This window comes from Cryobacterium sp. TMT1-2-2, assembly GCF_004403505.1.
Taxonomy (GTDB): domain Bacteria; phylum Actinomycetota; class Actinomycetes; order Actinomycetales; family Microbacteriaceae; genus Cryobacterium; species Cryobacterium flavum.
This window is the reverse complement of the sequence record NZ_SOGS01000017.1, coordinates 1-57,671: the sequence shown is the minus strand read 5'-3', so window position 1 is coordinate 57,671 and position 57,671 is coordinate 1. Positions and strand designations below refer to the sequence as shown.

At 66.4% G+C, this 57,671-nt stretch carries 49 protein-coding genes and 1 tRNA gene (1 of these 50 running past the window's edge); 23 read left to right on the top strand and 27 right to left on the bottom strand.

Going from position 1 to position 57,671, the window contains the following annotated elements:
• The 8 genes from E3T35_RS12195 to E3T35_RS12160 form a co-directional block, all read left to right on the top strand.
• A protein-coding gene (locus E3T35_RS12195) for a glycosyltransferase family 39 protein (protein ID WP_134379324.1) crosses the window boundary here: on the top strand, positions 1-269 show its end. The gene continues 1,279 nt to the left of window position 1, outside the view; 269 of the gene's 1,548 nt are visible here — the last part of the coding sequence; its start codon lies beyond the left edge, outside the window; the stop codon is at positions 267-269.
• Positions 270-273: 4 nt separating this feature from the next.
• Positions 274-1,038 carry a polyprenol monophosphomannose synthase gene (locus E3T35_RS12190; protein ID WP_198421025.1) on the top strand — a complete coding sequence of 255 codons (765 nt, stop codon included), beginning with the start codon at positions 274-276 and terminating at the stop codon, positions 1,036-1,038.
• 91 nt (positions 1,039-1,129) lie between these two features.
• Positions 1,130-1,846 (top strand): NUDIX domain-containing protein, encoded by a 717-nt coding sequence (locus tag E3T35_RS12185; RefSeq protein WP_370449188.1) that lies wholly within the window; start codon positions 1,130-1,132, stop codon positions 1,844-1,846.
• Between the two features lie 37 nt (positions 1,847-1,883).
• Positions 1,884-3,194 (top strand): quinolinate synthase NadA, encoded by a 1,311-nt coding sequence (nadA, locus tag E3T35_RS12180; RefSeq protein WP_134379322.1) that lies wholly within the window; start codon positions 1,884-1,886, stop codon positions 3,192-3,194.
• Positions 3,194-4,852 carry an L-aspartate oxidase gene (gene nadB / locus E3T35_RS12175; RefSeq protein WP_134379320.1) on the top strand — a complete coding sequence of 553 codons (1,659 nt, stop codon included), beginning with the start codon at positions 3,194-3,196 and terminating at the stop codon, positions 4,850-4,852. The genes nadA and nadB overlap by 1 nt, the downstream gene beginning before the upstream one ends.
• Complete coding sequence (gene nadC / locus E3T35_RS12170; protein WP_134379318.1) at positions 4,846-5,724, top strand: carboxylating nicotinate-nucleotide diphosphorylase; 879 nt, start codon at positions 4,846-4,848, stop codon at positions 5,722-5,724. The genes nadB and nadC overlap by 7 nt, the downstream gene beginning before the upstream one ends.
• A 3-nt stretch (positions 5,725-5,727) precedes the next feature.
• Positions 5,728-6,864: a cysteine desulfurase family protein gene (locus E3T35_RS12165; protein WP_134346453.1), complete on the top strand. Its 1,137-nt coding sequence runs from the start codon at positions 5,728-5,730 to the stop codon at positions 6,862-6,864.
• A gap of 123 nt (positions 6,865-6,987) precedes the next feature.
• Positions 6,988-7,710, top strand: coding sequence for a GntR family transcriptional regulator (locus E3T35_RS12160; protein ID WP_370449183.1), 723 nt, complete (start codon positions 6,988-6,990; stop codon positions 7,708-7,710).
• 87 nt (positions 7,711-7,797) lie between these two features.
• Here E3T35_RS12160 and E3T35_RS12155 read toward each other — a convergent pair whose 3' ends face one another.
• From E3T35_RS12155 to E3T35_RS12095, 14 genes are all read right to left on the bottom strand, one after another.
• Positions 7,798-8,595 (bottom strand): ATP-binding cassette domain-containing protein, encoded by a 798-nt coding sequence (locus E3T35_RS12155; RefSeq protein ID WP_134346452.1) that lies wholly within the window; start codon positions 8,593-8,595, stop codon positions 7,798-7,800.
• Positions 8,592-9,632 (bottom strand): ABC transporter permease, encoded by a 1,041-nt coding sequence (locus tag E3T35_RS12150; RefSeq protein ID WP_134346451.1) that lies wholly within the window; start codon positions 9,630-9,632, stop codon positions 8,592-8,594. Before E3T35_RS12150 ends, E3T35_RS12155 begins: the two co-directional genes overlap by 4 nt.
• Positions 9,629-10,600 carry a sugar ABC transporter substrate-binding protein gene (locus E3T35_RS12145; RefSeq protein WP_241987849.1) on the bottom strand — a complete coding sequence of 324 codons (972 nt, stop codon included), beginning with the start codon at positions 10,598-10,600 and terminating at the stop codon, positions 9,629-9,631. The genes E3T35_RS12150 and E3T35_RS12145 overlap by 4 nt, the downstream gene beginning before the upstream one ends.
• Before the next feature lie 80 nt (positions 10,601-10,680).
• Positions 10,681-11,580, bottom strand: a complete 900-nt coding sequence (locus E3T35_RS12140) for a TIM barrel protein (protein WP_134346449.1) — start codon at positions 11,578-11,580, stop codon at positions 10,681-10,683.
• A complete protein-coding gene (locus E3T35_RS12135; RefSeq protein ID WP_134346448.1) occupies positions 11,577-12,575 on the bottom strand; it encodes a Gfo/Idh/MocA family oxidoreductase in 999 nt (332 codons plus the stop codon). The genes E3T35_RS12140 and E3T35_RS12135 overlap by 4 nt, the downstream gene beginning before the upstream one ends.
• 124 nt (positions 12,576-12,699) lie before the next feature.
• On the bottom strand, positions 12,700-14,586 hold the full coding sequence (gene iolD, locus E3T35_RS12130) for a 3D-(3,5/4)-trihydroxycyclohexane-1,2-dione acylhydrolase (decyclizing) (RefSeq protein ID WP_134346447.1): 1,887 nt from the start codon (positions 14,584-14,586) through the stop codon (positions 12,700-12,702).
• An 11-nt stretch (positions 14,587-14,597) separates the two neighbouring features.
• A complete protein-coding gene (gene iolB / locus E3T35_RS12125; RefSeq protein ID WP_134379316.1) occupies positions 14,598-15,551 on the bottom strand; it encodes a 5-deoxy-glucuronate isomerase in 954 nt (317 codons plus the stop codon).
• 8 nt (positions 15,552-15,559) lie between these two features.
• Positions 15,560-17,071, bottom strand: coding sequence for a CoA-acylating methylmalonate-semialdehyde dehydrogenase (locus E3T35_RS12120; protein ID WP_304998663.1), 1,512 nt, complete (start codon positions 17,069-17,071; stop codon positions 15,560-15,562).
• A gap of 36 nt (positions 17,072-17,107) precedes the next feature.
• Positions 17,108-17,989: a class I fructose-bisphosphate aldolase gene (locus E3T35_RS12115; RefSeq protein ID WP_134379314.1), complete on the bottom strand. Its 882-nt coding sequence runs from the start codon at positions 17,987-17,989 to the stop codon at positions 17,108-17,110.
• Positions 17,986-18,948, bottom strand: a complete 963-nt coding sequence (gene iolC, locus E3T35_RS12110; protein ID WP_134346444.1) for a 5-dehydro-2-deoxygluconokinase — start codon at positions 18,946-18,948, stop codon at positions 17,986-17,988. The genes E3T35_RS12115 and iolC overlap by 4 nt, the downstream gene beginning before the upstream one ends.
• Positions 18,949-19,175: 227 nt before the next feature.
• Entirely contained in the window at positions 19,176-19,301 is a 126-nt protein-coding gene (locus E3T35_RS20035) for a hypothetical protein (protein ID WP_255575332.1), read from the bottom strand.
• Positions 19,302-19,382: 81 nt separating this feature from the next.
• Positions 19,383-19,456: transfer RNA gene (locus tag E3T35_RS12105), tRNA-Met, on the bottom strand.
• A gap of 221 nt (positions 19,457-19,677) precedes the next feature.
• Positions 19,678-22,593, bottom strand: coding sequence for a UPF0182 family protein (locus E3T35_RS12100; protein ID WP_241987848.1), 2,916 nt, complete (start codon positions 22,591-22,593; stop codon positions 19,678-19,680).
• 132 nt (positions 22,594-22,725) lie between these two features.
• Positions 22,726-23,829: a PDZ domain-containing protein gene (locus E3T35_RS12095; protein WP_134379312.1), complete on the bottom strand. Its 1,104-nt coding sequence runs from the start codon at positions 23,827-23,829 to the stop codon at positions 22,726-22,728.
• A gap of 210 nt (positions 23,830-24,039) precedes the next feature.
• On the opposite strand from E3T35_RS12095, the gene E3T35_RS12090 reads away from it, so the two are divergent.
• The 3 genes from E3T35_RS12090 to E3T35_RS12080 all read left to right on the top strand — a co-directional run bounded on the left by E3T35_RS12090 (position 24,040) and on the right by E3T35_RS12080 (position 27,490).
• A complete protein-coding gene (locus E3T35_RS12090; RefSeq protein ID WP_134379411.1) occupies positions 24,040-25,341 on the top strand; it encodes a zinc-dependent metalloprotease in 1,302 nt (433 codons plus the stop codon).
• A gap of 152 nt (positions 25,342-25,493) precedes the next feature.
• Positions 25,494-26,504 (top strand): alcohol dehydrogenase AdhP, encoded by a 1,011-nt coding sequence (adhP, locus tag E3T35_RS12085; RefSeq protein ID WP_134379409.1) that lies wholly within the window; start codon positions 25,494-25,496, stop codon positions 26,502-26,504.
• A 140-nt stretch (positions 26,505-26,644) separates the two neighbouring features.
• Complete coding sequence (locus E3T35_RS12080) at positions 26,645-27,490, top strand: TOMM precursor leader peptide-binding protein (protein ID WP_140425533.1); 846 nt, start codon at positions 26,645-26,647, stop codon at positions 27,488-27,490.
• Here E3T35_RS12080 and E3T35_RS12075 read toward each other — a convergent pair.
• Positions 27,381-29,090, bottom strand: coding sequence for an ATP-dependent helicase (locus E3T35_RS12075; protein ID WP_092341523.1), 1,710 nt, complete (start codon positions 29,088-29,090; stop codon positions 27,381-27,383). The two genes, E3T35_RS12080 and E3T35_RS12075, sit on opposite strands and share 110 nt — an antisense overlap.
• Before the next feature lie 2 nt (positions 29,091-29,092).
• A complete protein-coding gene (nudC, locus tag E3T35_RS12070; protein ID WP_092341524.1) occupies positions 29,093-30,076 on the bottom strand; it encodes an NAD(+) diphosphatase in 984 nt (327 codons plus the stop codon).
• Positions 30,077-30,162: 86 nt separating this feature from the next.
• Here nudC and E3T35_RS12065 point away from each other — a divergent pair, with 86 nt between their 5' ends.
• Positions 30,163-31,311 (top strand): phosphotransferase, encoded by a 1,149-nt coding sequence (locus E3T35_RS12065; RefSeq protein ID WP_134379310.1) that lies wholly within the window; start codon positions 30,163-30,165, stop codon positions 31,309-31,311.
• Here the strand turns inward: E3T35_RS12065 and E3T35_RS12060 are convergent.
• On the bottom strand, positions 31,194-34,565 hold the full coding sequence (locus tag E3T35_RS12060; RefSeq protein ID WP_134379308.1) for an ATP-dependent DNA helicase: 3,372 nt from the start codon (positions 34,563-34,565) through the stop codon (positions 31,194-31,196). The genes E3T35_RS12065 and E3T35_RS12060 overlap by 118 nt on opposite strands.
• Positions 34,562-37,783 carry an ATP-dependent DNA helicase gene (locus E3T35_RS12055; protein ID WP_241988835.1) on the bottom strand — a complete coding sequence of 1,074 codons (3,222 nt, stop codon included), beginning with the start codon at positions 37,781-37,783 and terminating at the stop codon, positions 34,562-34,564. Before E3T35_RS12055 ends, E3T35_RS12060 begins: the two co-directional genes overlap by 4 nt.
• 95 nt (positions 37,784-37,878) lie before the next feature.
• On the opposite strand from E3T35_RS12055, the gene E3T35_RS12050 reads away from it, so the two are divergent.
• Positions 37,879-38,103 carry a DUF3107 domain-containing protein gene (locus E3T35_RS12050; protein ID WP_092108379.1) on the top strand — a complete coding sequence of 75 codons (225 nt, stop codon included), beginning with the start codon at positions 37,879-37,881 and terminating at the stop codon, positions 38,101-38,103.
• 5 nt (positions 38,104-38,108) lie between these two features.
• The gene (locus E3T35_RS12045) at positions 38,109-38,417 is read left to right on the top strand and encodes a hypothetical protein (RefSeq protein ID WP_092341526.1); all 309 of its coding nucleotides are present in this window, start codon (positions 38,109-38,111) and stop codon (positions 38,415-38,417) included.
• 15 nt (positions 38,418-38,432) lie between these two features.
• On the opposite strand, the gene E3T35_RS12040 is transcribed toward E3T35_RS12045, so the two are convergent.
• The gene (locus tag E3T35_RS12040) at positions 38,433-39,161 is read right to left on the bottom strand and encodes a ferritin-like fold-containing protein (protein ID WP_134346439.1); all 729 of its coding nucleotides are present in this window, start codon (positions 39,159-39,161) and stop codon (positions 38,433-38,435) included.
• A 145-nt stretch (positions 39,162-39,306) separates the two neighbouring features.
• On the opposite strand from E3T35_RS12040, the gene E3T35_RS12035 reads away from it, so the two are divergent.
• Entirely contained in the window at positions 39,307-40,896 is a 1,590-nt protein-coding gene (locus E3T35_RS12035) for a DEAD/DEAH box helicase (RefSeq protein ID WP_134346438.1), read from the top strand.
• Between the two features lie 121 nt (positions 40,897-41,017).
• Here E3T35_RS12035 and E3T35_RS12030 read toward each other — a convergent pair whose 3' ends face one another.
• On the bottom strand, positions 41,018-41,887 hold the full coding sequence (locus E3T35_RS12030; RefSeq protein WP_104089271.1) for a PHP domain-containing protein: 870 nt from the start codon (positions 41,885-41,887) through the stop codon (positions 41,018-41,020).
• An 88-nt stretch (positions 41,888-41,975) separates the two neighbouring features.
• On the opposite strand from E3T35_RS12030, the gene E3T35_RS12025 reads away from it, so the two are divergent.
• Together E3T35_RS12025 and E3T35_RS12020 are read left to right on the top strand one after the other, a co-directional pair.
• Positions 41,976-43,016: an endonuclease/exonuclease/phosphatase family protein gene (locus tag E3T35_RS12025; RefSeq protein ID WP_134379306.1), complete on the top strand. Its 1,041-nt coding sequence runs from the start codon at positions 41,976-41,978 to the stop codon at positions 43,014-43,016.
• A gap of 86 nt (positions 43,017-43,102) precedes the next feature.
• Positions 43,103-44,659, top strand: a complete 1,557-nt coding sequence (locus E3T35_RS12020) for an aminopeptidase P family protein (protein ID WP_134379304.1) — start codon at positions 43,103-43,105, stop codon at positions 44,657-44,659.
• A gap of 70 nt (positions 44,660-44,729) precedes the next feature.
• Here E3T35_RS12020 and E3T35_RS12015 read toward each other — a convergent pair whose 3' ends face one another.
• Complete coding sequence (locus E3T35_RS12015) at positions 44,730-45,245, bottom strand: general stress protein (RefSeq protein ID WP_134379302.1); 516 nt, start codon at positions 45,243-45,245, stop codon at positions 44,730-44,732.
• Positions 45,246-45,354: 109 nt separating this feature from the next.
• Here E3T35_RS12015 and E3T35_RS12010 point away from each other — a divergent pair, with 109 nt between their 5' ends.
• From E3T35_RS12010 to E3T35_RS12000, 3 genes are all read left to right on the top strand, one after another.
• Positions 45,355-46,686 (top strand): magnesium transporter MgtE N-terminal domain-containing protein, encoded by a 1,332-nt coding sequence (locus E3T35_RS12010; protein WP_134379300.1) that lies wholly within the window; start codon positions 45,355-45,357, stop codon positions 46,684-46,686.
• Positions 46,687-46,812: 126 nt separating this feature from the next.
• Positions 46,813-47,382: a DUF1003 domain-containing protein gene (locus E3T35_RS12005; RefSeq protein WP_134346432.1), complete on the top strand. Its 570-nt coding sequence runs from the start codon at positions 46,813-46,815 to the stop codon at positions 47,380-47,382.
• Entirely contained in the window at positions 47,379-48,545 is a 1,167-nt protein-coding gene (locus E3T35_RS12000) for an Mrp/NBP35 family ATP-binding protein (RefSeq protein WP_134346431.1), read from the top strand. The genes E3T35_RS12005 and E3T35_RS12000 overlap by 4 nt, the downstream gene beginning before the upstream one ends.
• A 3-nt stretch (positions 48,546-48,548) precedes the next feature.
• Here E3T35_RS12000 and ppk2 read toward each other — a convergent pair whose 3' ends face one another.
• Both ppk2 and E3T35_RS11990 read right to left on the bottom strand, forming a co-directional pair.
• Complete coding sequence (gene ppk2, locus E3T35_RS11995; protein ID WP_104130237.1) at positions 48,549-49,373, bottom strand: polyphosphate kinase 2; 825 nt, start codon at positions 49,371-49,373, stop codon at positions 48,549-48,551.
• Between the two features lie 21 nt (positions 49,374-49,394).
• Positions 49,395-49,784: a sec-independent translocase gene (locus tag E3T35_RS11990; RefSeq protein ID WP_092340763.1), complete on the bottom strand. Its 390-nt coding sequence runs from the start codon at positions 49,782-49,784 to the stop codon at positions 49,395-49,397.
• 87 nt (positions 49,785-49,871) lie between these two features.
• Between E3T35_RS11990 and E3T35_RS11985 the strand changes: the two genes are divergently transcribed.
• Positions 49,872-50,504: an O-methyltransferase gene (locus tag E3T35_RS11985; protein WP_134379298.1), complete on the top strand. Its 633-nt coding sequence runs from the start codon at positions 49,872-49,874 to the stop codon at positions 50,502-50,504.
• A gap of 77 nt (positions 50,505-50,581) precedes the next feature.
• Here the strand turns inward: E3T35_RS11985 and E3T35_RS11980 are convergent, their stop codons facing one another.
• The 3 genes from E3T35_RS11980 to dapE all read right to left on the bottom strand — a co-directional run bounded on the left by E3T35_RS11980 (position 50,582) and on the right by dapE (position 53,227).
• Positions 50,582-50,758 carry a DUF3117 domain-containing protein gene (locus E3T35_RS11980; RefSeq protein ID WP_092108645.1) on the bottom strand — a complete coding sequence of 59 codons (177 nt, stop codon included), beginning with the start codon at positions 50,756-50,758 and terminating at the stop codon, positions 50,582-50,584.
• A gap of 93 nt (positions 50,759-50,851) precedes the next feature.
• Complete coding sequence (locus E3T35_RS11975) at positions 50,852-52,087, bottom strand: hypothetical protein (protein WP_241988834.1); 1,236 nt, start codon at positions 52,085-52,087, stop codon at positions 50,852-50,854.
• A 27-nt stretch (positions 52,088-52,114) separates the two neighbouring features.
• Complete coding sequence (dapE, locus tag E3T35_RS11970) at positions 52,115-53,227, bottom strand: succinyl-diaminopimelate desuccinylase (protein ID WP_241988833.1); 1,113 nt, start codon at positions 53,225-53,227, stop codon at positions 52,115-52,117.
• Between the two features lie 17 nt (positions 53,228-53,244).
• On the opposite strand from dapE, the gene dapD reads away from it, so the two are divergent.
• Both dapD and E3T35_RS11960 read left to right on the top strand, forming a co-directional pair.
• Positions 53,245-54,228 (top strand): 2,3,4,5-tetrahydropyridine-2,6-dicarboxylate N-succinyltransferase, encoded by a 984-nt coding sequence (gene dapD / locus E3T35_RS11965; protein ID WP_134379296.1) that lies wholly within the window; start codon positions 53,245-53,247, stop codon positions 54,226-54,228.
• Between the two features lie 94 nt (positions 54,229-54,322).
• A complete protein-coding gene (locus E3T35_RS11960; protein ID WP_134379294.1) occupies positions 54,323-56,944 on the top strand; it encodes a penicillin acylase family protein in 2,622 nt (873 codons plus the stop codon).
• Between the two features lie 389 nt (positions 56,945-57,333).
• On the opposite strand, the gene E3T35_RS19310 is transcribed toward E3T35_RS11960, so the two are convergent.
• Positions 57,334-57,671: hypothetical protein (locus E3T35_RS19310; RefSeq protein WP_166789934.1), on the bottom strand; the 338-nt coding region annotated here is incomplete at its 5' end.

Sequence of the window (57,671 nt, the reverse complement as noted above, 5' to 3'; positions counted from 1 at the left end):
TGCATCTCTACCCCAACGCTTTCGCCGGACTGCGCGACGTGACCCTGACCCGCCCGTATGCTGACACGACCTGGCTGTGGGACGAGGTCGCACCTCTGACCGACGTGCTGCCGAGCGTAGTGAACCTCAACACGGTGTGGCTGCTGCAATACTCGGGGAGTGCAGATTCGCGGAAAGAAACGGATGTCCACACGCTTCAACTCCAGGGTTTCCGCGTCGCCGACACGACACTGGTCAACCGCACCCGCATCATCGAAATGACGAGGTAACGTCGTGCCCACCACCACCACCACGCTGGTACTCGTACCGACCTATAACGAGGCCGAAAACATCGCCTCGATCGTGGATCGACTGCGCTCCAGCGTGCCCGAGGTGCACATTTTGGTCGTCGACGACGCTTCGCCCGACGGCACCGGCACCCTGGCCGACGCGATCGCGGCTCGGGATTCCAGCGTTCACGTGCTGCACCGCACCGAGAAGACCGGCCTCGGCGCGGCGTACCTCGACGGCTTCGGCTGGGGCCTCGGCCGCGGCTATACCCGGTTGGTGCAGCTCGACGCGGATGGCTCCCACCTGCCGGAGCAACTCGCCACCCTGCTCGATGCCGCCGTCACGGCTGACGTCGTGATGGGCTCACGCTGGGTTCCCGGCGGGGCCATCGAGAATTGGCCCTGGCACCGGCGCGCACTCTCCCGCGGCGGCTCCTGGTATTCCCGTCTGCTGCTGCGGCTGCCGCAGCGCGACGCCACCGGCGGTTACCGGGTTTACTCGGCCAGGGCACTCGAGCGCATGGACCTCTCGAGCGTCGACAGCCTCGGCTACTGCTTTCAGATTGAGATGCTGCTGCACGCGGTGCGCGCTAACCTGCGCGTCGTCGAGGTGCCGATCACCTTCGTCGAGCGGGTACGCGGATCGTCGAAGATGAGTCCACGCATCGCCATCGAGGCGATGGCGCGGGTCACTCTGTGGGGCGTGACCGGAATGGGCATCAGCCGGTCCGGCGCGCGGGAGGCCGCCGCGGCCGCACGCGGAGCCTGAATCGGAAACATTCCGGGTGTTTGAGTCAATTTGACTATATGATGGATCCAGCAGTTAAAGTCACACTGACCTTTACGACTGGATCCCCGTGCTGGAGCACCACCTGACCGAGAAGAGTCTGCGGGAACGCGGCAGCGCGCAGGCGACCCTGGCGGTTTCGACCGTGATCTTCGCCCTGCGCCCCGACGACGAGTCGGGCCTGAAGACACTCTGGCTCCCGCTCGTGCGCCGCACTCGCGACCCGCACCGGGAGCTCTGGGCGCTGCCCGGCGGATGGCTGCCGGCCGACGAAGAGCTCGCAGCCGCCGCCGGTCGTACCCTGCGCGAAACCACGGACCTGTCGCCGCGCTACCTGGAGCAGTTGTACACGTTCGGCGATATCGACCGCTCCCCCGGCCTTCGCGTGGTCTCCGTCGTGTACTGGGCGCTGGTGCGTTCGGAGGTCGCGGAGCGAGCATCCGTTGGTGAAAACGTTCGTTGGTTTGCCGCGGACCAGCTGCCGCCGCTGGCGTTCGACCACAACCGCATCGTGGAATACGCCCTCTGGCGGCTGCGCACGAAGGTCGAATACGCCCGCATCGCGCACGCCTTTCTCGGCGACACTTTCACCCTCGCCCAGCTGCGCGACGTGCACGAGGCCGTGCTTCAGAAGGCGCTCGACCCGGCCAACTTTCGTCGCTCGATGGAGTCGAGCGGCACCCTGATCAGCACCGATCAGCACGTGGCGGGTGCCCGCCACCGGCCCGCACGGCTTTACCGGTACGACGATCGGGCCAACGAGCACGACCCGCCGGGACCAACCCGCTAACTCCCCCCACCCCTCTTCATTCTCAAGGAGCACGACCATGACTATTCCTTCGGTCGAGACCACCATTCGTCTCATCGGCACCGGCAAAGCCGCCGGCAGCACGTGCAGTCCCGATCTGGCGACTGCGCCGTGGGAATTCGACGCCGGCACCCCCGGTTACGGCCCCGGCTCCTCGATGGGCGACGTGATTCCGGCCGGATCTCCCCGTCAGGGCGCCCTGCCGGAGCGCTACCGCACCGCCTCACCCGAGGAACTCAGCGCCCGCATCGTCGAGGCCAAGAACGTGCTCGGCGACTCGGTCGTGATTCTCGGCCATTTCTACCAGCGCGATGAGGTGCTGCGGCACGCCGATTTTGTGGGCGACAGCTTTCAGCTCGCCCAGGCCACGCAGAGCCGCCCCGACGCGGCCGCGATCGTATTCTGCGGCGTGCACTTCATGGCTGAAACCGCCGACCTACTCTCCGGGCCCGATCAGGCCGTGATTCTGCCGAACCTGGCTGCCGGCTGCTCCATGGCAGACATGGCCGACATCGACTCGGTCACCGAGTGCTGGGAACAGCTCGAAGAGCTGTACGGCACCGGGGCGGATGCCTCCGGCCGGGTTCCGGTGATTCCGGTCACCTACATGAATTCCTCCGCCGCGCTCAAGGGCTTCTGCGGCGAGCACGGCGGCATCGTCTGCACCTCGTCGAACGCCAAGACCGTGCTGGAGTGGGCGTTCGAGCGCGGCCAGCGCGTTTTGTTCTTCCCCGACCAGCACCTCGGTCGCAACACCGCCAAGGCCATGGGCGTGCCCCTGGAGCAGATGCCGATGTGGAACCCGACCAAACCGCTCGGCGGCAACACGGCTGCCGAACTCGACGACGCCCGGGTCGTGCTCTGGCACGGTTTCTGCAGCGTGCACCGCCGCTTCACCGTGCCGCAGATCGACGCCGCCCGCGCCGATCACCCCGGCGTGCGGGTCTTGGTGCACCCGGAATGCCCGATGGCGGTCGTCGACGCTGCCGACTCGGCCGGTTCCACCGACTTCATCGCGAAAGCCATCGCCGCGGCCCCCGCCGGCACGACCTTCGCGATCGGCACCGAGATCAACCTCGTGAACCGGCTGGCTGCCCAGCACCCCGAGCACGAGATTTTCTGCCTCGACCCGGTGATCTGTCCCTGCTCCACCATGTACCGCATCCACGCCGGCTACCTGGCCTGGGTGCTCGAAGCGCTCGTCGGCGGCGGCGAGGCACCGGGCGAAGTTCTCAACCAGATCACGGTGGCCTCCGATGTCGCCGGTAACGCCCGGGTGGCCCTCGAGCGGATGCTGGCGGCCCGGCCGCCGGTTCTGGTCGGCGCCTGATGTCATCCGTTCTCGTCATCGGGAGCGGCCTCGGCGGCCTGCTGGCCGCTGTGCGCGCAGCGGATGCCGGGCACCGCGTGGCGCTCGTCACCAAGTCGGTGCTGCCGGAGAGTAATACCCGGTACGCGCAAGGCGGCATCGCCGCTGCCCTGTTTCGTGACGACTCGGTGGACGCCCACGCGCTCGACACGCTGCGCGCCGGCGCCGGACTGTGCGACCCGGCCGCCGTGCGAGTGCTCTGCGAAGAGGGCCCGGCGCGGGTGCGCGACCTCATTCGGTTCGGCGTGGACTTCGACCGCGACGAATCCGGGGTGGCTCGCGGGCTGGAAGCTGCACACTCGCGCTCCCGGATCGTGCACGCCGGCGGTGACGCCACCGGCGCCGCGGTCGAGGCGGCGCTCGTCGCGACCGTGCGGCGCCGGGCCGCGATCGAGGTACGGGAACACACCATGCTGGTCGACCTGCTGGTCGACGACGACGCGGTGAGCGGCGCCCGGATACTCGGCCCCGACGGCGTGCAGCGCTCGCTCGAAGCCGACGCCGTGATTCTTGCCACCGGCGGTGCCGGCGCCCTCTATACGCACACCACCAACCCTGCGGTCGCCACCGGCGACGGCGTGGCGGCGGCGTGGCGGGCCGGGGCATCCGTTACCGATCTGGAGTTCTACCAGTTTCACCCCACCGCCCTCGCGGTGCCCGGCACGCCGCTCGTCTCGGAGGCGGTGCGCGGTGAAGGCGCCGTGCTCAGAAATCAGCTCGGCGAGCGCTTCATGCTGGCCGAGCACCCCGACGCCGAACTCGCCCCACGCGACGTCGTCGCCCGGGCCATCGCCCGCCAGATGGAACGGCAGGGCGGCGCCCCGGTGTTGCTCGACGCGACCGCGCTCGGCCGCGAGCTGCTCGAAACCCGGTTCCCCACTATCACTGCCGCCTGCCGTGCCGCGGGCCTGGACTGGGCGGTCGAAGCCATTCCGGTAGCGCCGGCCGCGCACTACTGGATGGGCGGCGTCGAAACGGATACCTGGGCTCGCACCACCCGGCCCGGCCTGTTCGCCGTCGGCGAGGTTGCCCGCACCGGGGCGCACGGTGCCAACCGGCTCGCCTCCAACTCGCTGCTCGAGGCCGCCGTCTTCGCCGACCGCGCGGTGCGCGCGCTGGACCAGTCCTGGCCCACCGGCTCGGAAGGTCACGCCCACTCGCCGGTCTCTGCCTTCTCACACCATTTCGACGAGGCGATCCGCTCTGCGAATCTCTCCCACCCGTCGGTCGAGCCCGTCGAGACCGCCATAGGATCACCGTCAGCCGATCGAGCAACGCTGGTCGACCGCCAAACACTCCAGCAACTCCTCTGGCACTCCGCCGGGGTCCACCGCTCCGGCGCCGGCCTGGCCGCAGCCGCCGCCAACCTCGCCGAGTGGACAGCCCCCGACCCCGCCAGCACCGCGGTCGCCGCCCTCGAAGACCGCAACCTACTCGACCTCGGCCGCCTGCTCGTGACCGCCGCCCTCGCCCGCGAGGAGTCGCGCGGCTCGCACTACCGCTCCGACTTCGCCGAGACCCGGCCCGAATTGGCCCGCTCAGTCTCGCAAGCACGCAGCTCCCAGTCACGCCCGCAATCACTCGAACTCGTTCCGGCCCAGGAGGCCATCGCATGCTGAGCAATCACTCCATCAACGTTGTCGTGCAAGCCGCCCTCGACGAAGACGCCCCCTGGGGCGACCTCACCTCGGCCGTGCTCATCCCCGAGGATGCCGTCGCGACGGCCAGGCTTGACGCCCGCGAACCCGGCGTGTACAGCGGCAGTGCCGTGTTCACCGCCGCCTTCGCCCTCACCGACCCCCGCATCGAGGTACGCCAGTTCGTCGCCGACGGTGACCACTTCGTCGCCGGCGCCACGCTGGCCGAGGTGACCGGCCCGGCCCGCGGCATCCTGCAGGCTGAACGTATCGGGCTCAACTTCGTGCAGCGGATGAGCGGAATCGCCACCCTGACCGCCCGGTACGTCGCCGAGACGGCCGGCACCAAGGCCCGCATCGTCGACACCCGCAAGACCACGCCGGGCCTCCGCGCCCTGGAACGCGCGGCCGTGCGCGACGGCGGCGGCCACAACCACCGGTTCAGCCTGTCCGACACGGTGATGGCCAAGGACAACCACCTCGCCATCCTCGCCGCCGGGCCGCTCGGCCTCACCGAGGCGCTGCGAGCGGTGCGGGCCCGTCTCTCGCACACCACCCACTTCGAGGTAGAGGTCGACCGGCTGGACCAGATCGAAGGCGTGCTCGCTGCGGGTATCGATACGATCATGCTCGACAATTTCAGCCCGGAAGACCTGCGTACGGGCGTGCAGCAGGTCGCCGGTCGCGCCATCGTCGAAGCCAGCGGCGGAGTATCGCTCGAGACCGTACGCGACATTGCGGCATCCGGTGTCGATGTCATCTCGGTCGGAGCGCTCACACACAGCGTGCACTCGCTCGACCTCGGCCTCGACGTGGCCATTCGGGTGAACACGCCGGCTGGGTTTGCTCTCTGACCCATGATTTACCTGGATAACGCCGCGACGACCCCGGTGCGCCGCGAGGCCCTTACGGCCATGTGGCCGCACCTCACCAGCGGCTTCGGCAATCCATCGAGCCACCACCAGGTCGGTGAGGCCGCCGCTGCCGCCCTGCTGGAGGCGCGCCGCAGCGTCGCCGCCTCGCTCGGCTGCCGGCCCGGCGAGGTCACGTTCACCAGCGGCGGCACCGAAAGCGACAATCTCGCGATCAAGGGCGTTGCCCTCGGCGCCCCGCGCGGCCGCCACATCGTGACCACTCCGATCGAGCACGAGGCTGTGCTCGACTCCTGCGACTACCTGCGGCGGCTGCACGGTTTCGAGATCACCCTGCTACCAGTGGATGCCGCCGGCCGCGTCGACCCGGCCGACCTGGCCCGCGCGCTCCGTTCCGACACGACCCTGGTCTCGGTGCACTACGCCAATAATGAGGTCGGTACCGTGCAGCCCGTGGCCGAACTGGCCGCTGCCGCGCGGGGTGTGCCGTTCCACACCGACGCGGTGCAGGCCGGCGGTTGGCTCGACCTGAACGTAACCACACTCGGCGTGGACGCGCTGAGCCTCTCCGGCCACAAGCTGGGCGCTCCCCCCGGCATCGGCGCGGTTTTTCTGCGCGGACGCCTTCCGATCGAACCGCTGCTGCACGGCGGCGGCCAGGAGCGCGGCAAACGCAGCGGCACCGAGAACGTCGCCGGAGCGGTCGCCCTCGCCGTCGCCCTGCGCCTGGCCGGTGAGGAGCGCGTACTCGCCGCCGCCCGCACCAGCACTCTTCGCGACGAATTCATCAGCACCGTGCTGCGCGACACGCCCTCGGCCCGGCTCACCGGCCACGCCACTGAACGGCTGCCGGGCACCGCGTCGTTCGTCTTCCCGGGCACGAGCGGCGAGGCGGTGCTGCTCGAGCTCGAGCAGCACGGCATTGTCTGTTCGAGTGGGTCCGCCTGCGCGGCCGGCAGCAGCGAGCCCTCGCACGTTCTCACGGCCATGGGCCTCACGGCCGAGGTCGCTCACACTGCGGTGCGGTTCACGCTGGGTGTTGGCACGAGCGCGGCGGACGCGGTCGAGGCGGCGGCATCCGTTCGTGCAGCGGTCGCTGCGGTCGCCAGCCTCCGTGCCTGACCCGCCTCCTGACAGCGTCGCTATGACCTGATAATGTCATGACAACTAGCCAAAGCTCTTGGCTTGTCAGTGAGGTGTCAGGTGAGCGCGCAGGAAGAAAACGTCCTCCCTATGGGAATGTTCATGGATCTGGAGCGATCCGGGCCGATTCCCCTGTACTTTCAGGTTTCGCAGCGCATCGAAAAGGCCATCCTGAGCGGTGAACTGCCCGCCGGGTCACGGCTCGAGAACGAGGTCGCGCTCGGCCAGCGACTGGGCCTCAGCCGGCCCACCGTGCGCCGCGCCATCCAGGAAATCGTCGACAAGGGTCTGCTGGTACGTCGCCGCGGCATCGGCACCCAGGTCGTGCACGGCCAGGTCACCCGCAGGGTCGAGCTGACCAGCCTCTACGACGACCTCACCAACACGCACAAGGTGCCGTCCACCCATCTGCTCACCCTCGAATCCCAGCCAGCGGATGCGAAAACCGCCGAACGTCTTGGCGTCGCCGAGGGCAGCCCCACGTTGCACCTGCGCCGCGTGCGGCTAGCCGACGACGTGCCCGTCGCCGTGATGGAGAACTGGCTCCCCGAGGAATTCATCGGCATCGAACCCAACGATCTCGTCGCGCACGGCCTGTACCAGGTGCTGCGCTCGCGCGGCGTGACGATGCGCGTGGCCCGCCAGCACATCGGCGCCCGCAAGTCCACGGCCGAAGAGTCAGCTCTGCTGGAGATCGAGAAGAACTCGGCCCTGCTCACGATGGACCGCACGGCCTTCGACAACTCGGGCCGCGCCGTCGAGTTCGGCCAGCACTGCTACCGCCCCGACCTCTACTCCTTCGAAGTGACCCTGGTCGAAAAATAGCCAGCGTTTCGGAAACCGTGCAACGAATTCTGGCCGCCTGACCTCCCAAGGTCAGACGGCCAGAATTCTTTGTGCAGCCAGCGTGGTTCAGGCGCGGGCGAGCTCGTGGGCGAGGGCGTCGAGTTCCGCTCCGCCAGCCATGAGCTTCGTCATCTCCTCGATGGTGATCTCGCTCTTCTTGAAGTCCCCCAGGCTGGTTCCGCGTTTGAGCAGCAGGAACCGGTCACCGACGGGATAGGCGTGGTGCGGGTTATGCGTGATGAATACCACGCCGAGGCCGCGGTCGCGCGCCTGGGCGATGTACTTCAGCACCACGCCGGCCTGCTTGACGCCCAGAGCCGAGGTCGGCTCGTCGAGGATAACGACCTTCGCGCCGAAGTACACGGCTCGGGCGATGGCCACCGACTGGCGTTCGCCACCCGACAGGGTGCCGATGGGCTGGTCGACGTCGCGCAGGTCGATGCCCATCTTGGCCAGCTCTCCCTTGGTGATCCGGCGCATCCCCTTCACGTCCAGCTGACTGAACGGACCAAACCCTCGGGTCAGCTCGGAGCCGAGAAAGAAGTTGCGCCAGACCGGCATCAGCGGAACTACGGCCAGGTCCTGGTAGACCGTCGCGATGCCCAGATCCAGGGCTTCACGCGGGCTGCCGAAGGTGCGCTCGACACCATAGGCGAGAAGCTTGCCGTGGGTGTGCGCGTGGGCCCCGGACAGAATCTTGATGAACGTGGACTTGCCGGCACCGTTGTCCCCAAGAACGCAGAGGACCTCACCTGCCCCGACCGAGGCTGACACACCCTGCAGTGCCAGAATGGAACCATAGGTCTTGCCGATGTCCCGAACTTCAAGAATCGGCGGGGCAGCGGATGCCTGTGAGTCTGTCATGAGCGAACTCCTGCCTGGCGGCGTACATAGAGGTTGACGAGTACGGCAAGCAGCAGCATGCCACCGAGGAACGCTTTGAGCCAGTTATTGTCCCACTGCGCGAACACGATACCCTGCAGGGTCATGCCGTAGATCAGGGCGCCCAGAGCGGCACCGATGGCCGATCCGTAGCCGCCGGTCAGCAGGCAACCGCCAACGACAGCGCAGATGATGTAGATGAACTCCTGGCCGATGCCGGTCGTGGCCTGCACCGTTGACACGTCGAACAGCTGGAGCATTCCGACGAGCCACCCAGCGCCAGCCGTGGTCATGAACAGGCCCATTTTGACCTTCATGACCGGCACGCCCACCTGGCGTGAGCTGGTGATCTGGCCACCGACCGCGAAGATCCAGTTTCCCGAGCGGGTACGCAGCAGAATCCAGGTGGCCAGCGCGGTTAGGGCGATCCACCAGACGATGGAGATTTTCACGTCCATGCCAAAGAGTGCGAACGAGGAACCGAAGAACACCTTGACGGCATCGAAGCCGGGTACGGCGCTCATGCCCTGAATGGAGACCGTACCGGTGATGATCTTGGTGACCGCCAGGTTCACTCCCTGCAGAATGAAGAAGGTGGCGAGGGTGACGATGAAGCTCGGCAGCCCGGTCTTCATGACCACGAAGGCGTTCGCCGCACCGATTGCCAGTGCGATCGCCAAGGCGATCACGAGGGCGAGCCAGATGTTGACGCCCCACTCGGTCGTGACGATTCCGACGATGAGTCCGGTCGTACCGACCATGGCCCCGGCGGAGAGGTCGAACTCCCCGCCGATCATGAGCAGGGCCACGGCGACGGCCATGATGCCGAACAGTGATGCCGAGTAGAGCCAGGTGGCCACGCCGGCAGGAGTCAGAAAGGCCTGGGTCGAGACCGAGAAGAAGATGAAGATGGCGAGGGCGGCCACCGCTGCGCCGACCTCGGGTCGGCGCAGCAGCGTGATGATCAGACCGGCGGGCTTAATCCGTTCGTCGGTAACCGCGGGTGCGGTACGGGTCATCGCGTTCCATTCTTCGCGAACTTCGCGACCTGCTCCGCGTTGTCCTTGGTGACGAAGCCGGGGCCGGAGTAGACCGGCAGGCCGCCACCGACGACGTCGCCGTTACGAGCCTGCAGGGTGAGGAAGGTCACCGGCAGGTAGCCCTGGGAGTACGGCTGCTGGTCAACGGCGAACAGAATCTTGCCGTCGAGGATGAGCTGGGTGACGTCGGAGGACACGTCGAAGGTCGCGAGTTTCGCCGAACTGGCCGCTTCTTCGATCGCCTGGCTGGCCGCTACAGCGATACCCGGGTTCAGGGTGAGGACGCCATCGATGGACGGGTCAGCCAGAAGGCTGCTCTTGATCGTGTTCTGGGCGTCGGCAACGTTCGCGACGTCGACCTGAACGTTGGTGACGCTGCCGCCGAGGGTGTCAGCTGCGCCCTTGCAGCGTTCTTCCAGTCCGGTGTTGCCGGCCTCATGAATGACGCAGATGACGTTACTGACATCGGCAGCGGCGAGCTGCTCGCCCGCACCCTGACCGGCGATGAACTCGCTCTGACCGACGTGGGTCTGGGCACCGAATTCCCGGGACTGTTCCAGGCCGGAGTTGATCGTGATCACCGGGATACCGGCGGCGACGGCCTTTTCGACGGCGTTCTTGACGCCGTCCGGGTTGGCCATCGAGACGATCAGACCGTCGGGGTTCGTCGCAACGGCGGCGTCGATGAGCTGGCTTTGCTTGACCGGGTCACCATCGCCCTGGTAGGTGACAGTGGCGCCGAGGTCTTTTCCGGCCTGCTCCGCGCCGCTCTTGACGACGTCCCAGAAGGTGTCTCCCGGGGAGCCGTGGGTTACGACGGCGATCGTGACCGGGTCGCCCGAGGCCGCAGCGTCGGTGGTGGCTGCCGTGTTCGTGGTGGACGTGCAACCGGTGAGGGCGAGCGGCAGGACGACGAGCGCCGCCATCCAGCGAGATTTGAGCTTCATAAGTGGATCCTCCATTGGATACATTGTGACTGAGGCGGTGCCGTGTGTGGTGCGGATTGTGCTGTCGGTCGTGAAGAGTCTTAGGGAGTCGCCAAACCGGCGATGAAATCGATGCTGGTGCGCACATCCGCGAGTGGGCCCTGGCCCTCTGCCGGGTTCTCGGTCAGGATCGTGTCCTGCTCGAGCACGTAGTAGCCTGCATAGCCGGCCCCTTCGAGGAAGGTGACAATCGCCCGGATGTCAATGTCACCGGTACCGAGCGGTGTGTACAGGCCCTGGCGCACCGCATCGGTGTAGGTGAGTTCCTTGCGCTGCACCTTCTCGGCCAGGGCTCGGCGCACGTCTTTGAGGTGCACGTGGCTGATCCGAGTGGCGTTGTCGCGGGCCAGTTCGACCGGGTCGGTCCCGCCGATGAGCAGGTGTCCGGTGTCGAGGCACAGCCCGATCTGTGAGCCGTTCAATACCCGCTCGACGTCATGGCTCGATTCGATCATTGTTCCGACGTGGGGGTGAATCGAGGCCACCACGCCGCGGGCGGCCGCGGTCTGCACGAGCCGATCGAGGTTGGCGAGAAGTGTGTCCCATTCCTGCTCGCTCAGCGTCGGGCGGGAGTCGTAGCCGACCTGACCGGTGTCGGCCGAGAGAACGAGGCGGGTCGCCCCCGCTGCCAGAAACGAGTCGAGTTCAGCCTCGATAGCCGGAACCGGGTCGTTTCCCGCGTCGTGCAGCACAATCGGAACGAAACCACCGACGGCCTTCAGACCGGCAGCCGCCAAGGTTTCGGCCTTGTCGATCGGACCAGACGGAAGAAAACCCTCGGGACCGAATTCGGTGGCCACGACGCCCAGTTCGCGCATCTCACCGAGAACACGCTCAGGCGCGAGCTGAAACCCCCAGTCGGGAACCTCGCAGACGCCCCAGGAAATGGGTGCGGCAGCGATGCGGCTCAGGAGATGAGCGGATGCTTCGGCCACGGTCATCGCCTGACTTCATCGAGGCGCACCAGGCGTCCCTCGGCACGGGACAGTTCGGCGGCCTCGGCGATGTACAGCGCTTCCAGTGCATCCCGAGGGGTGCACGGGCTAACGGTCTCGCCCGCGGCGACGGTGACGAATCGGGCCAGCTCCGCAGCGTAGGCGGGAGCGAACCGCTCCTGAAAGTTGGGCCAGGCAGACTCTCTGGGAAAGCTGACGCCCGGCTCTGCACTGGTCAGCGGAACGCGCTCGTCGATTCCGACCGAACGGTTTCCGAGGCTTCCGGCCAGTTCCATGCGCACGTCGTAGCCGGCACCGTTGTAACGTGAACCCTGCACGGTAACCAGGGTTCCGTCATCGAGTGTCAGCAGAGCAGCGGATTCGTCAACGTCACCGGCAGCACCGAAGAAGGAGGCGCCGCGGTTGGCACCGGTCGCGAAGACCGTAGCGACCTCGCGGCCGGTGACCCAGCGCAGAATGTCAAAGTCGTGAATGTGGCAGTCGCGGTAAATTCCTCCGCTGGTGGGAATGTACTCGGCCGGGGGCGGCGTCGGGTCGCAGGTCAGCACGTGCATCCGTCGCAGTTCGCCGATGTCACCGTTCTGCAGGGCACGCTTGGCCTCGGTGTAGCCGGCGTCGAAACGGCGCTGGAACCCGATCTGAACGGGAATGTCGTGACGCTCGACCTCCTCGACGAGCGCGATACTCGAGCTGAGATTCTCGGCGAGGGGCTTCTCGCAAAACGTCGGGATGCCGGCGCGCACGGCCCGCACGATGAGCTCGGCATGGGCCGAGGTCGGCGCGGCGATGACGATGCCGTCTGGCTTCGAGGCGAACGCCTCGTCGATCGTGGCGGAGGCCGAGCCGACCGAGGCCGCCGCGGACGCAGCGCGGGCCGGATCGAGATCCGCGATCAGCAGGTCGGTGACTCCGGCCTGCGTCTTCAACGTGCCGACGTGAGAGAGCCCGATCCTGCCGGCTCCCAGAACTACGAATCGCACTTTATAGCCTCCACAGTGAGTTTGTTTTAATGTCCTGATGTTGTCTCTTTTGACCACGGTATACGCTTGCCCAACGGTCGTCAAGGCTTTGTCTTGACATACTTACAAATCTTGGTCGGATGAGCTAGGACCCCAGATAGGGGCGTTGATTCTCACGTTGCGCCACATAATCACGGCGCGCCTGCGTCGTGCTGTCCAGGGCCGACACCTCGGCCACGGGAACGTCCCACCAGCTCTCCGTGTCCGGTGAGAACAGCAGGGGGTCACTGTTGACATGAATGAGCGTCGCTGTCACGGAGGCCTTCGCCCTGGCCACGGCCGCGGCCAGATCAGCGATGGCGTCTGGCCCGGGCTCGACCCTGATCACTGAAATACCCAGGCTGGCCGCGTTGGCCGCCAGGTCGATCGGCAGCGTCGCATCCGTTTCAAAGTTGTTGTGGGCCGTGTCGCGAAAACGATACTGCGTGCCGTACCGTTGCGACCCCACGGTGTCACTCAGATGACCGATCGAGGCGTAGCCGTGGTTCTGCACCAGCACGATGATGACTTTGACGCCCTCAGCCACCGCCGACACGATCTCGGTGTGCATCATGAGGTACGAGCCGTCGCCGACCATGACGATCGCGTCACGGTCGGGGGCAGCCCGGCGCACGCCGATGCCCCCGGCGATCTCGTAGCCCATGCAGGAGAAGCCGTACTCAACGTGGTAGCCGAGTTCATCTCGCACCCGCCACAGCTTGTGCAGGTCGCCGGGCAGCGAGCCGGCCGCGCAGACGACCACGTCGCGCGGGTCTGCGGCGTGCTGCACCGCGCCGATGATTTCCGACTGGGCCGGCAACGGCCGACCACTCGGGGTGACGGCCGCGTCGACCACCGCGTTCCACTCCGCTTTCTCCAAGCGGATGCGATCGGCAAATTCTGCGTCGACCCGGTAGCGATCGAGACTCTCGGTGAGTTCCAGCAGCGCTTCCCGGGCATCCGCTACCACCGCGATGGCTGCGCCATGTTTAATCGCGTCGAAGGACGCCACGTTGATGTTGACGAAGCGCACGCCGGGATGCTGGAACGCGGTGCGGCTGCCGGTCGTGAAGTCACTGTACCGAGTGCCGATTCCGATGATGAGGTCGGCGTCCCGGGCGATGCGGTTGGCGGCTGTCGTTCCGGTGGCGCCCACGGCGCCGAGGCTCTGCGGGTGGTCCCAGACGAGGGAACCGACGCCGGCCTGCGAGGTGCCAACCGGAATGCCGGTGTGCAGGGCGAAGGCGGCGAGCGCCGCTGCGGCGTCGGAGTAGATGACGCCGCCGCCGGCCACGATCATGGGGCGCTTGGCCTCACGGATGGTGCGCACGACCTGGTCGATGACGCCCCGATCCGGCCGGGGGCGACGGATGCGCCACTCCCGATCAGCGAGAAACTCCACCGGCACGTCCAGAGCCTGTGCCTGCACGTCCTCGGGGAGGCACAGCGTGACGGCGCCGGTTTCCACCGGGTCCGTCAGCACCCGCAGGGCGCCGATCGCGGCCGAGAAAAGCTGTTCGGGGCGCTGCACCCGGTCGAAGAAGCGCGACAGCGGTTTGAAGGCATCATTCACGCTGATGCTCGCGTCGTGCGGCAGTTCCAACTGCTGCAGCACCGGGTCGGCCACCCGGGTGGCGAAGGTGTCGGACGGCAGCAGCAGCACGGGCAGCCGGTTGATCGTGGCAAGGGCGGCCCCGGTCAGCATATTGGTGGCACCGGGGCCGACCGAGGCGGTGCAGGCGAAGGTCGACCGACGTCGGCGCATCCGAGCGAAAGCCACCGATTCGTGCACCATTCCCTGCTCGTTGCGCGCTTGATGATACGGCATGAGGGTTGGGTCGTCCACGGACAGCTGCTTGAGGGCCTGGCCGATGCCGGCGACGTTTCCGTGTCCGAAGATGCCGAAGGTGCCCGCGATCGTGCGTTGGCGCACATCGCCGTCCACGGTGTATTGGTGGGCGAGGAACTCGATGAGTGCCTGGCTGACTGTCATGCGTCGGGTTGTCACGCTGGTGTGTCCTTTCGGAGTACTGCGGGTTCTGAAGTGTAAGGAAGTCGGGAATCGAACTCCTGGCCCGACCAGGTGCCCCGAATCCAACCGTGCGCCGGATCATCGCTGATGCGCCACGAGCGGTCGGGGTCAGGGCCGGCCATCACGTTGAGGTAATAGAGGTCGTAGCCGGGCGCTGCAACGCAGGGGCCGTGCCAGCCGAAGGGCACGAGGGCAACGTCGCCGGTGTGCACTTCGGCCGAGATGTCGATATCTCCGGCTTCGGATGAATAGGTGCGCATGAGACCGAACGGGCGCGCCATCTCCGGCGCGACCTGGCCTCGGGTGACGTTGCTCTCGAAGTAGTAGATCTCCTCGAGCCTCGACTCCACGCCCTCCCGGTACTCGTCGTGCTTGTGCGGCGGGTAACTCGACCAGTTCTCGGCCGGCGTAATCACCTCACACACGATCAGCCGGTCGGCCGCGAGACTGGCCGGGGTGCCGAAGTTGTGTACCTGCCGGCTGGAGCGACCCGCCCCGCGCAACTCGATCGGGACATCCGCTTTGGGAATATAGGCCACCGGAAGCGCCTGATCGGTCGGCGCTTCGGCCACCGCGATCCGCCCAGCGCCTTCTATCGAAAGAGCCGTGCCGGTGGGCAGGTAGAGCGTGTCGGTCGGGCCGTGAAAAACGGATGCCCGCCCAGCGAGAACCTGCACTCGCGGCTCGGTCTCCCCCGCGAGGGTGTAGCGCACCGTGAACGCCCCGGCGAGGGGAACCACGATGCGTTCTACGCCCTCGGCTGCCAGCGACACGGAGTCCCCCGCGACTAGGGCGGCGACGCGGATTCCGGTGTAACGCCATCCGCTGATTGCGGTGTCGACGACGGTTTCCCAGCCGTCACGCTCGAGGGAGCCCCGGGCGTAGAACCAGTCGCGCGGGTGAGGGGCAGCGGATGGCGTTGTCATGTCGTGGCCTAGGCGTTCTGCGGGAAGCCGAGGTTGATGCCGCCGTGGCTCGGGTCGAGCCAGCGGCTGGTGATGGCCTTGCCGCGGGTGAAGAAGTGCACACCCTCGACGCCGTGGGCCTTGGTGTCGCCGAACAGTGAGTTTTTCCAGCCGCCGAAGGAGAAGTACGACACGGGCACGGGGATCGGAACGTTGATGCCGATCATGCCCACCTCGATCTCGTTCTGAAAACGGCGGGCCGCGCCGCCGTCGTTGGTGAAGATGGCGGTTCCGTTGCCGAAAGCTCCGGAATTGATCAGGTCGACGCCCTCTTCGTAGCTCGCCACGCGTACCACTGAGAGTACCGGTCCGAAGATCTCCTCCGTGTACGCCTTGGAGGTCACCGGGAGGGCGTCGATCCGGGTCGGGCCGAGCCAGAATCCGTTCGGGTCGCCGTCCACCTCGATGCCGCGGCCGTCGACGACGATCGTGGCGCCGTCTGTGGCGGCGATGTCGATGTAGCTGGCGACCTTGTCGCGGTGCACCTCGGTGACCAGCGGGCCCATGTCGCAGGAACGACGGCCGTCGCCGACGGTAAGGGTGTTCATGCGGGTGACGATCTTTTCGATCAGCACGTCGGCGACGGGTTCGACCGCGACGATGACACTGATGGCCATGCAGCGCTCCCCCGCGCTGCCGAAGCCGGCGTTAATGGCGGAGTCGGCGACGAGGTCAAGGTCGGCGTCGGGCAGCACGAGCATGTGGTTCTTTGCTCCGCCGAGAGCCTGCACGCGCTTGCCGTGGCGTGTACCGGTCCCGTAGACATACTGGGCGATCGGGGTCGAGCCGACGAAGGAGATGGCCTTCACGTCGGGGTGCTCGAGCAGGCCGTCGACGGATTCCTTGTCACCCTGCAGCACGGTGAACACACCGTCGGGGAGTCCGGCTTCCTTGAGCAGCTTGGCCATCCAGATGGCCGCGCTCGGGTCCTTCTCGCTGGGCTTGAGGATGACGGCGTTGCCGGCCGCGAGGGCGAGCGGGAAGAACCACATCGGCACCATGGCCGGAAAGTTGAAGGGGCTGATCACGGCGACGACGCCGAGGGCCTGGCGGGTGGAGTAGACGTCGACACCGGTAGAGACATTCTCGGAGTAGTCGCCCTTGAGCAGGTGCGGGATGCCGCAGGCGAATTCCACGACCTCCTGGCCACGCGATATCTCGCCGAGGGCGTCGGAGAGCACCTTGCCGTGCTCGCTCGTGATGATCTCGGCCATTTCACCCTTGCGGGCGTTCAGCAGTTCGCGAAAGCTGAACAAAACCTGCTGGCGCTTGGCGATCGACAGGTCGCGCCAAGCAGGGAAGGCGGCCTTGGCGCTCGCGATGGCGGCCGCAATCTCGGCCTGGTCGGCGAGCGACACGTTCTTGCTGACCGTGCCGAGGGCAGGATCGAAGACCGGCGCGGTGCGGCCGGAAGTTCCTGCTTGTTCTTTTCCGTCGATCCAGTGCGCAACGAGGGCCAGGTCTGTTGCTGTTGTAGGCAAAGTGAACTTCTTTCTGAACGAGAGTGGATAGGAGTTTTAGGCGCCGTGCACGAGCTCGGCCGCGGTATCGATGGCCGCCTCGACGTTGCCGTCGCCCGGGTAGAGCAGGCTGCGGCCCACAACGAGGCCGCGCACGCCGGGCAGCCCGAGGGCGTTCCGCCAGGAGTCGAACGTTTCTTCCTGTTCGCCGACCGGGTCACCGCCGAGAAGCAGGGTCGGCAGGGTGGTGGCGGCCATAACGCGAGCCATGTCGGCAACGACCGGCAGCTTCAGCCACGAGTAGGCGCTGGAGTTACCGAGGCCCTCGGCGATGGCAATCGAGAGGATGACGGCATCCGTTGTGAGGTCGTTCTTGACGCGACCATTGGCCCAGGAGCTCATGAACGGTTCGAGCATGATGGGAATGCTGCACTTGGCCGCTTCGCTGACGGCGAGCGCTGTCGCCTCGAGGGTAGCCAGCGAGCCGGAGTCTTCGAGGTTGATCCGCACGAGGTTCTTGGCGAAGTCGAGCCGGTCGCGCTTGATTTTGTCGATGTCGTAGGCGGTGTAGCGGTCGTCCATCTCGAACGACGAACCCCAGAGCCCGCCGCGGTTCATCGAACCGACCACGATCTTGTCGTCGAGCAGACCGAGAAGGGCAAGGTCGTCGATGATATCGGGGGTGCCCAGCACGCCGTCGACGCCCGGGCGGGAGAGCGCGGTGGCGATGCTTTCGAGCAGGTCATAGCGGTTGGCCATGGCGTTGGCATCGTTGCGCACACCGAGGGCACCGCGGGCGCGGTGGTCGGCGGCCACGATGAACAGGCGCCCGTCGCCGCGAATCAGCTCGCGGCGGGTGCGGCTGGCAAGAATTTCGCCGATGCGCTCGGGCTGCGTCGCGCGGGCATGCCGCAGGGCGTCGAAGTCCAGCGTGGTCATGCTGGCAGTCCCTTCAGTATTTCTTCAACGTCTGTGGTCGTGGGCATTGCTGTCGAGCATTCGCGGCGGCCGGCCACGATGGCGCCGGCCACGTTGGCGAATTGCAGAATACGGCGCAGCGGCCAGTCCTGCAGCAGTCCGTAGCAGAGCGCCCCGCCGAAGCTGTCGCCGGCGCCGAGGCCATTGACGACGTCGACGAAGTACGGCGGCACCTCGACGGTTTCGGTGCGAGTCTTCGCGAGTACGCCCTTGGGGCCCTGCTTGACGATGGCCAGTTCGATGCCGCGTTCCAGCAGGGCGTCGGCGGCCCGAAGCGGTTCGGTCTCGCCGACGGCGACTTCACACTCTTCCTTGTTGCCGACGGCAACAGTCACCTGGCCGAGCGCGAGCGAAACCTGAGCGCTCGCCTCTTCGGGTGAGGCCCAGAACATGGGCCGGTAGTCCAGGTCGAGAATTGTCAGTGGGCTTCGGCCGCGGGCTTGCCAGGCTGCGAAATGAGCGGATCGGCTGGGCTCTTCGCTGAGGCCGGTCACGGTTGACCAGTAGATGCGGGCGTTTTTGACGGCTTCGAGGTCGAGCTCGTCTGCATTGATGACCAGGTCGGGAGCTTTGGGTGCCCGGTAGAAATAGAGCGGAAAGTCGTCGGGCGGAAAGATCTCGCAGAACACGACGGGGGTGTTCAGGTCGGGCACGCCGGAGACGTACTCGTCGCTCACACCGAGGCGGCGCAGCTCCTGGTGAATGTAGTTGCCGAACGGGTCGTTTCCAGTGCGGGTGACCACCGCTGAGTTCAGTCCGTGGCGGGCAGCCGCGACGGCAACGTTCGTGGCACTGCCACCGAGGTACTTGCCGAAGGTCGAGACATCTTCGAGGCCGACGCCATCCTGCAACGGGTAGATATCAACGCCGACGCGCCCGATTGTGAGCACGTCGTGGGGGGATCGCGGTGAAGTCGTCATACGCCGATGTACAACTTTCTGAACTAGAAGTGGTCGGCTTGTCGCCGTTCCTCCACAGTAGCGCCCATTGCGCTTAATGTCATGACATATTCACAATAAGTTTTTCAGAGCCAGCGGGGTGCCGCCGGAACGGGTGTCTCAGCTGAAGAAATGCTCCGCGTCGTTCGCCCCGTCGCCCGCCCGTGAGGTTGGCGAGGCTCCCGGAGACAACGCTCGCAGCGTCGTCATCACCGATGGTTGTCGCGTAGGGTGCAGCGACGACTAAACGGATGCTGCCCGCCGGCCACAAAGGCTGTGGCTGCTCGCGCATCGGCCAGCTCGGTGTCGATGGCCATGGTCGCGTCATTGCTCATGACGGCAACGGTATGGCACTGCCACGGATAAGGAGACCGGCACGAAAAAGCCCCCGGAACCAAGGGTTCCGGGGGCATCTGTTGCGGGGGCAGGATTTGAACCTACGACCTCTGGGTTATGAGCCCAGCGAGCTACCGAACTGCTCCACCCCGCGCTACAAGTACAAATTTAGCACACCCCGAAAGCTCGGTTGACCACTTTGGGTTGATATCGCCAATTGGGCACCGAATCTGCATCTCTAATGGCATCAAACACCATGGAATGGCTCGCCGCAAGGAAAATATTCAAAAGCCCCCTCCCGCGGCGCAGCGCACAAAGGCCGCAAGCCCCCACCCGAGACGGGTGAGGGCTTGCGTCCGGTTGTTCGGGGTCGAACTACTCGCCGAGCAGGGCGAGCATGCTCGCGATCGTCTGGGAGAGCTTCGCGTCCGCCGTGCCGTAGTCGGCGAAGTTGCCGGCGGCGAGTGCGGTTGCCTTGTCGGCAATCGCGGTCTTGGCGACGGCGAGCAGCGACTTGAGTTCAGCATCCGTTGCCGGATCACCGGTCGAGGTGCTGGGCACGTCCGTGCCCGTGGCCGGCGTCTCACCGGTCGCGCCACCCGTGGCAGCCGTGTCCGGTACAGCCGTGTCACCGGCCGTGGCACCAGAGTCGCCGCCGAACAGTACGTCGAGGGCACCGTTCAGGGTATCTTCGAACGCGATCTGATCACCGAAGGCCACGAGCACCTTCTGCAGCAGCGGGTAGCTGGTCTCACCCGTTGACTTCACGTAGACCGGCTGCACGTAGAGCAGTCCGCCACCGACCGGGAGGGTCAGCAGGTTACCGTTCAGCACGGTCGACGATCCCTGCCGCAGCAGGTTGAGCTCGGTCGAGACGGTCGGGTCGGCGTTGAAGACGTTCTGCACCTGGCCGGGACCGGGCACGGTGCCGTCCTTGGGCAGGTTGAGGAGTCTCAGCTGGCCATAACCATCCGCTCTGACACCGTCTACTGATCCAGCGTCGGCGTCCACGGCGAGGTAGCCGTAGAGCACGTTACGACTGGATTCACCGGTCGCTTCCGGCTGGAAAGTGGAGTACATCGAGAACGACGGCTTGTCCGATCCGGGTACCTGCATGGTGAGGTAGTACGGCGGCTGCAGGGTGGGGTTGGTCGCGGGCGAGTCGGGGTCGTTCGGCGAGATCCACGCGTCGTCCTTGGAGTAGAACGAACCCGGGTCGGTGACGTGATACTGGCCGAGGATGGCCCGCTGCACCTTAAACAGGTCGGCCGGGTAGCGCACGTGGCTCATCAGGTCGCCGCTCATCTCGCTCATGGGCTTGAGCGTGGAGGGGAAGATCTTCTGCCAGGTCTGCAGCAGCGGCTCGGTGTCATCCCAGGCGTAGAGGGTGACCTCGCCGCTGTAGGCGTCAACCGTGGCCTTGACCGAGTTGCGCATGTAGTTGATGCTGTCCAGCGCATACGGCTGAGCCGGCGTCTGCGTGTCGGCGATGGCGTCGCTCAGGCTCACCGGGGTCGAGTACGGGTAGCTCGCCGACGTGGTGTACCCGTCGACGATCCACTTGACCCGACCATCGACGACCGAAGGGTAGGCGTCGGAGTCCAGTGTCAGGTACGGCGCAACTTTTTGCACGCGGGTCACCGGGTCACGATCGTAGAGAATCTCTGACTTGTCGTTGACCGACGCGGCCAAGAAGATCTGCTCGGACTGGAACTTGAGCGCGTAGATGAGCTTCTTGAACGCGTTGTCGAGTTTCGGTCCGCCGTCGCCGGAGAACGTCGTATAGGTCTGCCCGGCACCCTCGGTGCCCGACGGATAGTCCAGCTCGATCGGATCGACGCCGTCTTCGGCGCCGACGATGGAGTACTCGGGCGAGGTCTCGCCGAAGTAGATGCGCGGTTCGAAATCGCCGAGCGCACCGCTCGTGGGAATGCCGGATTCGAGGAACACGGGCTGCCCGTCGACCGAGCGCTGGTTGCCGTAAGCGGCCACCACACCATAGCCGTGGGTGTAGACGGTCTTCGAGTTGACCCAGGTGTTACCGGTGTTCAGGCCGTCAAGGTTGAGGTCACGAACGGCGACGACGGTGTCCTGCGACACGCCGTCGATCATGTAGCGGTCGACATCGAGATTATTCGGGAACTGGTAGTACTGGCGGAACTGCTCGAGCTGGCCGAACGAGTCACTCACCAGTGCTGGGTCGAGGATACGGATGTTCGCGGTGGTCGCGGCGTCGGCACGCAGGGCGCCCGGCTCGGCGGTGGTCTTCGCGTCGTAGGCGATCTCCTCGATGTTGGCGACGCCGTAGGCATCACGCGTGAGGTCGATATTGCGCTCGATATACGGGGCCTCGAGGGCCTTGGCGCTCGGCTCCACCTGGAAGCGCTCGACGACCCAGGGGTAGAGCGAGCCGATCAGCAGGCTCGACACGATCAGCAGCGCGGTTCCGATGACCGGCAGGCGCCAGCGGCCGATGATGGCCGTGAGAATGAAGAGCAGGGCGACGACGGCGGCGATGCCGGCCAGAATCGCACGGCCGGGGATGGTGGCGTTCACGTCGGTGTAGCCGGCACCGGTAATGAGCGAACCCTGGTTGGTGAGGGTGGAGTACTGGTCGAACCAGATACTCACTGCCTGCAGCAACAGGTACAGCGCCGCAGTGACGGCGATCTGCACACGTGCTGCCTTGGAGATGAGCACCTCGCGGCCGGACACCCGAATGGAACCGTAGAGGTAGCTCGTCGCGACCGTGACGAGGGCCGCGATGAGCACCACAGCGGATGCAAAGGCGAGCACGGCCTGGTAAAACGGCAGATCCATCAGATAGAAGGAGATGTCGAAGTTGAACTGCGGGTCAACGCGCCCGGTCTCGGTGCGGTTGAGCCACATGAGCACGGTCTGCCAGCGGGTGGCAGCGGCCACACCGGCGAAGAGGCCGAGCAGGGCGGGGATACCGTACATCGCAAGGCGACGCAACGGCTCAATGACCTGCTGGTAGCGATCAAGCTGCGAGTTGAGCTTCGCGTAAACCGGGCGCAGGCGGTAGGCCAGCTGGATGCTCACCCACACCGGCACGGCCATGGCGACGAACCCGATCAGGAACAGCACGGTGCCGGCGATCCACTGGGTGGTCAGCACATTAAGGAACCCGAGTTGGTCGAACCACAACACATCGGTATACAGTCCGGCGAAGATAAAGAACAGGATCACCAGCCCTGCGATAATTGCTGCGGTGATTGCTAGCGGGGCTCGGCTGCGCCGTGGGGCGTTGTCGGCTGCTGATGAACTCACGAATTGGCCTCTTGCGCTCAGTCGTTGGGTACAGGGTGATCATTGACTACATGATCAGGGTCAACCTCCATCCTACTTAAGCGCCCCTGAGAGAGTCATCACTGCCACGCGTCGAGGGGACTACAATGTCAGCTATTTAACCGGGCAGGTGGGCAGGTCGCTCGTGTCGCCGGTCTTGATTCCCTCGAGGGCCGTGAGCGCCTGATCGAGCGTCGAAACCGAGAACACGGTCAGACCATCGGGGATATTGCCGGTCACCTCGTCGCAGTTGTCCGCTGGGGCCAGGAACCAGGTTGCCCCACTCTCAAGTGCGCCGTGCAGTTTCTGCTGGATGCCGCCGATCGGTCCCACCGCGCCGGACTGATCGATGGTTCCGGTGCCGGCCACGTTTTCGCCGCCCTGCAACTGGCCAGGGGTGAGCTTGTCAATGATGCCAAGCGCGAACATCATCCCGGCACTGGGGCCGCCCACCTTGTCGAGTTGAATCTGCACCTCGAACGGAAAGTCATAGGTGACCGACACGTTGACTCCGGCCACCACCGTTCCGTCGTTGTCGATCGGCGTGACCGAGACGGTTTGCGCGACACCGCTGCGCAGGATGTCGATGCTCGCCGCCTTATCAGCGCCGTTGACCTGCAGGGCAGCGCGCAGTTCGGCGACATTGGCCACCGCTTGGCCGTTCACCGCGGCGATCTGGTCCTTGCGCTCGATGACTCGCGCGGCCGGAGAACCATCGGGCAGGCTGACCACCGTGACCGTCGTGGGGTAGTCGTAGCCGAGGTGCGTGAGTGCAGCGGCGATGGCATCCTGTTGGGAATTGATCATGTCGGCGCTCGACTGCGCGTCGCGCTGCTCGGTACTGACGTTCTCGGGAAAGACCTGATCAATGGGCAGTACGGCCTCGCTCGGATCGAGCCAGGCTCCGGCAACCGTGAGCCAGCTCGGGCGGTTCTCCCGATTGCCGAGCAACGACACGGTGAGCAGATCGAGCGTGCCCTTGGTCGGGTAGACCGTCTCGTCGGGGATGGTGATGAGCGGCGTTTCGACGTTATCGGCGTCGGTGGCAGAGCCGAGGGTGTTGAAGACCGGGCCCGGCTTCTCGATGACGTAGGGGGCCGGCATGATACCCAGGATCACCCCGGCGACGAGTGCGATCAACAGCGCCATCCAGCCGATCGATGGGCGCCGGCGCCGTGCACTGGTGGGTGCCGGTGAGTCATCGGTGAAGAGAGCCACCGTGCTCCTTCCGTGTTGGTACTGGTCTGGTTACGGGTCGTGTTCGCGACGGGCGCACAGCAAGCCCTTCAGCCTAGGATATTTCCCAGCCCCGAGCGGGCTACTCGCACTAGCGTAGAAGTATGCAACTGAGAGGGGCCTGAAGTGGCCGACGACTCCCTACCCCCGAACGATCAGAACCCGAACGAGCCGAGCGACGAGTTTCGTGACATGCTGCGCGACATTCTGAGCGGCAAGAGCGGAATCGACCCGAGCCAGCTTGCCGGTGCTGCCGGCCTGCCGAACGATCCGGCCAGCGTGGCCGCCCTCATGCAACAGCTCCAGGGTGCCATGAACTCCCAGGGCACCGGCGTGGACTGGCAGATTGCGCTCACCCAGGGCCAGCAGCGAGCGGCCAACGGCCAGCTCACGGCCACCGATGCGCAGCAGACCCAGTTGCGTCAGGCCTTTCACATTGCGGCGCTCTGGCTCGATGACGTCATCTCCGTGGCCGAACTGACCGTTGAACCACGCCTCATGACCCGCCGCGAATGGGTCACCGCGACCATGCCGCTCTGGACTCAGCTGGCCGAACCCGTTGCCACGAGCATCTCCGACTCTCTGACCCGCGTCTTCGCCGAGCAGGTGCCCGAGGAGATGCAGGGCATGGTCGCCAACGCGAGCCAGCTCGTGCGCAGTATCGGCGGCACCCTGTTCGCCATGCAGCTCGGCCAGGTCGTCGGCCAGCTCGCCAGCGAGGTCGTCAGCGGCGGCGACGTCGGCATTCCGCTGCTCGGCGAGCAGCAGGCTGCACTGCTCCCTCAGAACGTTGCCGACTTCGGCAACGGCCTCGACGTTCCCGCAGACCAGGTGCAGATCTACCTGGCCGTGCGCGAGATCGCCCACGCCCGCCTGTTTCGTCATGCCCGCTGGCTGCGCCTGCACCTGACCAGCGCGGTCACCGCGTACGCGCGCGGGATCAGTATTGACTCCAGCCGGCTCGAAGAACTCGCCGGAAGCTTCGACCCGTCGAACCCGGAAGACCTGCGTCAGGCCATGGTCGACGGTTCGCTCATCCAGCAACAGGACGAGTCACAGATTTCAGCCTTGGCCCGCCTCGAAACGATGCTCGCCCTGGTCGAAGGTTGGGTCGACGTCGTCACCGCTCGCGCCACCATCCGACTGCCCAAAGCGGATGCCATCGCCGAGACGGTCAAACGCCGCCGAGCTTCCGGTGGCCCAGCCGAATCCGCCTTCGCGACCCTCGTCGGTCTTGAGCTTCGCCCGCGCCGATTGCGGGAGGCTGCTGCCATGTGGCAGGCCGTGACGGATGCCGTGGGTAACGAAGCGCGCGACGCGCTCTGGTCGCACCCCGATCTGCTGCCCACCGAGCACGACATCGACGATCCCCAGAAGCTCATTGCTCGCCTCACGAGTGCGGCTCGTGGCGAGCCCGACGTGCTCGACGACGTCGACCAGGCTCTCGAAGACCTGCTGCGCGATGACGGTGCCGAGCGCCCGCACGAGGAATAGAACACTTTTCTACCCCTCAGGTGGGGTCGCAACGTTGCGGCAACCTTTGCTGATCTACCGTCGTGCAACGGACGAAATGTCCCAAACGAAGGAGTTTGGCAATGACGATTACCGAGAGCGATCCGAAAAAATCCACCCGGGTGCCCACGACCATGCACGCGGCCGTCGTGCACGAGTTCGGCCAGAACCTCACCATCGATGAGGTACCGGTACCAACCCCCGGCCCCGGCCAGGCCCTGGTCAAACTGATCAGCAGCGGTGTCTGCCACACCGACCTGCACGCCGTTGAGGGCGACTGGCCGGTCAAGCCGAGCCCGCCATTCATTCCCGGCCACGAGGGAGTCGGCGAGGTCGTCGCCCTCGGCACCGGCGTCGATGACCTCGCCATCGGCGACCTGGTCGGCAACGCCTGGCTCTGGAGCGCCTGTGGCAGCTGCCAGTACTGCCGCACCGGCTGGGAAACCCTCTGCGAAGCCCAGCAGAACGGCGGCTACAGCGTCGACGGTTCATTCGGGCAATATATGCTCGTCGACTCCCGCTTCGCCGTGCGCATTCCTCACGGCGCCGACCCGATCGAAATCGCCCCGGTGCTGTGCGCCGGCGTCACCGTCTACAAGGGCCTCAAGATGACCGAGGCCCGACCGGGCCAGTGGGTCGTCATCTCCGGCATCGGTGGCCTCGGTCACATCGCCGTGCAGTATGCCAAGGCGATGGGCCTGCGCGTTGCCGCCGTCGACATCGCCGACGACAAGCTCGCGCTCGCCCGCAAGCACGGCGCCGAACTCGTGATCAATGCTCTTGACGGAGACCCGGTCGCCGCCATTCAGAAAGTCACCGGCGGAGTGCACGGCGTACTCGTGACCGCGGTTCACCCGGCCGCCTTCGGCCAGGCAATCGGCATGACCCGTCGTGGCGGCACCATCGTCTTCAACGGCCTGCCGCCGGGAGACTTCCCAGCCCCGATCTTCGACATCGTACTCAAGGGCCTCACCATTCGCGGTTCCATCGTGGGTACCCGCCAGGACATGGAAGAAGCCCTGCAGTTCTACGCGCGCGGCCAGATTCACCCCACGGTCTCCGAGCGCCGCATCGACGAGGTCAACGAAGTACTCGACGAGATGAAGCACGGCAAGATCGACGGTCGCGTGGTCATCCGCTACTAGGTTGCCCCACCACGATCTGCACTGAGGTGCGGGCTGCGGATACGTTCGAATCCCAATGTTCGAGCGTGGTCGCGCCCGCACCTCTGGTGTGCCTGTGGATAACTTCTCCGCGTTCTGGCCAGATGCGTCATCATGTCGGCATGGCCCTCCGACTGAACCCACGATACCCACTGGTCTGGCGCACACCGGATTGCGTCCAACTCGGCGTGGACCACGCCATCGTCACGATCGGCGGGCTCACTCTCGCCCACGAAGCCGTGCTGTCAGCCCTCACTGCTGGGGTGCATCGATCGGGTGCGCTGCTGCTGGGAACCCTCGCCGGGGCATCCGCTGCGGAGGTGGCGCACCTGCTCGAACTGCTCGAGCCGGCACTGCTGTACGTGCCGGACGATGCAGAACCCAAGGTCACGCCCCTGCCCCGCACCGTGCTCGTTGACGGCGTCGGGCCGACCGCTTTTCGGGTGCGTACCCTGCTGTCCAACCTCGGCATCGAGGATCCGCTGCCCGGCGACGAACCCGACCTGGCCGTGCTGGTCGGGCAGTACGTTTTCTCACCCGAGCGTCACGGACACTGGCTGCGCCGTGACATTCCGCACCTTCCGGTGGTGTTCAGCGACAGCGCGGCGCGGGTCGGGCCGCTGGTCGAACCGGGCCAGGGGCCCTGCCTGACCTGCCTGGAACTGGCACACGTCGACACTGATCCGGCATGGCCGGCCATGGCCTGCCAGCTGGCCCCGCGACAGGCCCCGAGTGAAACGCCCAGGCTGAGTTTTGAGGTGGCCGCCCGAGTGGCCGGGCTCGTACAGGATCGCCTGGAGACGGGCCGGTCAGCGGTGTTCGCCCGGTCGTTGAGCATCGACGCCGTCACCGGTACCGTCACGCGGAGCGAGCACCGGCTCCACGAGCGGTGCGGCTGCCAAGCTCTTGCAGAAAACGAGACCGTTCCCGAGGCGCGCGAGCCTGCACACCCGACGACGACCAGCTGAGCGCGAGTCGGCGGCGGGCCCGGGTGATGCCGACGTAGAGCAGACGACGTTCCTCGTCGATCTGATCGAAGGTGCTGGCATAGCTGATCGGCACGAGACCTTCGCTGAGCCCGACCACGAACACGTCATCCCATTCGAGGCCCTTAGCTGAGTGCATCGTGGCGAGCGTCACGGCCGACACGGTCGGTTCGTGCTGGCCGGCCTGGCGTTCCATCAGCTCGTCGGTGAACTGGCGAAATGTGGTTCCCGGTGCGGCCTGGTCGACCAGCCCCATCAGGGCATTGAGGGATTCCCACCGAGCCTGCACCGCGCCGCGCGTCTCCGGCGCCGTCTGGCTCCAGCCGAGCGACCGCAACACGTCGCTGACCGACTTGAACAGCGGTTCCCCGACGATCGAAACGGATGCCGCCCTTAGGCTCATCACCGCCTGCTTCACCTCCGGCAGGTCGAAGAACCGTTTGGCCCCGCGAATCTGGTAGCTCACCCCCACCTCGGTCAGCGCCGTTTCGAGCAGCGCGGCCTGCACGTTGACCCGGAACAGAACGGCCACGTCTTCGGGTTTGGTGCCGGTGTCGATGAGATGCAGGATCTGCTCGGCGACGCCGCGCGCCTCGGCCATATCGGAGGCATAGCCACGCACTGTCGGATCGGGGCCGCCGTCGGACTGTGCGGCGTGCAGGGTTAGCGCGCCGGAACGGCCGCGCATGAGCTGGTTGGCAGTGGCCACGATCGGCGCCGTTGACCGGTAGTTCTGCTCAAGGCGCACCACCGTGGCGTCCTCGTAGTGTTTGGGAAAGTCGAGCAGGTAGTCGCTGCGGGCGCCGGCGAAGGAGTAGATGGTCTGGCTGGCGTCGCCGACGACGCAGAGGTCGCGGCGGTCGCCGAGCCAGAGTGCGAGCAGGTCGTGCTGAAGCGGGGAGACGTCCTGGTATTCGTCGACGACGAAGAATCGGTACTGTTCGCGCACCTGCAGTGCCACCGACGGTTCGGCCTCGATCATGCCAGCCATGGCGAGCAGCACGTCTTCGAAGTCGATCTGTTTGCGATCGTCTTTGAGCTTCTCGTAGGTCTGCTGCAGGGCGACCACCTGGTCCACATCGAGCCGACCGGGCAGGCTGCGTCTGGCGATGCCGGCAGCGTACTGCTCAATGCTCAGGCCGCTGGTCTTGCGCCATTCCACCTCGGCGGCGAGGTCACGCAGGGTGGCGGTGTCAATTTTAAGGTGCAGGGCTTCGGCGGCGTGGCCGAGAATGCGCCCCTTACCGTCGAGGATGCGTGGTGCCTGCCCGCCGACGACGTGCGGCCAGAAGTAGTTCAGCTGGGACAGCGCGGCGGCGTGGAAGGTGCGCGCGGCCACTCCCCCGGCACCGAGCTGCCGCAGGCGACCGCGCAGTTCGGCGGCCGAGCGGCTCGTGAAGGTGAGCGCCATGACCCGGTTGGGAGCATAGGCGCCGGTCAGCACGCCGAGGGCGATGCGGTGGGTGATGGCGCGGGTCTTGCCGGTGCCGGCCCCGGCGAGCATGCAGACCGGGCCGATCAGTGCTTCGGCGGCGATCCGCTGCTGCTCGTCGAGGCCTTTCAGTAACGAATCGGCGGTCACCGTCACGGTCGGATCAGTTCCGTCGCGGCGGGCAGCGGGGCACCGAGCCAGCGCTCGATCATGGCGTGCGCGATCGAGGACGGGCCGGGCAGCAGCATCCACTCGCCGGCGTCCTGCAGTTCCTGCCGACTGAACCAGCGCAGCGCCAGAATCTCGGCGCCGTCGGGCAGCAGGTCGTGGGCGGGCTGGTCGTCGGCGAGCCGGGCGGTGAACCCGCACATGACCGAGGCCGGAAACGGCCACGGCTGCGAGCCGACATAGGCCGGGTCGGTGACCCTCAGGCCGGATTCCTCAAACATTTCGCGGATCACGGCCGATTCCAGGGCCTCGCCGGGTTCGACGAAACCCGCGAGTAACGAATATCGGTTGTTCTCCCACATAGCGTTGGAGCCGAGCAGAATGCGATCGTCGGCGTCGGTGATGAGTACGATCACGGCCGGGTCTGTGCGCGGAAAAACCTGGCTGTTGTCGACCGGGCAGCGACGCACCCAACCACCCTCTTCGACCACAGTTGCGGCGCCGCAGCGCGGGCAGTGAGCGTGTGAGGCGTGCCAGTTGAGCACGCCGAGGGCCTCGGTAAACAGGCCGGCGTCACGGTCATCCAGCACGGTCGCGACCGTGCGCAGGCCGACCCAGCGCGTGGAATCGGACTCGAGGCCGACAGCGGCGGCATCATCGAGCTGCACGGCGACGATTTGCGTCCCGAATGCTTCGGGTAGGTCGGTCGAGAGCGACCGGCCCAGGTAGACGCGCAGGCTCGGGTTCTGTGCACTCATCGGCAGGCTCGTCGGCGACAGCAGGGCGAGGTGCACGGCGCCGGTGTGGTCCTTTGGCGCGAGCAGAATTTTACCGTGCCAGACGGGCAGAACGCGGGTGGCGGCGTCCGCCCAGAGCTGGTCGAACAGCCCGGGAACGCCACGGCTGAGATGATCGCGGTCGATCGCGTGCCGAGACAGCGGCAACCGCGTCGTGAAAGTGAACGACATGGTGAATCTCCGAGCTCTGCGAGAACGTGGGTGTGGAGGCGTGGCGAATAACCAGCAGGTGCGTAATTCGATCTAACCTAGTAGGCATGGCCAGAACTCAACTCACTCTAGCCGCGTTAGCCACCTCCGCTGTTCCGGGGCTCGACGTGGCCTACGCCCGTAAGCACAGTGCCGGCGCGCACGGACTGTTCGACTCGGCGCTCGTCATCGACAGAGACGGGCGGGCGCTGATCATTCGCGTTCCTACCAGCCAGTCGGCCGAAACGGAGCAGTCCGCTGACCTCGTGGCGTTGCGCGCGCTCACCACCGGCAATCGCAGCCGGCTGCCGTTCGACGTTCCGGAATATGTCGGCCAGACGCCGATTCAAGGTACCCGCGCGGTCGTCTACGAGCTGCTGGCCGGTGACAGTTTCGATGCGGATGCCCTCACCGGGCACGAGGGCGTCTCCGGGTCGATCGGGCGGGCCATCGCCGCGATCCACTCACTGCCGAGCGCCTTCATCGGCACCGCCGGGCTTCCCCAGCAGAGCGCGGAACAGTGTCGCAAGGATACGATCGACCTGATCGACCGCGCCGCCAACACGGGCTACCTGCCCGCCGCGCTTCTGCGCCGCTGGGAACAGGCCACCGACGACGATGCGCTGTGGCAGTTCGCACCGGCCGTGGTTCACGGGTCGATGTCGGCCGATTCCATTCTGATCACCGACGACGCCGTGTCGGGGATTCTCGGCTGGTCGGGCCTGGCCGTCGGTGACCCGGCCCGCGACCTGCACTGGTTGCTTGCCGCGCGCGGTGACGCCGCCGAACTGGCCATCGATGCCTACTCGAACGCACGCCAGGGCAGTGATACCCACATCACCCAGCGCGCCATGCTCTATGCCGAGCTCGAGCTGGCCCGCTGGCTGCTGCACGGCGCGAGCAGCCACGACCAGTCCATCGTCGATGACGCCGTCGCCATGCTCGACGGGCTCGTCGATACCGTGCACAGCCATACCCAGCAGCCGCTCTCCCCCGAAACCGGCCCGATCATGACCGTCGACGACGTGGAGACCATGCTCGACCACATGCCGCGCGCCGCTCGGGATTACGACCAGCACGCAGCGATGCACACCGACAGCTACAACTTCTCGGGACTGACCATCGATTCCGAATCCGACGACGACTCCGAGGATGCTTCGTCGAGCACCGGGGTCATCGCCCCAGACCAGGCGGCGAGAAGGTCTGCCTCGGAGTAGAGACGCTCCGGGGCTATGACGGTGTCGTCGGCCACGAAGTAGAACACCGCGTCGACAATGCTCGGATCGATCCCCTTCCACCGGGCATAGGCCAACCGGTAGAGCGCGAGCTGGGTCTGCTTGAGTTCGAGGTCGGCGGCGTTTTTTGGTGCCCGCCCGGTTTTCCAGTCGACCACCTGGTACCCGGTCGGCGTTTGGTAGACGGCGTCGAGCTTGCAGACGAAGACCTGGCCGCCGAGCACGTGGTGAATTTCAATCTCGACGTCGACGGGCGCTCGATCGGCCCATTCGGACCGTTCGAAGGTAGCTTGCAGTGCCGCGAATTGCTCCTGCTCCGGCACCTCGAGGTCGCTCAGCGTGCCGGTACCGCCGTCATCGTCGGTGCCGAAGTCGAGTTCGTTCAGTGCGGCATCGACGCGGTCGGTACCGGTGGCACCGCCGGCGCGGCTCTCCACCCAGGAGTGGAACAGAGTTCCGAGCCGCGTGGCCCGATAGGGACGCTGCGGCATCGGGCGCCGCAGCTCGGCGGCGACTCCGGCCGGGTCGTCGACGTAATCCTTAAACCGGGAGGCCGGAATGCGGGTGGGTACGGGGGTCGCCGCGCCACCGGCCAGCCGCAGGGCGCGTTCCTCGAGCAGCAGGGTGACCGCGTGGGACCAGCGGGTGGGGGAATCCGCTTGGCTGCCCGCCACGCGGGTCGCTGCGGCTTCAACGAGCGCGCGACGGGCACCGAGTGGGTCGAACGGCCACAGTTCGGTGCCGTCCTCGGCGGAATCCGGCTTGACGACCTCGTCGCTCGTGTCGGGGATTGCGGGGATGATGCCGGCCTCGGCGAGTTCGGTCAGGTAGCGGCTGGGCCGCCGCATGGTCGATCCGGGGCCCCAGAACGAGCCGGTCAGCAGCAACTCTCGTTTGGCGCGGGTGGCGGCCACGTAGATGAGCCGGCGTTCTTCGTCGTCGTGCCGTGTCGCCAGCTCGGCCTTGTAGGTCTGGAAAGCCAGCTCGTAGTCGAGCTGGGTCTCGTGGCCGATGATTTCAAGTTCGGGCAGTTCGGAGCGGTCGCCGCGAAAACCGTAGGGCAGTTCGCCGAAACGCAGCCAACCGCTCGTGTCGCGAGCAGCCGCGGGGAGGCTCTTCTCGGTCAGGTTGGGAATAGCCACGAAGTCCCATTCCAGGCCCTTGGCGCCGTGAATCGTGACCAGCTGCACGGTGCCCTGTTCGGAGAGTTCGGCGCGCGGGCCGAGGTCATCCTGCAGCTCCGCCCGCTTCAGCCAGCGCAGAAAGCTGGCCAGGGTACCCTGCTCGTCGCTGTCGAGGAAGGCGGCAACCGTATCGTGGAAGGAGTACAGGTTGGCCAGTCCGAGATCGTTGGCCTCGTTCGCGGTCAGTTCGATGTCCAGCCGAAATTCCTGCTCGATCAGGCGCACGAAATCGAGCAGCGGCAGGCCGGCGCGGGATCGCAGCCAGGCCAGCTGCCGACCGGCCGACTGCACGCGGGCGCGCCCCAGCTCGCTGAACCCGTCGAACTGGCCGTGGGAGTCAGGCGCAGTGCCGAGAAAATCGAGCGCGTCTACGAGGGAACTGCCCTCGTCGCCGGCGACGGATGCCCGCAGCTTGCCCCGCAGATCGGCCGAGATGGCCTGCTGCGCCCAGTCATGTCCGGCCAGCCAGCGCGCCACGTCGGCGAGCGCCGCGAGGTCGCGGGCGCCGACCCGGTAGCGGGCGCCGCTGAGCAGGCGTACCAGTTCGCTGCCGGCCGCAGGGTCGTGCACCACGCGCAGCACGCTCACGACATCGGCGACCTCCGGGGTCGAGAGCAACCCGCCGAGGCCGAGCACGTGGGCGCGCACACCGTGCGCCCGCAGTACCTCGGCGAAGTAGTCCATCTCGCGGCGCGCACGAAACAGCATCGCGCCGCTGTAGTCGGCGGGCCCGTGGTCGCCGACCAGCCGGGCGGCAAACCAGTCGGCGACCGCGCCGGCCTCCTCGGCGATGGTTTGCGCCATGACCGCGTCGACAGTGCCTGGTCTGGTGCCGGTCGGCACCTTGAGCGTTTCGACCTGGATTCCGCCCGGCTTGGCCCGCAAGGCTTCGCTGAGCGGCGCGACGAGGGCGTTGGCGGTATCCAGCACGCGAGCGGGATTGCGCCAGGTGAACGACAGCGACATCGTCGGAGCGGACGCTGCGGCGCTGAAATCCTGCGCGAAGCCGAGCAGGTTTGCGGAACTGGCACCGCGCCATCCATAAATCGACTGGTGCGGGTCACCGACCGCCATCACCGGGTGGTCACGAAACAGGGTGTGCAGCAGCTCGGTCTGCAACACCGAGGTGTCCTGGTATTCATCGAGCAGCACCACCCGATACTGGTCGCGGTAGCGGTCGACGACCGCATCGACCTTCTGACAGACCTGGAGTGCAAGGGCCACCTGGTCGGAGAACTCGATCAGGCCGAGGCGCCGCTTCTCGCTGCTGTAGTGCGCGGCGAGTTCGGCCAGCACCGGCAGCGGTGCAACGGAGGCCAGGGACTCGACCGCCGAATCGTAGGGCTTCTTCTTGCGCGGATTGCCGTAGGGCAGATCGGGGAGGTAGGCGAAACTCTGGGCCAGAGCGGCTAGGTCGTGCGGCGCTCCCGAGGCGCCATCGTGCCAGGCTGGCGGGTTCTCGGCGAGGGCGCGACTGAGCTGCAGCACGGCGTCGGTGACCTGGTCGAGGCTCTTGCCGAACGGCACGAGGCGGCCGTCACCGTGCTCGATGACGACCCGCCGGGCGAGCAGCCAGCCGCTCGTTTCGCTCAGCAGAACCGACTCCGGTTCCCGGCCGAGCAGCAGAGCATTGTCGGTGAACAGGCGACTGGCGAAGGAGTTGTAGGTGGAGACGTTCGGAGTGTTGAACAGGTCGGAACCCGCCGCTTCGGTGGAGTCATCAGCGTCATCGGTGCCGGCGATCATCGGCATGAGGCCGGCTCGGTCGAGCTCGGTGATGCGCCGGTTGATGCGCTCTCCCAGTTCGCCGGCTGCCTTCCGCGTGAAGGTGAGCCCGAGAATCTGGTCGGGACGGGCGTGGCCGTTCGCGAGCAGCCAGAGCACCCGGTTGGCCATGGTCTCGGTCTTGCCACTGCCGGCTCCGGCGACCACCAGGGTGGGAGTGAGCGGCGCCTCGATCACCGCCTGCTGTTCGCTGGTGGGCGGCGGCAGTTCGAGTTGCGCGGCGATGTCGAGGGCGGAAACCGTGCTGACCGTGGTGCTGAGACTCATGAGCTGACCTGCTTGATGACGTGGATTCGGCAGGACCCGTGGGACCGCGGGTCGAGGCAGTGCGAGGTGATCTCGGCGATGAAGGTGGCGCCGCTCATGCCCGTCGCGTCGGCACCGACCCGCTCGCGGAAAGCTTCGAGCTGCTCCGGCGTGAAGGCGGGCTGGGTGGGATTGCGGTAATTCTGTTTGACCGTGCCGGACGAGACGATGACCAGGCGAGCCCCGGCCAGGTCCATATCCCCGGACACGCCCTCGATGACGCCGTCCTGGAACGCCAGCTGATAAGCGCCGAGTTGCGGATGCTCCGCGACGCCGACATCGCTGGTCGCGTCACCCTTGCCGGTTTTCAGGTCGACAATCACGGCCCGGCCGTCGGCCTGGCGTTCCACCCGGTCGATGGTGCCGGAGAGTACGGCACCGCTCACCTCAAGCGTGAAGGTGCCCTCGGCGCTCAACAGTTCACCACCGCCGCGTTCGAAATCGAGCAGGTAGGAGGCGAGCCGGTCGGTGAGCTCCCTGGCTGCGACCTTCTGCACGCGCGACTGCCAGTCAGCGTCGAAGTCGAGCTCATTCCAGCGCGCCTCCACGCCCTGCCAGAGCGCTTCGGGCCGGCGATCGGTCGCGTCTTCCATGACCTTGTGAATGATCGTGCCGAGGTTCGCTGCGGTGTTCGAGCTGCCACCGCCGACCTGGCCGATCAGCCAGTGCAGCGGGCAGGTTTCGAAGGCCGCCATGCGCGACGGCGAGACCCGCACGGGCTCGTCGCCGGCCTCTGGATCGTTGAGCGGGCGCACGGTGCTGGGGTCGGTCAGCCCGTACCACTGGTCGGGCGCAGCGCCGGGCACGTTTTCGCTGGCCAGGCGAGCCAGCGTGGCCGCGGCATCCGCTGCCCGGGCGACCGTCTCGGAGTCGGTGCGAGCCGGCGAGCGGATGGCGCGGGTCAGGTCGCGGCGCAGACGCCCGGCCAGGCCGCGCAGCGACAGGGGGTAGCGGCCAAGATCGTCAACGCCCAGGTCGGGCTCAGGCGCGGGCAGCAGGCGCAGAAACACCGAGGGTTCGTTCTCTTCATTGCTCACGGCGGTGACGAGCAGTTCGGTCGTGGCCCGGCTGGCGGCCTGGGCGAACATGCGCAGTTCGTCGTGGAGTACCTGGGTGCGGGCAGCGGTTCCGGCCAGCCCCGTATCGCCCTGTCCCGAAGCAACCAGGGCCAGGTCACCGGCGCCGAGCAGTGACCCACGGATGCGCAGGTCGGGCCAGACGTTGGCCTGAACGCCGGCGAGCACGACGATGTCGAAATCCCGTCCGATGGTGCCGCTCGGCGTCGACACGATGACGGCAGCGCCGAGCGAGCGCGGCGCGAGGGTGTCTTCGGGCACATCCGTGTCGACGAGGTGTTCGAGGAACAATACCGGCGGGGCCGATGGCGTGCGCTCGACATAGCGCTGGGCGGCGGAGAACAGGGCGACGACGGCGTCGAGGTTGTGGTTGGCCTCGTCGGCGACGATTCCGGTTCCGGTGGACTGTTCTTTCCACTCTCGCTCGAGGCCGCTGCGCTGCCACAGGCCCCAGAGCAGTTCTTCGATGGTGGCGCCAGCGTCGTATTCGATTTTGGCCTGGCGCAGGCTGACTCCGCAGCCGGCCGCACGGCGGGCGGTGCGGTTGTCGATGGTGAGGAGCAGCTCGGGGTCGAGGAGGGCGGCAACGAGCAGGTCGTCAGCGCTGCGCGGTTCGGCGTTGTCAGTGGCCAGCTCCTGTTGGCGCAGCGCTGCGCGCAGCCGGCGCAGGGTGATCGGGTCGAGTCCGCCGAGCGGGCCGCGCAGCAGCAGGGTCGCTGCTTCCGGGGCGAGCGGCTTACGGCCAAGGGTTACTTCGAGGGCCAGGATGAAGGCCCGCACCGCGTACTCGTCGCGCAGCGCGGTGCTCGCCGTCGAAATCTGGGTCGGCACTTCGAGGGCTGCGAGCCCCTTGGAGATCGAAGGGACCAGCGACCCGGTGCGCACGATCACGGCCATGCGGGACCACGGAATGTCGTCGATCACGTGGCGTTCGCGCAGCAGCCGGGCGATCACAGCGAGCTGATCGGCCGGGCTGCTCGCAACGACGGTGTGCACGGATTGGTCGAGATGTTCGCCCGGAACGGCCGCCACACTCGTCTGTTCGATCGTGGCCGGTTCGATGCTGGCTTGTTCGATGCTGGCCGCGGCACGCTGGGTTCCAGCCGCCGCCGCCCCGATCCGGCTGGTGATCTCCGCGACGACACGACGGATGCCCGACCCGTGCCGGTAGACCGTCCCCAGCACGATCGGCGCGGCCACCCGGCCGCCGTCTGCGGGCACGCCGGGACGGAGGTACGAGCCGAGACGGCCGAGGGCATCCGGGTGGGCCCCGTGGAACGAGCCGGTGCTGATATCGGGGTCGCCGACGGCGACGATCGCTACCCCGCGCGCCTGAAACTGGGCGAGCAGGGTGAGCGTGGCCTGGGTGACCTCCTGCGCATCGTCGAGCAGAATCAAGCGCAAGCCGGCCAGCGAACCGAGTGTTGCAACGCCCGCCATTCCTGCCTCGGCACTGGCCACGATCGCGGCGGCATAGCGGGCAAGCTCGGTGGAGTCGAACTGGCCCGGGCGAGCCTGGTCTTTGGCCTCCTCGTAGCCGCGAATGAACTCGGCCGCCGCAACCCACTCCGGCCGACCGAGGCCGAAACGCTCGAGCTGGCCAGGGGTCACCCCGTATTCCACCGCTCGCATCATGAGGTCGCGCAGTTCGGTGCGAAAACCGCGCAGGCGGCGCACGTCGGCACCGAGCGTGGCCGGCCAGGCCGGCCCTGCTCCGTCGTCGAGGTGGCCCTGCAGCAGTTCGGCGATGATCTGGTCTTGCTCGCCACCGGTGAGCAGCGTGGGCGGAGGACCACCGGCCTGGGCCACGGCGGAACGCACAATCTGAAAGGCCACCGAGTTGGCGCTGCGAGCCAGCGGACCGTTGGTGGGCACACCGAGGCGCAGTGCGAGCCGGTCGCGCAGGGCTGTGGCACCAGCACGGGTCGGCACCAGCACCAGAACCTCGCTCGGCGAATAGCCACGGTTCAAGACCCGATCGGCCACGAGCTCGACGAGCGTCATGGTCTTGCCGCTGCCTGGCGCGCCGATCACCGCGCCACTCACCCCGTCGGGGAGGTCGAGAACGGCCTGCTGGGCGGCATCAAGGTCGAGGTTGGTCACATTTCAACGGTAACGGGTTGCGCCGACAGTGAAATCGGTCAGGGCTGGTCTGCGTTCTGTCGTACTCTGGGCGCAAGGCTACGAAAGGCAGTTCGGTGGATATTCGCATTGGTATTTTCAACTCTCCCCGGGAGATTGGTTTTGAGACTTCGCAGCCAGCGACCGAGATTGAGGAGACCGTTGCGGCGGCCCTCTCCGGTCAGACCGGCTACCTGAAGCTCAGCGACAGCAAGGGTCGCGTCTACATCGTTCCGACCGTGGGCCTGGCCTACGTCGAACTCGGCAGCGAAGAGTCACGCCGCGTCGGTTTCGTCGCTTAACGCACATGGAACTGCTGTTCGTCGCGCTGTTCGGCGCGGTCATCGGCCTCGCCGCGCGGTATTTTCTGCCCGGGCGGTCCACCCAGGGTTCGGTGCTGGTTCCGGCGATCGGAACGGTCGCGGCATCCGCGGTCTGGGTCGGGCTGACCTGGCTCGGCTGGGATTGGGCCGGCGGGTGGATCTGGTGGGTATCTCTCGGGGCCGCCGCCGCTGCATCCGTTGTGCTGAACCTGGTGATTAGTCGACGACGTATTCACGCCGACCAGCGGATGCTGCAACTCCTCGCCAAAACCGGCTCGCCCGACACCGCGTAGCGTTCGGGGCGCTCGCTAGGCAGTGAGGCCGAGTCCGTCCATGCGGCGGGTGTGTGCGGCGATGAGCTCGGTGAAGACCGGTTCGATGCGCGCCTCGGCTCCGTCGCCTCGGTCAGTACCAGGATCGGCGGCCGGCATCGCCGACCGGGCCACGAGCAGGGTGTCTCCGACGAGTCGGCGACCCCACATAGCCAGCCGGGATCCGAGCGCCACGTCGTTTTCGATGGCGGTCTGCAGTTCGTGCACGAGCACGTCGGTTCCGGAATCCTCGCCGAGCAGCTGCGCCACCCGCGGGCCGATGTCGCGCGGCAGGCCGTCAGAGAGTCGAATGAAGAAGTCGTCGAGCAGACCGCCGGCGAGGTAGCAGCTCAGCAGCAGCTCGTACCAGTTCGCACCGCTCGTCTTCTGGCGAAACTCATCGAGGCCGGCGACGAACGGGGCCATCTCGGTGGCCGGCTCGTGCCCGCGGCGACGAATCTCGGTGATCAGGCCGTGATGCTTGCTCAGAGCCCGACCGGCGGCGGCGCTGAGGCCCTCCTTCACGGCGAGGTTCGGCGCTGTCGCCACGGCGCGGGCCAGGCTTTCGAACTCGCCGAGCTCGCAGTAGGCGGCCTGGCCGAGAAAATGCTGCACATCGGGAGCGAGGGAACTGATGTCCACTTTTTCGGTTGGCTGGAGCGCCCCGCGGGCGGAAAGCCGGGGAGCTTCATTGCGCTGCGGGCGCCGACCGAACCACGTGACCACGGGCTTAGCTTAGGACAGCGCGCCTGTGGCCGCGGTACAGGCGGGGCAGTAAGGTGGAATTACGTCGCCGGCAAGGATCGGCGGCCGCTGCCCGAGACGCAAAAACGGGCGCACTTCGCTTCCAGTTAATGACAGGCATACATTCGTGACTTTCTCCGAACTTAATATTGACCAGGACATGGTCGACTCCCTTGCAGCCAAGGGCATCCTCGAACCGTTCCCCATTCAGACCCAGACCATTCCCCTCGCCCTGGCCGGCCAGGACATCATCGGCCAGGCCAAGACCGGCACCGGCAAGACCTTCGGTTTCGGCCTTCCGGTCATTCAGCGCCTCGGCCTCGACCCCGAGCCCGGCGTGCAGGCACTCATCGTCGTTCCAACCCGAGAACTGTGCGTTCAGGTTTCCGAGGACCTCGAGCTCGCTGCGGCCGGCCGTAACACCAAGATCGTCTCCATCTACGGCGGCAAGGCCTACGAGGGACAGATCGAACAGCTCAAGGCTGGCGCGCAGATCGTGGTCGGCACCCCCGGGCGCCTGCTCGACCTGGCCAGCCAGCGTCTGCTCACCCTTGCCAACGTGCGCGAGATGGTGCTCGACGAGGCCGACAAGATGCTCGACCTCGGTTTTCTCTCCGACATTGAGAAGCTGTTCGCGCAGACGCCGTCCACTCGCCACACCATGCTGTTCTCGGCGACGATGCCCGGGCCGATCGTGGCCCTCGCCCGTCGCTTCATGAACCGCCCGATCCACATTCGTGCGACCGACCCCGACGAAGGCCTCATGCAGGCCAACATCGAGCACCTCGTCTACCGTGCCCACAACATGGACAAGGACGAGGTCATCGGCCGCATCCTCATGGCCGAGGGCCGCGGCAAGACCATCATCTTCACCCGCACGAAGCGCGCCGCCGCGAAGCTCGTCGAAGAACTCGGCGACCGCGGCTTCAATGCCACGGCCGTGCACGGCGACCTCAACCAGGAACAGCGCGAACGCGCCATGGCCAGCTTCAAGAGCGGCAAGAAAGAAATCCTGATCGCAACGGATGTCGCTGCTCGCGGTATCGACGTCGAAGACGTCACCCACGTGATCAATCACACCATTCCCGAAGACGAGAAGGCATACCTGCACCGCGTCGGTCGCACCGGCCGCGCCGGCAAGACCGGAATCGCCGTCACCTTCGTCGACTGGGACGACCTGCACAAGTGGTCGCTGATCAACAAGGCGCTGGACTTCGGCCAGCCCGAACCGATGGAAACCTACTCTTCGTCGCCGCACCTCTACACCGACCTGAACATTCCGGCCGGTTCCAAGGGCCGCCTGCGTGCAACCCCGGTTAAAGACGTCGCTGCCGGCGACACTCGCACCGGTGGCGCCGGTCGCTCGGGCGGGGCACGCAGCGGCGCTGGCGGTCGCTCGGACTCCGGTCGGTCCGGCGGCGCACCGCGCGGTGGTCGATCCGAGGGTGGCCGCTCCGAGGGCGGCCGCGGTCGTGGTGATTCAACGCGCGCAGCCGATCGGGCGGCAACGAGCCCGGTGACCACCGGCGCCGACGAAGGCCGGCCCGCCCGGTCGCGCACTCGCGTCAGTTCCAGCACCAATCCGGATGCCCCGGCCGCTACCCCGGCAGCCGGCACTCACGATGGCGGCGGAGCCGAGCACCACGACGGCAACAACGCGCCGCTGCGTCGCAGCCGCACCCGTCGTCGCTCACCGCAAACCGGCAGCAGCATCTAGCAGCTGATCAAATCATGAGGGCCCGGCATCCGGGCTGACACCGTTTCGACCGTGCCAGCCTGGGTCCGGGCATTTGTGTATCGGTGCCCCGGCATCCGCTATTGCGGTCAGCCGTTGAGAATCAGCCGTAGACGGGAGCTGAGCCGCGCCCCTGCGCGATGATGCGGTCGAGCACCTCGGGGGCCGTCGTGTTCTCGCCGAGCCGGTTGGGCTTGCCTGTACCGTGGTAGTCGCTCGAGCCGGTGACCAACAGCCCGAACTTGGCGGCGAGTTCGTACAGCCGAGCGGTGGGTTCCGGATTGTTCTCACGGTGACCCAGTTCGAGGCCGAACAGGCCGGCCTCCACCATTGTCTTCAGCCGGGACTCTTCGACGACCTCATTGATGCCGCGCGTGGCGGGGTGCGCGATGACCGGCACTCCCCCGGCGGCACGCACCAGTTCGATCGCGCGCAGCGGGTCGGGTGCGTAGTGCGGTTGAAAGTACCCGGCTTTCCAGTGCAGAATATCGGCGAAGGCCGCGCTGCGGTTCCGGGCATGGCCGCGGGCCACGAGGGCGTCGGCGATGTGTGGCCGACCAACGGTGGCATCGGGGGTGGTCTGGGCGAGTACGTCGTCCCAGCTCAGGTCGTAGTCGACCCCGATGCGAGCGACCATCTGCTCGGCCCGGCTGAGCCTGGCCGCCCGCACCCTGGTCATCTCGGCCAGCAGGGCCGGATCGGTCGGGTCGAAGAGATATGCCAAAAGGTGCACACTCGCGTACTGTACCCGCGTGCTGAATTCCATTCCGGGAATAAGTGTGATTCGGTCGGTGCGCGCCGCAGCGGATGCCTCGGCCCAGCCGGCCGTGGAGTCGTGGTCGGTGAGGGCAATCGTGCCCAGGCCCGCAGCGGATGCCGCACGAACCAGCTCGGCCGGCGTCTCGGTACCGTCCGACACGCTGGAGTGCGCGTGCAGATCGATCGGACCCTGGAATTGCCGCGCGACTGCCATGATCCCATGCTAGTTGTCCACCCGAGCCCCCTCCTCGCTGCGCGAAGCGCTGGGGATTCCCCAGAATTCTCATCTACAGTTCAAAACAATGTTCACGCGACTCTTCCGGGCACTGATTCTCATCGCTGCCGCCGTTTTCCTGCTGGTCCTGACCTGGCCGCAGGCGTTCGGCCTGCACAACACCTGGGTCGTCGCACACCTCGTGTCGTTTCGGGCGATCGCCGTGATCGGTGCGATCGTCGGCCTCGTGCTGTTCGGTCTGCTGCGCTTCATTCGGCCGCTGCGGCGAACCCTCGGCATGGTCATGGTGCTGCTCGCCCTGTTCGCCGTGGCCAATCTCGGTATTCTCGCCTCCCGCGGCTTCACCGCTGATAGCGCCGATGTCAGTACGGCGCCAACTAGTTCCGCCGGCTCCGTCACCGTTCTCAGCTGGAACACACTGGGAGACGCTCCGGGCGCCGCGGTCATCGCCGCGGAAGCGGTGGCTCAGAATGCCGATATCGTCACCCTGCCCGAAACCACAGAGGCGACCGGTGTCCTGATCGCCGAACTCATGCGCGACGCCGGCCGGCCCATGTGGGTGCACACACTTGCCTTCGATCTGGTGTCGAAGGCTCGTTCCACCACCCTGCTGATCAGTCCGGACCTCGGCGAGTACGCCGTGAGCAACGCGGCCGGGTCCGGCCCGCCCGGCAACACCAACGTGCTGCCGACCGTTGTCGCCAAACCGGTGGACGGCAGCGGACCGACCATCGTGGCCGTACATGCCGTGGCCCCGATCCAGTATGAAATGTCGAACTGGCGCAGCGACCTCGACTGGCTCGCCACCCAGTGTCAGGCCGACAACGTGATCATGGCGGGCGATTTCAACTCGACCCTCGATCACATGGCCGGCCGCGCCGGTGCGCCGGACGCTGTTCTCGGAAATTGCGGGGATGCCGCGCTATCGGCCGGCGCAGCGGCCGTCGGCACCTGGCCCACCAGCGTTCCCGCGCTGCTCGGCGGCCCCATCGATCACGTCATGGCTACCCCGAACTGGCACGTGAGCGCGCTGCAGGTGATCGAGTCGCTCGACGGTGCCGGCAGCGATCACCGGCCGATCGTGGCCACGCTCACACCGGCCGCGTAGACCGCGCAGGCACCGGCATCCGGTCATCGCAGTATCTGCGCCACGGTGATCGGCCGCCGCCCAGAGTGCGGTGCGACAATGGTGCAATGGCTGATACCACTGCTTCCGCTTTTATTCCCGCTGCTCTGACTCCACCCGTGCGCTCGAACGAGAACCGTTCGACCACACCGGGATCTACCGGCTTCAAATCGTTCATCGCGAGCGGCTGGGCCGATCGCACCGACGTGCTGCCGCCCGCCCGCGAACAGGCGCCCTTCGCCGCCGCCCGACGTGCACGGCTCTCTGCCCAGTACCCCGGAGCGCGCCTGATCATTCCGGCCGGCCGATTGAAGCAGCGCTCCAACGACACCGACTACGCCTTTCGTGCACACTCCGCCTTCGCGCACCTCACCGGCTGGGGCAGCGACAGCGAACCCGGCGCCGTTCTCGTGCTCGAACCGACGGATGCCGGCCACGACGCCACACTGTACTTTCGGGAACGAGCCGGCCGCGACTCCGACGAGTTCTACGCCAACCCCGACATCGGCGAATTCTGGATCGGCCCGCGCCCATCGGTGGCCCAGGTCGCGAGCGATCTGGCTCTCGATGTGCGCGGCATCGCCGAGCTCGCCGGAGTGCTGAACGCCGTCGACAGCGAAACCCTCGTGCTGCGGGAGGCCGACCCGACCTTCACCGAGCAGGTCGACGAAGCGCGCCTGCGCTTCGCCGCGGAACGGGTACTCGGCAGCAACGCCACCGATTCCCCGTTCAGCATCGAGATCAACGCTGAGCACGAGCCCGACGCCGGCTTGGCCCGCGACGTCTCCGAACTGCGCCTGGTGAAGGATGCCTACGAGATTGCGCAGATGCGCCTCGCCGTCGCCGCGACCGCGCGCGGCTTCGACGATGTCATCGCCGACCTGCCGCGTTCGAGCCAGCACGCCCGCGGCGAGCGCCTGGTCGAGGGCGTCTTCAACACCCGGGCGCGCAGCGACGGCAACACGGTCGGCTACGACACCATCGCCGCGTCCGGCCCGCACGCCTGCATCCTGCACTGGACCCGCAACGACGGCGTCGTCGCCCCCGGCGACCTGATTCTCATCGACGCCGGCGTTGAGCTCGACAGCTACTACACCGCCGACATCACCCGCACCCTCCCGGTCAACGGCGTCTACACCGACGTGCAGCGTCTGGTCTACGAGACCGTTCGTGAAGCAGCGGATGCCGCCTTCGCCGTCGTTCTCCCCGGCGTGGTGTTTCGCGACGTGCACGCTGCGGCAATGAACGTCATCGCGCGCCGCACCGCCGAGTGGGGCATGCTTCCGGTCTCCGCCGACGAGGCCCTGCAGCCAGAGAACGGCCAGCACCGCCGCTACATGGTGCACGGCACCAGCCACCATCTCGGCATCGACGTGCACGACTGCGCGCAGGCCCGCCGCGACATGTACATGGACGGCGTACTCGAACCGGGCATGGTCTTCACCATCGAACCCGGCCTGTACTTTCAGCCCGACGACCTCACCGTTCCGGCCGAATTCCGCGGCATCGGCGTGCGCATCGAAGACGACATCCTGGTGACCGAGACCGGTGCCGAAAACCTCTCGGCCGCGATCCCCCGAACCGCCACCGACGTAGAGGCGTGGTTGGCGGCGTCCAAGCGCTAACCGGTTCGCGAGAGCGCAAAAAGTGCCCGTTTGAGAATCTCAATCGGGCACTTTTTGCGCTCTCGCGTGACTATTCAGAGGGAGTGACGGGTGCCGGGGGCTCTTCGCCCAACAGGTTGCGGGCACGGTGTACCAGCTCGGGATCGACGATGATCTGGTAACTGGTCGCGATGACCTGCATGGTCGAGGTGAAGTCACGCCGACGCCGGTTGATGGCGTAGCTCGCGATCCCGAGCAGCATGCCGAACCCGGCGCCCATGATGAGGGCGGCGAACACGAACGGCAGGCTCGATCCGGTCGGCGAGAACAGAAAGAACAGGATGCCGAAGAAGATTCCGAGCCAGGCACCGGATGCCGCCCCCGCGAGCGCGACCCGGCCGTAGGTCAGTTTGCCGGTCACCCGCTCAACACTCTTGAGGTCGTTGCCCACGATCGAGAGCTGTTTCACCGGAAAATCGGCCTTCGCCAGCGTGTCGACGGCGGCCTGCGCGTCAGCGTACGTGCTGTAGGTGGCGAGCACCTCCCCGCGCGGCAACACGGGGGGCAGCACCGGGCGGCGTCGGGAGAAAAGGCTCTGGTTGCTCATGACCCCATTCTTTCATGACGGCCGGACTGCGGGGCTGAGTGGTCGTTCAGCGAAAATGAACCCTTCGTGCCGGGCCACCATTATCAGGCCAGTGGCCTACATTTATAGTGTGAGTGCCACCAGAGTTTTTGTTGCCCGACTGGCCGGGTGCATCGTTTTCGACCCCGCGGGCGACCGCGTGGGCAAGGTGCGCGATGTTCTCGTGGTGTATCGAAAAAACGACCCGCCCAGCGTTGTCGGCCTGATCGTGGAGATACCGGGCAAACGCCGCGTGTTCGTGTCGATCAATCGGGTCACCAGCATCGGCAGCGGCCAGATCATCACGACCGGCCTGATCAACGTGCGCCGCTACGAACAGCGCGGCGGCGAGGTGCGCGTCATCGCCGAATTACTCGGCCGCAAGGTGCTCTTCACCGACGGTTCCGGCGAAGCCACTATTGAAGACGTCGCGATCAAGGAGGGCACGGAGGCGGACTGGGCCATCAGCCAACTGTTCGTGCGCCGCCCCAAAACGAGCGCCTCACCGTTCGTCAAGGGCGTCACGACCTTCGCCACCTGGGCCGAGGTACGCGAAAAAGAAACCAAGGGCCAGGCGCAATCCGCCGAACACCTCATCGCGACCTACTCCGACCTCAAGCCCGCCGACCTTGCCAACACCCTGCTCGACCTGCCGCGCGAGCGCATGTTCGAGGTAGCCGGTGAACTGCCGGATGATCGCCTCGCCGACGTGCTCGAAGAGATGCCCGAAACCGACCAGGTCGGCATTCTGACCAGCCTCGGCGACGCCCGCGCCGCCGACGTGCTCGACCAGATGCAGCCCGACGACGCCGCCGACCTCATCGCCCAGCTGCCAGAGGAGCGCGGCGAACAGCTGCTCGACCTGATGGAGCCCGAAGAAGCCGAAGACGTACGCTTTCTGCTCTCCTACGCCCCCGACACCGCGGGCGGGCTCATGACGACCGAACCGATCATTGTTTCAGCCGACGCCACCGTCGCCGAAGGACTCGCGCGCATCCGTCGGCACGACCTCGCCCCGGCGCTCGGCGCGGCGATCTGCGTGACCCTGCCGCCCTACGAAGCTCCCACCGGCCGCTTCCTCGGCATGGTGCATTTTCAGCGGATGCTGCGCTACCCGCCCCACGAACGCCTCGGCACGCTGCTCGACGCCGGACTCGACCCGGTCACCGCCGACACGTCGGCCGCCGAAGTGAGCCGTATCCTGGCGAGCTACGACCTGGTGTCGGTGCCCGTGGTCGACGAGAACTACCGACTGGTCGGGGTGGTGACGATTGATGACGTGCTCGACTACCTGCTGCCCGACGACTGGCGCAGCCACGACGGCAATGATGATGTGCGCCGCCGGGCCGCAGCCCGCAGCGAACTGAGAACCGGCAGCATTCCACTGCCCGGAGCGCAAAGGACGACTCGTGGCCCGCAATAACCGCCGAACCGGCAGCATTACCATACCAATACTGCCCGGAGCGCAAAGGACAGCTCGTGGCCCGCAATAACCGCCGAACCGGCAGCATCACCATACCAATACTGCCCGGAGCGCAAAGGACGACTCGTGGCCCGCAATAACCGCGCCGACCTGCGCCTGGACGCCCCCAAGGGCCTGCGGACGAGCAACATCGTTGGGCTGAATCGGAGCGGACACAGTCGGGACCGGTTCGGACGCTTCACCGAGGCGATCGCCCGCGGCATGGGCACCCCGTGGTTTCTGCTCGGGCTCACCCTGTTCGCCGTCGCCTGGATCTCCTGGAACACCCTCGCTCCGGTGGCCTGGCGCTTCGACTCCGTGGCACTCGGGTTCATCGCGCTGACCCTGGTTTTGTCGATGCAGGCGTCCTATGCCGCGCCGATGATCCTGCTCGCTCAGAACCGGCAGGACGACCGCGACCGGGTGCAGTTCGAACAGGACCGGCAGCGGGCCGAACGCACCCTCGCCGACACCGAGTACCTCGCCCGCGAGGTCGTGGCCCTGCGCATCGCGATCAAGGACATGGCCTCGAAGGATTTCATTCGCGCCGAATTGCGTGCGTTGCTCGAACACCTGGATGAGCGCAGTGATGAACGCAGTCACCTGGATGAACCCACAGGCTCCGACATCACCAACGAAAGCCGCCCCACCGCATGACTCCTGCCCCACTGAGTTCAACGCCCGACAGCATCCGCGCCCGCGTGTTCACCGCCCTGGCCCGGGTGACCGACCCGGAGATTCGCAAACCCATCACCGACCTCGACATGGTGTCGGGGGTGACGGTGAGCGAGACCGGGCGGGTGAGCGTCGGCATCCGCTTGACCATTGCTGGTTGTCCGGCCGCAGCGCGCATTGAGAGCGACGTTCTGGCCGCCGCCGAGTCGGTGGCCGGGGTCGGCCTGGCGAGCGTCGAGGTGGCGATCATGACCCGCGAGCAGCGCACCGCGCTCACCGAGAAGCTGCGCGGCGGCCAGGTGGAGCGCAGCGTGCAGTTCGGCCCGGAGTCACTCACCCGCGTCTACGCGATCACGAGTGGCAAGGGCGGCGTGGGCAAGTCCACCGTCACCGCGAACCTGGCGGTGGCACTGGCCGGCGAAGGACTGCGGGTGGGCATCGTGGATGCCGACGTGCACGGCTTCAGCATTCCCGGCCTGCTCGGCCTCGTGCACGACGGGCTCGCGGTGAAGCCGACCCAGGTCGGCGATATGATTCTGCCGCCGATCGCGCACGACGTGAAGGTCATCTCGATCGGCATGTTCATCGATGACAAGTCGGCCGCGGTCGCGTGGCGCGGCCCGATGCTGCACCGCACGATCAAGCAGTTCCTTACCGACGTGTACTTCGGCGACCTCGACGTACTCCTGCTCGACCTACCGCCAGGAACCGGCGACATCGCCATCACGGTCGGCCAGCTGCTCCCCCACGCCGAGGTCATCGTTGTCACCACCCCGCAGGCGGCGGCCGCCGATGTGGCGGAGCGCAGCGGAATCGTGGCCCGCCAGACCGGGCAAAGCGTCTACGGCGTGATCGAGAACATGTCCGCCCTGGTGCAGCCCGACGGCAGCCTGCTCGAACTGTTCGGTTCCGGCGGCGGCGCCGAAGTGGCCAGGCGGCTCTCGGTCGGTCAGGAGACACCGGTACCGGTGCTCGCGCAGGTTCCGCTCAGCCTGGCCCTGCGCACCGGCGGCGACGACGGACTGCCGGTTGTGCTCGGCGCGCCCGACGACCCCGCAGCCCGCGCCATTTTGGCGCTGGCCCACAGCATGAAAACCCGTGCGCGTGGCCTGGCCGGCCTCAGCCTCGGGCTCACGCCGCGTTAGCGCCTACTCTTTCGGCTTGACCAGCGTCGCCGCGTGGTCGGGAACCTGGTGGTTCTCCTCGCGCGGCGGCCGCTCGTAGTCGGAGTCCGGCGGACGCGGCGGAATGTGCACCTTCGGCGGGTCGATCTTCTCGTACGGCACGAGCGAGAGCAGATGGCTGATCACGTTCAGCCGGGACGAACGCTTGTCTTCACTCTCCACCACCCACCAGGGCGCTTCGGCGATGTCTGTGTGCACGAACATCTCGTCTTTCGCCTTGGAATAGTCGACCCATTTAGTGATCGACAGCACGTCGGTTTCGGAGAGCTTCCAGCGCCGCATCGGGTCGTTCAGGCGTGACCGAAAACGTCGTTCCTGCTCCAGGTCAGACACCGAGAACCAGTACTTGACCAGCAGGATTCCGTCTTCGACCAGCATCCGCTCGAACAACGGTGCCTGGTGCAGAAACCGGCGATATTCATCACTCGTGCAGTAGCCCATGACCCGTTCGACGCCGGCCCGGTTGTACCAGGAGCGGTCCATCAGCACGATCTCGCCGGTCGATGGCAGGTGCTCGATGTACCGCTGAAAATACCACTGGCCGCGCTGACGTTCGGTGGGCATCGGCAGGGCGACGATGCGTGCGACGCGGGGGTTCAGGTATTCGGTGATGCGCTTGATCGCCGAGCCCTTACCCGCGGCATCGCGGCCCTCGAATATCACCACGACACGGGCACCGGATGCCTTCACCCACTGCTGCATCGTGACCAGTTCGGCCTGCAGGCGGGCCAGTTCGGCCTCGTAGACCTTCTTCTTGACGCGCAGAACGGTTGTAGGCGTTTTCGACATCGAGACTCCTTCAGACCGGAACTACGTGGCTTCAGTATCGAACGGGGCCGGTTCGAGCGCGGCCAGGGCCGCCTCCCGTGCCCGCTTACGTTTCAGGTATGCACCCTCCGGGTTGGGTTCGGCGCGAGAAATCGTTGCGGACTGTTCCTTGAACGGGTCTTCGTCGGCGAGGGCTTCCCGGATGATGCGACGCGGGTCATACTGGCGCGGGTCCAGTTTTTTCCAGTCCAGATCGTCGAACTCCGGACCCATTTCATCGCGCATGCGGTCTTTGGCCCCGTTGGCCATATCGCGCAACTGGCGCACGAGGCGAGCGAGCTGCGCGGCGTAGTGCGGTAGTTTGTCGGGGCCGAGCAAGAAGACAGCGATGATCCCGATCAGAAGAATCTTCTCGAACGTCAGCCCAAACATGTCCTTAGAGTAACTGCCCGGCGAGGCATCCACAGACCACACGCGCCCCGGCCCTAGTCTTGACCTAATCATCTACTGGAGTTATTTGTGTCTGACATTGAACTGAACTGGAAATTCTCCGACGACTGTGTCGTGGAGTCCGAAGCTATCGCCAAGGCGCGCCAGCAATCCCTCGAGTTGGGGATCGATGCCATTCCGCCCTCGGTGGGGGCGCAATCGGCCGTTCTGGCGGCGGCCACCGGGGCACGCAGCATCCTCGAGGTCGGTACCGGGGCCGGAGTTTCGGGGATCTGGCTGCTGACCGGAGCTCCCGGCGCAACTCTCACCTCGATTGATACCGAGGTCGACCATCTGCAGCACGCGAGGGCGAACTTCATCGAAGCGAAGATTCCGGCGAACCGGGTGCGCCTCATCACGGGCAAGGCCGGCGAGGTTCTGCCCCGCATGAACGAGAATTCTTACGACATTGTGTTCATTGACGCCGACCCACAGTCGGTCATCGAGTACGTCGAACACGGACTGCGCCTGGCCCGTCCGGGCGGCACGGTGCTCGTCGCGCACGCGCTGTGGCGCGGACGGGTGGCCGACCCGGCTCAGCGCGACGATGTCGCGACCGGGTTTCGCACTCTGCTGACCGAGATCGCCGCATCGAGCGCCGTGATCAGCGCGCTGTCCCCGGTCGGCGACGGGCTGCTGCAGATCACCAAGCTGCGCGCCTAGAACGTTCCCAGATACACCAGAACGGCCACGCAATACCTGCGTGGCCGTTCTGGTGTACTAACTATAGGAACACGAGGCTACTTCGCCGCAGCGACAACCCCGGCAAGTGCATCGTGAAGTTCCTTGGCCTCGGCGTCGTTGACGGAGACAACGAGCCGACCCCCACCTTCGAGCGGTACACGCACGATGATCAGGCGCCCCTCTTTTACAGCCTCCATTGGACCGTCTCCGGTACGTGGCTTCATGGCCGCCATGAACTCCCCTTCCATTCGTCTTTGTATACCCATTATCGACTATCTCGGCCCGAGACGTAAATTAGGGTCGGACTCAGTGTCAGATCAGGCTTCTTACGGCGGAGTCCAGTCGTAACCATCGACGCCCCAGCAGATCAACAGCCAGCCCCACTGGCCGGCCACGAAGAGCAGAACGATCGACACTCGATAGATGCGGCTGCGCGGTAGCGCGGCCGCACCGAGCAAGGGAAACATCGGCATGAGCAGCCGGAACGTACTCGATTGCGGAAAGAATACGGCGAGCAGGTACAGCCCGTAACTGGCCACCCACAGCCGCAGATCCACGCCGAGCCGCCGCACTGCGGGCGTGAACAGCAGCACGGCGAAGGTCAGGATGAGGGCGGTGACCACCACGATGCCCCACGGGCTACCGAGCCACCAGGCGCCGCCCTGGAACCAGGCCGTGAACGGAACCAGTTCCACATAGCCGATGTACGGTGCCCGCCACGCCAACTCGGTGTCGGTGTAGGCCATCAGGTCGCCGGTGGCGGCCCAGGCCGCGATCGGCCAGGCCAGTCCCATCAGCGCGCTGAAGACGGCAACGGAGGCCGCCAGCATCCGCTCGGCGACGGAAAACGGGTCGCGGCGGCGCGTGACGAAGCGGTAGATCACGTGCAGCCCGAGGGCGAGGGCAAATGCGAGTCCGCTCGGCCGGGTGAGGGCCATCACCGCGATCACCGGGAACAGCAGCCAGTAGCGGCGCTCGAGCAGCAGGTAGAGGGCGAGGGTAAGAAAGAACAGGTACATCGACTCGGCGTAGGCGAACTGCAGAATCGGCGACAGCGGGGCAACGCAGAACAGCACCACCGAGAACAGGGCGGTCGCCGGCGACTGCACCCGCGCCATGAGGCGGTAGAACAGCAGGGCGGTGCCGAGACTGAAAGCGACCGACACGAACACCGCCACCGGCGCCCACGGAAAATTGGTCAGTTCCATGATCAGCCGGGCCACCACCGGATAGCCCGGCATGAACGCCCAGGCATTCTCGCCGATCTGTCCCCCATCGGTGAGCGGCAGCACGCTGGGATAACCGACCGCCGCGACGATGTTGTACCAGCGACCGTCCCACATGGTCGCGAAATCGGTGTATGTCGGGCTGGCACCGGTCCACGCGTTGGGGCCCTGTACGCTCGCCAGCACCAGGATGAGGCTTGTCGTGACCAGGCGTGACAGCGCCCAGACCACGACGACCTTGCCCCACCACGGGGTCAGCCGGTAGCGGGCGTGCCAGGCCGCCGGCAGCCGCCGGGCGCGCGACCGGGGCGCGGTCTGCCTGCGGGGGCGGAGCATCCGCTCAGTCATTGTTCTGTCGCTGCGTTAACGAACGGATGCGCTCAGCCAGGCGCGCAGGCCGTTCTCGCAGGCCGTGATCTCGGCCACGGCGACGCGTTCGTCGTCGGCGTGCGCCTTGAGCGGGTCGCCGGGACCGTAGTTGACGGCCGGAACGCCGAGCGCGGAGAAGCGGGCGACGTCGGTCCAGCCGTACTTGGGCGTAGCGACACCGCCGACAGCGTTCAGGAATTCCCGGGCGAGCGGGGCGTCGAGGCCGGGCCGGGCGCCCTCGGCACGGTCGACTACGGTGAGGTCGTAGCCGGCGAACAGCTCACGCAAGTGGGCGACGGCTTCGTCGGCGCTGCGGCTGGGGGCGAAACGGTAGTTGACGTGCACCATGCACTCGTCGGGGATGATGTTGCCGGCGACGCCGCCGGTAATGCCGACCGCGTTCAGCCCTTCGCGGTAGACCAGGCCCTCAACCTCGACCTCGCGGGCCGTGTAACCGGCCAGAATGTTGAGAATCGGGGCGGCCTTGTGAATGGCGTTCTCGCCGACCCAGCTGCGCGCCGAGTGCGATCGCAGACCGAAGGTGCGAATCTCCACGCGCAGGTTGCCGTTGCAGCCACCCTCGATCTGGCTTCGAGTCGGTTCGCCGAGAATGGCGAAGTCGCCAGCGAACAGGTCGGGACGGTTGCGGGCAAGCCGGCCGAGGCCGTTGAGCTCGTCGGAGACCTCTTCGTGGTCGTACCACATCCAGGTCACGTCGACCCCGGGGTCGGTCAGTTCGGCGGCGAGCTTCAGCTGTACGGCCACGCCGGCCTTCATATCGACGGTGCCGCGGCCCCAGAGGTAGTCGGTGCCGTCGATGATCTCGTAGCGGGTGGGCAGGTTGTCGTTGAGCGGCACTGTGTCGATGTGGCCGGCGATGACGACGCGCTGGGCACGATTCAGGTTGGTGCGGGCGACGACGGTGTCGCCGTCGCGAATGATCTCGAGGTGGTCGAAACCGTGAAGCGCCGCCACGATCGCGTCGGCGAGCGCGGTCTCATTGCCCGACACCGACTCCAGGTCGCAGATTTGTCTTGTCAGTTCGATTGACGTCGCTGTCAGGTCGAGCACGGTGGTTTTTGCTGGGGCCGGAAGTCTAGAAGTCACCCTACTAATCTAGAGGTATGCCCTCCGTAGTTTCCGAAAACGCTCCTGCCACACCGACCCAGGCCTGGGGATACGGCCTCGCCACCGTCGCCACCGACGGCACCGTGCTGGATACCTGGTTTCCCACCCCGGTACTCGGCGCGCTGCCGACCGGCCGCGATCGCTGGATCGTTCCGGCGGAATTGAGCGAAGCGGCTGGCGACGACGCCCGCCGCGCGGTACGCCTTGAAGCCGTCACGGTGGAAATCACCCTCGGCGCGGCACCAGCCAGCACGTCGGATGCCTACCTGCGGCTGCACCTGCTCTCGCACCTCCTCGTTCTGCCGAACAGCATCAACCTCGACGGCATCTTCGCTTTTCTGCCCACCGTCGTGTGGACCAACGCCGGTCCCATGGTGCCGGCCGATTTCGCCCGCCTGCGCCCGACCCTGCAGCGCGCCGGCATTCAGGCCAGCGGCGTCGACAAATTTCCACCGCTGCTTGACTATGTCGTTCCGACCGGCGTGAGAATAGCGGATGCCTCCCGCGTGCGGCTCGGCGCCCACCTCGCCCCCGGCACCACGGTGATGCACGAGGGCTTCGTCAACTTCAACGCCGGCACCCTCGGTTCCTCCATGGTCGAGGGCCGCATCTCGCAGGGCGTCGTGGTCGGTGACGGCGCGGATATCGGTGGCGGCGCATCCATTATGGGCACCCTGTCAGGTGGCGGAACGCAGCGCATCTCGATCGGCGCGCGCGCGCTGCTCGGAGCCAATTCCGGCGTGGGCATCGCGATCGGCGATGACAGCGTGGTCGAGGCCGGACTCTACGTGACGGCCGGCACCAAGGTTCTGCTCGTCGGCGAACCACGGCTCACCGACGGCACGTTCGCCACGGTGAAAGCGGTCGAGCTCTCCGGCGTGCCTAACCTGCTGTTTCGCCGCAACTCCATCTCCGGCGCCGTCGAGGTGCTCGCCCGCAGTGGCAGCGGAATCACGCTGAACGCCGCACTGCACGCCTGAGCTGGTGCTGACAAGCGGATGTCGGTGGGTTCCGCTAGCATCCGGGTAGCGTACATCCGCTCTTACGGGAACGCGCGATTCACGAAGGAGTGACGTGGGAACCGACGCACCGCGCAGCAAGGGGCACCGCCGCGTTCGGCGATTACTGATCGCACTCGCGACCGTCGTCGGCCTGGTGCTCGTCACTGCAGGGCTCGGTGTCTATACGGTCACGCGGTCATTCCCAACGCTCGCGGGCAACGTCGAGATCACCGGCCTCTCAAGCGCCGTCACGGTCACGCGCGAGACGTACGGAATTCCACAGATCACCGCGAAGACGGCGAGCGACCTGTTTCTCGCTGAGGGCTACGTGCACGCCCAGGACCGGTTCTGGGAGATGGATTTTCGCCGCCACGTCACGAGCGGCAGGCTCTCGGAGCTGTTCGGCGAGAGCCAGATCGGTACCGACACGTTCGTGCGCACCCTCGGCTGGCGAGCCGTCGCCGAGCAGGAAGTGGCCCTGCTCGACCCGGTGACTCTCGGCTATTACCAGTCCTATGCCGACGGAGTGAACGCCTACCTCGACACCCATCAGGGCGCCGATCTATCGCTGGAGTATGCCGTGCTGGGCCTCCAAAACCCCGGGTACGAGGTCGAAAAGTGGACCCCGGCTGATTCCGTGGCCTGGCTGAAGGCCATGGCCTGGGACCTGCGCTCCAACCTCGACGACGAAATCGACCGGGCTCTGCTCTCGACGACGCTCACGCCCACCGAGGTAAGCCAGTTGCATCCCGACTATCCGGCCGCGCAGCATCCCACCATCACCGGCAGCCAGGCCCTCACCCTGCCATCGGCCGGGGCGCCGCGAGCCGCCGAGCCGGCCCCGGATTCACCGGATGCCCCCGCCGCGCTGGCTTCGGTCGACTCCTACGCCGGAGCCCTGGCCGAGCTGCGCGCGCATCTCGGGTCGGTGCCCGAGCTTCTCGGGCCGGCCGGCGGGGAGATCGGCTCGAATTCCTGGGTGGTCTCCGGCGCCCTCACCGATACCGGCAAGCCGCTGCTGGCCAACGACCCGCACCTCGGCCCGGCGTTACCCTCGGTCTGGTACCAGGTGGGGTTACGCTGCCAGTCGATCACCGCCGATTGCCCGTTCGACGTGGCCGGATACAGCTTCTCCGGCATGCCCGGCGTGATCATCGGCCACAATGAGCGCATCGCGTGGGGGTTTACCAACCTCGGGCCCGACGTCGCCGACCTTTACATCGAGAAGGTCACCGGCGACAACTACGAATTCGACGGTGTTGCGAAACCCCTGCTGCTGCGCGACGAGAAGATCTCCGTCGCCGGTGGTGACGACGTGAAGATCGAGATTCGTTCGACCGAACACGGGCCATTGCTGAGCGGGTTCGACGGCACCAGCTACCAGCGGATCGCGAGCGACTTTCCCGAGGCCACCGGGCTGACACCCGCCCCCGCCCCCGCCGCCGAGGCCGGCGCGGAGCAGACCAGCTACGAGCTGTCCCTGCAATGGACGGCGCTCACGCCGGGGCACACGGCATCCGCTATTTTTGCTTTGAACCAGGCGACCGACTGGACCAGTTTTCGCGCCGCGGCCGCCCTGTTCGAGGTGCCGGCGCAGAACCTCACCTACGCCGACGTCGACGGAAATATTGGCTATCAGGCGCCCGGGCTCATTCCCATTCGGGCCAGCGGCAACGGCACCCTGCCCGTTCCCGGCTGGACCAGCCAGTACGGCTGGACCGGATACATCCCCTTTGACGCCCTGCCCAGCACGTTCAATCCGCCGAGCGGATACATCGTCACGGCCAATAACGCCGCCACCGACCCGAGTTACCCATACCTGCTGACCGCCGACTGGGACCTCGGCTATCGGGCGAACCAGATCACGGCTCGGCTGCAGGAGCTCATCGCCGCGAAAACCCCGATGACAGCCGAACTGATGAGCGAAATTCAGGGCGACAATTACAGTGCCATCGCAGCGACGCTGGTTCCGGCGCTGCAGCAGGTGCGGCTCAGCGGTGACGCCGCCGAAGCGCAGAAGTTGCTCGACGGCTGGGACTACCAGGTCGACGTCGACAGCGCGGCCGCCGCGTACTTCAACGTGATCTGGCGCACCCTGCTGCACGATATCTTCACCGGCAAGATCGACGACGGCGCTGCTCTCACCGGTGGCGACCGCGCGTTCTCCGTGGTCACGAGCCTTCTCGACCAGCCAAACTCCCCCTGGTGGTCGAACGCTTCCTACGGCACCGTTGGCCAAGAGAGCATGCTGCGACGCGTGATGACGGATGCCGCGGCCGAAGCCGCCGATCTCATGGGCTCCAACCCGCAGGACTGGCAGTGGGGCAGCATCCACACCCTGGAACTCACCAACCAGAGCTTCGGTAAGTCCGGCATCGCCCCGCTTGAGTGGTTATTCAACCGCGGGCCGTACGAGCTCGCCGGAGGGTCGGCCGTCGTCAACGCGGTCGGCTGGGATGCCACCCAGGGCTACCAGGTGGACTGGGTGCCGTCAATGCGGCAGGTGGTGAGCCTGGAGAATTTCGATGACTCCACCTGGATCAATCTCACCGGGGCATCCGGTCATGCCTTCCACCCCAACTACACCGACCAGGCGCCACTCTGGCGTGATCACGAGACCCGTCCGTGGCTGTTCACGCCGGCCGCCATCAACGCCGTCGCCACCAACACCCTGACGCTCGAGCCGGCCTCATAGGGCCCCGGGTGAGCAGCGGCGCTCGCTACGGACAGTGGCGCGGAGGGGACGCAGCGAGTGGACGACGCCGACACCCCCTCGACCGTGTGCTCGAACGGAGACCCCGCGAAACCAGGTATCAAGACGATTCCCTGCGGCAACGGCCAATTTCTGCCGGCTACTGACGACTCCCTCGCACTCCAACACGCTAAATCTTGGTGACACATCAAAGCTCCCGCTTCAGCGGTCTCGGGCCCCACGATCCCGCGAGTCGGGACCGCCATCGCCCAACACGCCCCAGCCTGCGGGGCGCCACCATCCGCCGGTCGAACCCGTCGAGACCCCCATCGCCCAACGCCTGTCTGCCTGCCTCCCGTGCCGGCCCGGTTGGATCCTGGCGAGGTGACGGCTCAGTTGCGGTAGTCGTGGTGCGGGTAGTCCTCTAGCGGCTCGTCATCCTGTCGCGGAGCGATCCCATCGAAACCGCCATCGCTGGGACGCGCGCCTGTCTTCGGGGCCCCACCATTTCGTTGATCGAGCCTGTCGAAACCGCCATGACCCAACGCGCTGCGGTCTGCGGTCGCCGCGGCGCGCGCCTTCGCTTCGAGCGCATCGTGCAGCGGGGGCGGCTGCATGAGCGGGTTCTTGCTGGGCAGCGCAATCAGGGTTTGCTCGGGATCAGTCTCGACCGGAGGTTGCAGCCAGTATGTTTCGTCGAGGAATAGGACCCGCCAGTGCCGATTGTGGA

Bases quoted from the DNA above. Each gene is read 5' to 3' on its own strand.
- E3T35_RS12015 (WP_134379302.1), bottom strand. From the start codon at position 45,245: ATGAGCAACCAGAGCCTTTTCTCCCGACGCCGCCCGGTGCTGCCCCCC.
- nadC (WP_134379318.1), top strand. From the start codon at position 4,846: ATGCTGAGCAATCACTCCATCAACGTTGTCGTGCAAGCCGCCCTCGAC.
- E3T35_RS12165 (WP_134346453.1), top strand. From the start codon at position 5,728: ATGATTTACCTGGATAACGCCGCGACGACCCCGGTGCGCCGCGAGGCC.
- E3T35_RS12000 (WP_134346431.1), top strand. From the start codon at position 47,379: ATGACTCCTGCCCCACTGAGTTCAACGCCCGACAGCATCCGCGCCCGC.
- E3T35_RS12065 (WP_134379310.1), top strand. From the start codon at position 30,163: ATGGCCAGAACTCAACTCACTCTAGCCGCGTTAGCCACCTCCGCTGTT.
- dapD (WP_134379296.1), top strand. From the start codon at position 53,245: ATGCCCTCCGTAGTTTCCGAAAACGCTCCTGCCACACCGACCCAGGCC.
- E3T35_RS12080 (WP_140425533.1), top strand. From the start codon at position 26,645: ATGGCCCTCCGACTGAACCCACGATACCCACTGGTCTGGCGCACACCG.
- E3T35_RS20035 (WP_255575332.1), bottom strand. From the start codon at position 19,301: ATGAGCAATGACGCGACCATGGCCATCGACACCGAGCTGGCCGATGCG.
- adhP (WP_134379409.1), top strand. From the start codon at position 25,494: ATGCACGCGGCCGTCGTGCACGAGTTCGGCCAGAACCTCACCATCGAT.
- iolC (WP_134346444.1), bottom strand. From the start codon at position 18,948: ATGACGACTTCACCGCGATCCCCCCACGACGTGCTCACAATCGGGCGC.
- E3T35_RS11980 (WP_092108645.1), bottom strand. From the start codon at position 50,758: ATGGCGGCCATGAAGCCACGTACCGGAGACGGTCCAATGGAGGCTGTA.
- nadB (WP_134379320.1), top strand. From the start codon at position 3,194: ATGTCATCCGTTCTCGTCATCGGGAGCGGCCTCGGCGGCCTGCTGGCC.
- E3T35_RS12145 (WP_241987849.1), bottom strand. From the start codon at position 10,600: ATGAAGCTCAAATCTCGCTGGATGGCGGCGCTCGTCGTCCTGCCGCTC.
- E3T35_RS12030 (WP_104089271.1), bottom strand. From the start codon at position 41,887: ATGGCAGTCGCGCGGCAATTCCAGGGTCCGATCGATCTGCACGCGCAC.
- E3T35_RS12150 (WP_134346451.1), bottom strand. From the start codon at position 9,632: ATGACCCGTACCGCACCCGCGGTTACCGACGAACGGATTAAGCCCGCC.
- E3T35_RS12155 (WP_134346452.1), bottom strand. From the start codon at position 8,595: ATGACAGACTCACAGGCATCCGCTGCCCCGCCGATTCTTGAAGTTCGG.
- E3T35_RS12025 (WP_134379306.1), top strand. From the start codon at position 41,976: ATGTTCACGCGACTCTTCCGGGCACTGATTCTCATCGCTGCCGCCGTT.
- E3T35_RS12160 (WP_370449183.1), top strand. From the start codon at position 6,988: ATGGATCTGGAGCGATCCGGGCCGATTCCCCTGTACTTTCAGGTTTCG.
- E3T35_RS12020 (WP_134379304.1), top strand. From the start codon at position 43,103: ATGGCTGATACCACTGCTTCCGCTTTTATTCCCGCTGCTCTGACTCCA.
- nadA (WP_134379322.1), top strand. From the start codon at position 1,884: ATGACTATTCCTTCGGTCGAGACCACCATTCGTCTCATCGGCACCGGC.
- nudC (WP_092341524.1), bottom strand. From the start codon at position 30,076: ATGTCGTTCACTTTCACGACGCGGTTGCCGCTGTCTCGGCACGCGATC.
- E3T35_RS12090 (WP_134379411.1), top strand. From the start codon at position 24,040: ATGCTGCGCGACATTCTGAGCGGCAAGAGCGGAATCGACCCGAGCCAG.
- E3T35_RS11975 (WP_241988834.1), bottom strand. From the start codon at position 52,087: ATGCTCCGCCCCCGCAGGCAGACCGCGCCCCGGTCGCGCGCCCGGCGG.
- E3T35_RS12060 (WP_134379308.1), bottom strand. From the start codon at position 34,565: ATGAGTCTCAGCACCACGGTCAGCACGGTTTCCGCCCTCGACATCGCC.
- ppk2 (WP_104130237.1), bottom strand. From the start codon at position 49,373: ATGTCGAAAACGCCTACAACCGTTCTGCGCGTCAAGAAGAAGGTCTAC.
- E3T35_RS12045 (WP_092341526.1), top strand. From the start codon at position 38,109: ATGGAACTGCTGTTCGTCGCGCTGTTCGGCGCGGTCATCGGCCTCGCC.
- E3T35_RS11990 (WP_092340763.1), bottom strand. From the start codon at position 49,784: ATGTTTGGGCTGACGTTCGAGAAGATTCTTCTGATCGGGATCATCGCT.
- iolB (WP_134379316.1), bottom strand. From the start codon at position 15,551: ATGACAACGCCATCCGCTGCCCCTCACCCGCGCGACTGGTTCTACGCC.
- E3T35_RS12140 (WP_134346449.1), bottom strand. From the start codon at position 11,580: ATGACCGTGGCCGAAGCATCCGCTCATCTCCTGAGCCGCATCGCTGCC.
- E3T35_RS12115 (WP_134379314.1), bottom strand. From the start codon at position 17,989: ATGACCACGCTGGACTTCGACGCCCTGCGGCATGCCCGCGCGACGCAG.
- iolD (WP_134346447.1), bottom strand. From the start codon at position 14,586: ATGACAGTCAGCCAGGCACTCATCGAGTTCCTCGCCCACCAATACACC.